44 protein-coding genes and 1 tRNA gene (2 of these 45 only partly in view) are annotated in these 57,671 nt (G+C 32.9%); 27 read left to right on the top strand and 18 right to left on the bottom strand.

From position 1 onward, the window contains the following. The 8 genes from rpsO to rpe form a co-directional block, all read left to right on the top strand. On the top strand, positions 1 to 242 hold the 3' portion of the coding sequence (gene rpsO / locus EDB96_RS03020; protein WP_057117622.1) for a 30S ribosomal protein S15. 25 nt of this gene lie to the left of the window's left edge; only the last 242 of its 267 coding nucleotides appear in the window; its start codon lies off the left edge, out of view; the stop codon is at positions 240 to 242. 176 nt (positions 243 to 418) lie between these two features. After that, entirely contained in the window at positions 419 to 2,563 is a 2,145-nt protein-coding gene (locus tag EDB96_RS03015) for a polyribonucleotide nucleotidyltransferase (RefSeq protein WP_134139168.1), read from the top strand. Positions 2,564 to 2,744: 181 nt separating this feature from the next. After that, entirely contained in the window at positions 2,745 to 3,488 is a 744-nt protein-coding gene (locus EDB96_RS03010; protein ID WP_134139167.1) for a hypothetical protein, read from the top strand. After that, on the top strand, positions 3,489 to 6,275 hold the full coding sequence (locus EDB96_RS03005; RefSeq protein ID WP_134139165.1) for a TonB-dependent receptor domain-containing protein: 2,787 nt from the start codon (positions 3,489 to 3,491) through the stop codon (positions 6,273 to 6,275). Between the two features lie 4 nt (positions 6,276 to 6,279). Next, entirely contained in the window at positions 6,280 to 7,506 is a 1,227-nt protein-coding gene (locus EDB96_RS03000) for a DUF4249 domain-containing protein (protein ID WP_134139164.1), read from the top strand. Positions 7,507 to 7,519: 13 nt separating this feature from the next. Beyond that, the gene (locus tag EDB96_RS02995; RefSeq protein WP_134139162.1) at positions 7,520 to 9,310 is read left to right on the top strand and encodes a hypothetical protein; all 1,791 of its coding nucleotides are present in this window, start codon (positions 7,520 to 7,522) and stop codon (positions 9,308 to 9,310) included. A 190-nt stretch (positions 9,311 to 9,500) separates the two neighbouring features. Further along, positions 9,501 to 10,364 (top strand): RNA polymerase sigma factor RpoD/SigA, encoded by an 864-nt coding sequence (locus EDB96_RS02990; protein ID WP_007804760.1) that lies wholly within the window; start codon positions 9,501 to 9,503, stop codon positions 10,362 to 10,364. Between the two features lie 388 nt (positions 10,365 to 10,752). After that, positions 10,753 to 11,415, top strand: a complete 663-nt coding sequence (gene rpe, locus EDB96_RS02985) for a ribulose-phosphate 3-epimerase (RefSeq protein ID WP_134139160.1) — start codon at positions 10,753 to 10,755, stop codon at positions 11,413 to 11,415. Here rpe and EDB96_RS02980 read toward each other — a convergent pair. Then, positions 11,392 to 12,177: a DNA/RNA non-specific endonuclease gene (locus EDB96_RS02980; RefSeq protein ID WP_134139159.1), complete on the bottom strand. Its 786-nt coding sequence runs from the start codon at positions 12,175 to 12,177 to the stop codon at positions 11,392 to 11,394. The genes rpe and EDB96_RS02980 overlap by 24 nt on opposite strands. A gap of 93 nt (positions 12,178 to 12,270) precedes the next feature. Further along, a complete protein-coding gene (locus tag EDB96_RS02975) occupies positions 12,271 to 14,454 on the bottom strand; it encodes a carboxy terminal-processing peptidase (RefSeq protein WP_134139157.1) in 2,184 nt (727 codons plus the stop codon). A 213-nt stretch (positions 14,455 to 14,667) separates the two neighbouring features. On the opposite strand from EDB96_RS02975, the gene surE reads away from it, so the two are divergent. The 5 genes from surE to EDB96_RS02950 all read left to right on the top strand — a co-directional run bounded on the left by surE (position 14,668) and on the right by EDB96_RS02950 (position 19,476). Beyond that, entirely contained in the window at positions 14,668 to 15,447 is a 780-nt protein-coding gene (surE, locus tag EDB96_RS02970; protein WP_057117633.1) for a 5'/3'-nucleotidase SurE, read from the top strand. Next, positions 15,440 to 15,709: a hypothetical protein gene (locus EDB96_RS02965; RefSeq protein ID WP_134139155.1), complete on the top strand. Its 270-nt coding sequence runs from the start codon at positions 15,440 to 15,442 to the stop codon at positions 15,707 to 15,709. Before surE ends, EDB96_RS02965 begins: the two co-directional genes overlap by 8 nt. A gap of 66 nt (positions 15,710 to 15,775) precedes the next feature. After that, entirely contained in the window at positions 15,776 to 16,894 is a 1,119-nt protein-coding gene (gene lpxB, locus EDB96_RS02960; RefSeq protein WP_134139153.1) for a lipid-A-disaccharide synthase, read from the top strand. Positions 16,895 to 16,904: 10 nt separating this feature from the next. Continuing rightward, complete coding sequence (locus tag EDB96_RS02955; RefSeq protein ID WP_134139152.1) at positions 16,905 to 17,390, top strand: C40 family peptidase; 486 nt, start codon at positions 16,905 to 16,907, stop codon at positions 17,388 to 17,390. Positions 17,391 to 17,442: 52 nt separating this feature from the next. After that, on the top strand, positions 17,443 to 19,476 hold the full coding sequence (locus EDB96_RS02950) for a ComEC/Rec2 family competence protein (protein WP_134139150.1): 2,034 nt from the start codon (positions 17,443 to 17,445) through the stop codon (positions 19,474 to 19,476). 6 nt (positions 19,477 to 19,482) lie between these two features. On the opposite strand, the gene EDB96_RS02945 is transcribed toward EDB96_RS02950, so the two are convergent. From EDB96_RS02945 to EDB96_RS02920, 6 genes are all read right to left on the bottom strand, one after another. Continuing rightward, the gene (locus EDB96_RS02945) at positions 19,483 to 19,932 is read right to left on the bottom strand and encodes a hypothetical protein (RefSeq protein WP_057117638.1); all 450 of its coding nucleotides are present in this window, start codon (positions 19,930 to 19,932) and stop codon (positions 19,483 to 19,485) included. Between the two features lie 257 nt (positions 19,933 to 20,189). Next, positions 20,190 to 20,642 carry a hypothetical protein gene (locus tag EDB96_RS02940; protein WP_057117639.1) on the bottom strand — a complete coding sequence of 151 codons (453 nt, stop codon included), beginning with the start codon at positions 20,640 to 20,642 and terminating at the stop codon, positions 20,190 to 20,192. Positions 20,643 to 20,856: 214 nt separating this feature from the next. Then, positions 20,857 to 21,324, bottom strand: coding sequence for a thioredoxin family protein (locus tag EDB96_RS02935; protein ID WP_057117640.1), 468 nt, complete (start codon positions 21,322 to 21,324; stop codon positions 20,857 to 20,859). A 48-nt stretch (positions 21,325 to 21,372) separates the two neighbouring features. Next, positions 21,373 to 22,857: a peptide MFS transporter gene (locus EDB96_RS02930; protein WP_057117690.1), complete on the bottom strand. Its 1,485-nt coding sequence runs from the start codon at positions 22,855 to 22,857 to the stop codon at positions 21,373 to 21,375. Between the two features lies 1 nt (position 22,858). Beyond that, positions 22,859 to 24,535 (bottom strand): peptide MFS transporter, encoded by a 1,677-nt coding sequence (locus EDB96_RS02925; protein ID WP_057117641.1) that lies wholly within the window; start codon positions 24,533 to 24,535, stop codon positions 22,859 to 22,861. Positions 24,536 to 24,574: 39 nt separating this feature from the next. Then, positions 24,575 to 26,743 (bottom strand): S9 family peptidase, encoded by a 2,169-nt coding sequence (locus EDB96_RS02920; RefSeq protein WP_057117691.1) that lies wholly within the window; start codon positions 26,741 to 26,743, stop codon positions 24,575 to 24,577. 182 nt (positions 26,744 to 26,925) lie between these two features. Between EDB96_RS02920 and EDB96_RS02915 the strand changes: the two genes are divergently transcribed. Together EDB96_RS02915 and EDB96_RS02910 are read left to right on the top strand one after the other, a co-directional pair. After that, entirely contained in the window at positions 26,926 to 28,239 is a 1,314-nt protein-coding gene (locus EDB96_RS02915) for a hydroxymethylglutaryl-CoA reductase, degradative (RefSeq protein ID WP_134139148.1), read from the top strand. A 75-nt stretch (positions 28,240 to 28,314) separates the two neighbouring features. After that, positions 28,315 to 29,223 carry a GYDIA family GHMP kinase gene (locus EDB96_RS02910; protein ID WP_134139146.1) on the top strand — a complete coding sequence of 303 codons (909 nt, stop codon included), beginning with the start codon at positions 28,315 to 28,317 and terminating at the stop codon, positions 29,221 to 29,223. A 20-nt stretch (positions 29,224 to 29,243) separates the two neighbouring features. Here EDB96_RS02910 and EDB96_RS02905 read toward each other — a convergent pair whose 3' ends face one another. From EDB96_RS02905 to EDB96_RS02875, 6 genes are all read right to left on the bottom strand, one after another. Continuing rightward, positions 29,244 to 29,687: a hypothetical protein gene (locus tag EDB96_RS02905; protein WP_057117644.1), complete on the bottom strand. Its 444-nt coding sequence runs from the start codon at positions 29,685 to 29,687 to the stop codon at positions 29,244 to 29,246. Between the two features lie 280 nt (positions 29,688 to 29,967). Next, complete coding sequence (locus EDB96_RS02900; protein WP_057117645.1) at positions 29,968 to 32,067, bottom strand: peptidylprolyl isomerase; 2,100 nt, start codon at positions 32,065 to 32,067, stop codon at positions 29,968 to 29,970. A gap of 107 nt (positions 32,068 to 32,174) precedes the next feature. Further along, positions 32,175 to 33,431, bottom strand: coding sequence for a hemolysin family protein (locus tag EDB96_RS02895; protein ID WP_134139145.1), 1,257 nt, complete (start codon positions 33,429 to 33,431; stop codon positions 32,175 to 32,177). A 206-nt stretch (positions 33,432 to 33,637) separates the two neighbouring features. After that, positions 33,638 to 34,189 carry an LPS export ABC transporter periplasmic protein LptC gene (gene lptC, locus EDB96_RS02885; RefSeq protein ID WP_134139144.1) on the bottom strand — a complete coding sequence of 184 codons (552 nt, stop codon included), beginning with the start codon at positions 34,187 to 34,189 and terminating at the stop codon, positions 33,638 to 33,640. Between the two features lie 51 nt (positions 34,190 to 34,240). Continuing rightward, entirely contained in the window at positions 34,241 to 35,467 is a 1,227-nt protein-coding gene (locus EDB96_RS02880; protein ID WP_134139142.1) for a hypothetical protein, read from the bottom strand. Beyond that, entirely contained in the window at positions 35,460 to 36,194 is a 735-nt protein-coding gene (locus EDB96_RS02875) for a type III pantothenate kinase (RefSeq protein ID WP_134139141.1), read from the bottom strand. Before EDB96_RS02875 ends, EDB96_RS02880 begins: the two co-directional genes overlap by 8 nt. Before the next feature lie 103 nt (positions 36,195 to 36,297). Between EDB96_RS02875 and EDB96_RS02870 the strand changes: the two genes are divergently transcribed. The 6 genes from EDB96_RS02870 to EDB96_RS02845 all read left to right on the top strand — a co-directional run bounded on the left by EDB96_RS02870 (position 36,298) and on the right by EDB96_RS02845 (position 39,659). Next, positions 36,298 to 36,370 (top strand) — tRNA-Phe (locus tag EDB96_RS02870). A 50-nt stretch (positions 36,371 to 36,420) separates the two neighbouring features. Continuing rightward, entirely contained in the window at positions 36,421 to 36,705 is a 285-nt protein-coding gene (locus EDB96_RS02865) for a GIY-YIG nuclease family protein (RefSeq protein WP_134139137.1), read from the top strand. 96 nt (positions 36,706 to 36,801) lie between these two features. Beyond that, complete coding sequence (locus EDB96_RS02860) at positions 36,802 to 37,086, top strand: GIY-YIG nuclease family protein (RefSeq protein ID WP_134139139.1); 285 nt, start codon at positions 36,802 to 36,804, stop codon at positions 37,084 to 37,086. Between the two features lie 94 nt (positions 37,087 to 37,180). Then, positions 37,181 to 37,465, top strand: coding sequence for a GIY-YIG nuclease family protein (locus EDB96_RS02855; RefSeq protein WP_134139137.1), 285 nt, complete (start codon positions 37,181 to 37,183; stop codon positions 37,463 to 37,465). Between the two features lie 464 nt (positions 37,466 to 37,929). Then, a complete protein-coding gene (locus EDB96_RS02850; protein ID WP_134139136.1) occupies positions 37,930 to 39,423 on the top strand; it encodes an MFS transporter in 1,494 nt (497 codons plus the stop codon). A gap of 11 nt (positions 39,424 to 39,434) precedes the next feature. Then, positions 39,435 to 39,659, top strand: coding sequence for a DUF6814 family protein (locus tag EDB96_RS02845; protein WP_057115955.1), 225 nt, complete (start codon positions 39,435 to 39,437; stop codon positions 39,657 to 39,659). Positions 39,660 to 39,764: 105 nt separating this feature from the next. On the opposite strand, the gene EDB96_RS02840 is transcribed toward EDB96_RS02845, so the two are convergent. The 4 genes from EDB96_RS02840 to EDB96_RS02825 all read right to left on the bottom strand — a co-directional run bounded on the left by EDB96_RS02840 (position 39,765) and on the right by EDB96_RS02825 (position 48,179). After that, a complete protein-coding gene (locus EDB96_RS02840) occupies positions 39,765 to 42,638 on the bottom strand; it encodes an alpha-amylase family glycosyl hydrolase (RefSeq protein ID WP_134139134.1) in 2,874 nt (957 codons plus the stop codon). Between the two features lie 82 nt (positions 42,639 to 42,720). Beyond that, positions 42,721 to 43,536 carry a SusE domain-containing protein gene (locus tag EDB96_RS02835; RefSeq protein ID WP_134139132.1) on the bottom strand — a complete coding sequence of 272 codons (816 nt, stop codon included), beginning with the start codon at positions 43,534 to 43,536 and terminating at the stop codon, positions 42,721 to 42,723. A gap of 28 nt (positions 43,537 to 43,564) precedes the next feature. Beyond that, a complete protein-coding gene (locus tag EDB96_RS02830) occupies positions 43,565 to 45,172 on the bottom strand; it encodes a RagB/SusD family nutrient uptake outer membrane protein (RefSeq protein ID WP_134139131.1) in 1,608 nt (535 codons plus the stop codon). Between the two features lie 31 nt (positions 45,173 to 45,203). Next, positions 45,204 to 48,179 carry a SusC/RagA family TonB-linked outer membrane protein gene (locus tag EDB96_RS02825; protein ID WP_134139130.1) on the bottom strand — a complete coding sequence of 992 codons (2,976 nt, stop codon included), beginning with the start codon at positions 48,177 to 48,179 and terminating at the stop codon, positions 45,204 to 45,206. 236 nt (positions 48,180 to 48,415) lie between these two features. Here EDB96_RS02825 and EDB96_RS02820 point away from each other — a divergent pair, with 236 nt between their 5' ends. The 6 genes from EDB96_RS02820 to EDB96_RS02795 all read left to right on the top strand — a co-directional run. Beyond that, a complete protein-coding gene (locus EDB96_RS02820; protein ID WP_057115950.1) occupies positions 48,416 to 49,447 on the top strand; it encodes a LacI family DNA-binding transcriptional regulator in 1,032 nt (343 codons plus the stop codon). A 178-nt stretch (positions 49,448 to 49,625) separates the two neighbouring features. Beyond that, on the top strand, positions 49,626 to 51,143 hold the full coding sequence (locus EDB96_RS02815) for an MFS transporter (protein ID WP_134139129.1): 1,518 nt from the start codon (positions 49,626 to 49,628) through the stop codon (positions 51,141 to 51,143). Next, a complete protein-coding gene (gene pgmB, locus EDB96_RS02810) occupies positions 51,136 to 51,795 on the top strand; it encodes a beta-phosphoglucomutase (protein WP_134139127.1) in 660 nt (219 codons plus the stop codon). The genes EDB96_RS02815 and pgmB overlap by 8 nt, the downstream gene beginning before the upstream one ends. A gap of 85 nt (positions 51,796 to 51,880) precedes the next feature. Continuing rightward, positions 51,881 to 54,184 carry a glycoside hydrolase family 65 protein gene (locus EDB96_RS02805; protein WP_134139125.1) on the top strand — a complete coding sequence of 768 codons (2,304 nt, stop codon included), beginning with the start codon at positions 51,881 to 51,883 and terminating at the stop codon, positions 54,182 to 54,184. 20 nt (positions 54,185 to 54,204) lie between these two features. Then, positions 54,205 to 56,319 carry a glycoside hydrolase family 97 protein gene (locus EDB96_RS02800; RefSeq protein ID WP_134139124.1) on the top strand — a complete coding sequence of 705 codons (2,115 nt, stop codon included), beginning with the start codon at positions 54,205 to 54,207 and terminating at the stop codon, positions 56,317 to 56,319. 104 nt (positions 56,320 to 56,423) lie between these two features. Beyond that, positions 56,424 to 57,671 carry the 5' portion of a glycoside hydrolase family 13 protein gene (locus EDB96_RS02795; protein WP_134139123.1) on the top strand. The gene runs 618 nt beyond the window's last position, so only the first 1,248 of its 1,866 coding nucleotides appear in the window; its start codon is at positions 56,424 to 56,426; the stop codon falls past the right edge of the window.

The raw sequence follows: 57,671 nt of genomic DNA, 5'->3' as shown, positions 1-57,671 counted from the left end.
AAGAGATTTTCGCACAACACGGTGGTGCAACAAACACTGGAAGCGCAGAAGGTCAAATTGCATTGTTCACTTACAGAATTGCTCACTTAACTGAACACTTGAAAAAAAATCGTCACGATTACAACACTGAGCGTTCTCTTGTACTATTAGTAGGTAAAAGAAGAGCTTTGTTGGATTACTTGAAAAAGAAAGAGATCAACAGATATCGTGAGATTATCAAAGTATTGAATATCAGAAAATAATCAATATATAAAAGAGGTGCGAAAGTGCCTCTTTTTGTTTTTACAATTACAACTGCTTACAAGCATATTACAAGAAAAAAAGTTTGGTTTTTCATTGGGTTTTAGATAACAACAACTACACACAACAACACTACAACACAACTAAAACCCATTGTATAATCAAAAGGAAAAAATTTATGATTCCACAATTATTTGTAGAAAAAATCGATTTAGGTGATGGCAGAAGCATCACAATCGAGACAGGACGTTTAGCTAAACAAGCTGATGGTTCTGTAGTAGTAAGAATGGGCGACACAATGATTCTTGCAACAGCAGTTTCAGCTCGCACTTCTAACCCAGGCGTTGACTTTTTACCATTAACGGTAGATTACCGCGAAAAATTTGCTGCAGCAGGTCGTTTCCCAGGAGGTTTCTTCAAAAGAGAAGCACGTCCAAGCGACAGCGAAGTATTAACAATGAGATTAGTTGACCGTGTTTTACGTCCACTTTTCCCAGACGACTACCACGCTGAAACACAAGTTATGATTCAATTAATGTCTCATGACGAAGAAGTTATGCCAGATGCATTAGCTGGTTTAGCAGCATCTGCAGCATTAGCAGTTTCAGATATTCCTTTTTATAACTTAATTTCTGAAGTACGTGTTGCACGTATTGACGGGAAATTCGTTATCAACCCTAGTAGAGAAGAATTAGAAAAATCTGACATCGATATGATGATTGGAGCTTCTATGGACTCTGTTGCAATGGTTGAAGGTGAGATGAAAGAAATCTCAGAAGCAGAAATGGTAGAAGCTATCAAATTTGCTCACGAGGCTATTAAAGTTCAAATTGTTGCTCAACAAAAATTAAGAGCTGCAGTTGGTTCTCCAGAATACAGAACTTACGAAGGTGAAATCGAAGACGAAGCTGTTTACGCAAAAGTAAAAGCTGCTGCTTACGATAAATGCTATACAATTGCACAAGAAGCTTCTGGAAAAAGTGAAAGAGGTGAGAAATTTGCAGCTGTAAAAGAAGAGGCTAAAGCTTTGTTTACAGAAGAAGAATATGCTGAAAATCCAGATTTAGCTGGTTTAGTAGGGAAATATTTCTACAAAACAAACAAAGAAGCTGTTCGTAATGTTATCCTTGAAAAAGGAATTCGTTTAGACGGAAGAAAAACTACAGAAATCAGACCAATCTGGTGTGAAACTGATTATTTACCAAGAGTTCACGGATCTTCTTTATTTACACGTGGAGAAACTCAAGCTTTGGCAACTGTAACTTTAGGAACTTCTAGAGAAGCAAACCAAATCGATTCTCCATCTGAACAAGGTGAAGAGAAATTCTACTTACACTATAACTTCCCTCCTTTCTCTACTGGTGAAGCAAAACCATTAAGAGGAACTTCAAGAAGAGAAGTTGGTCACGGTAATTTAGCTCAAAGAGCATTAAAAAACATGATTCCTGCAGATTGTCCTTATACAATTCGTATTGTTTCTGAAGTTTTAGAATCTAATGGTTCTTCTTCTATGGCAACAGTTTGTGCTGGAACAATGGCTCTTATGGATGCTGGAGTTCAAATGGTAAAACCAGTTTCTGGAATTGCTATGGGATTGATTACTGATGGTGAGAAATTTGCTGTTTTGTCTGATATTTTAGGTGATGAAGATCACTTAGGAGATATGGACTTTAAAGTAACTGGAACTGCTGATGGTATTACAGCTTGTCAAATGGACATCAAAATTGATGGATTACGTTATGACATTATGGAACAAGCTCTTAACCAAGCTCGTGACGGACGTATGCACATTTTAGGTAAATTAACTGAAACTATTGCAACTCCAAGAGCTGACGTTAAAGCACATGCGCCAAAAATCATCACAAGAACTATTCCTGGAAACTTTATTGGAGCATTAATTGGACCTGGTGGAAAAGTAATTCAAGAATTACAAAAAGCTACTGGAACAACTATCGTTATTAATGAGGTTGATGAGCAAGGTGTTATCGAAATCTTAGGTACAGATCCTGCTGGTATTGAAACCGTATTAGCAAAAATTGCTTCTATTACTTTCAAACCACAATTAGGAGAAGCTTACGAAGTAAAAGTTATCAAAATGCTTGACTTTGGAGCTGTAGTAGAATATACTGCTGCACCAGGAAACGAAGTATTACTTCACGTATCTGAACTTGCTTGGGAACGCACTGAAAACGTTGCTGACGTAGTTAAAATGGGAGATGTTTTCCAAGTAAAATACTTAGGAGTTGATCCAAAAACTAAAAAAGAAAAAGTGTCTAAAAAAGCACTTGTTCCTAGACCTCCACGCGAGGACAAAAAAGAGTAATCAGATCTTAGTTTACTAAAGGTTTATTCATAGAAAACCCCAATTCATTAACTGAATTGGGGTTTTTCGATTTAATAATATAATGTTTTTATTACATTTTAACACTTTTGCGTGATTTTTATAACATTTTTTTTAATACTTTTGAAGCCAATCATCCAAAAAACAATAAACCACATTTCCTTTGAAAAATTATCAAAAAAAAGCTATTTATCTTTTGATATTTGGCACCTTCTTAAACATATCGTATTTACATTCACAATCTGTTGAAAAATCATCATTATACGATTATTTCGATGAGGCAGTCGGAAAAGACAACTTAAATATTAATAACGGAATTGTTCATAGCGAGCCCTTTCGTCCATTAGCTGGAAAAAATAGATATTATACAGAAGAGTTTAATCTGGGCGATATTAGTTATGAAGGTCAGATTTACTCAAATGTTAACTTAAAATATGATATTCTGCTGGATCAAGTTATTTACAAGCAGAATGGTTCTTCAGAAAATTTACCTATAAATTTGATCACGCAAAAGGTTGATTATTTCTTTATTAAAAATAAAAAATTTGTCAACTTAAAAGAAGAATCAGTTAAATTCCCTTCACTTATAAAAGGCATCTACGAAGAAACATATGTTGGCGATAATGTTTCTCTTTATACCAAACATTTCAAAGAAAAGGTAAAGTCGCTTCAGGCCGATGTTGTTTACTACAATTACATTTATAAAATCAACTATTTTATTAAATACAAAAACTATTTCTATAAGGTAGAATCCGAAAAAGATTTTAAGAAAATCTTCCCAGATTATAAAAAGGAAATAAATGGTATTTACAAAACAGACAAGAAATTAGAAGAGTCCAATAAAAATCAATTTATGGAAAATCTAACGAAACAAATCAATGGTCTTTTAAAAAAAAGTTCTAATTAAATGAAAAAAATTACTCTTATATTATTTTTAATAGCCTTTCAACAAATAATTTATTCTCAAGTAATTAGTGACAAAATAACAGTTGAATTTAAGAATGCCAATATAAAAACTGCTATACAAGATATCGAGAAAGTATCATATTACAAATTCTATTTTGATGAAAAATGGTTTGAAAACGATAGTGTTTCAATAACAAAGCAATATAAAGAAGTTCGAGTTGGTGAAGTTCTAGAAGATGTTTTTCAGAATACAAGCTTTAACTTTTATATTTCTGAAAATAAAATTATCGTAACCAATAACAGCATCATTTATAGTCAATTACCTGACGATTATTTTGGAATTCCTCTTGAAAGAGATGAAAATGGTCAGATGACGACCCCAATATTTTATCAGCAATATGATTCTATAAAGAAAACAAATTCAAGAAACCCTAACAAAAACGTTAGAGACCTTATTCTGATTGGTAAAGAGGTAAAAAATCAGAAAAAGAAAGCAACTTACACTATTACTGGATTTGTAAAAGGCGGAAAAAACAATTCTGGTCTTGCAAACGTTATGGTAAAAGTTCCCAATTCGGAATTTTCTGCTACTACTGATAAAAAAGGATATTACAGCCTTCAAGTCCCAGGAGGTTTAAATGTTCTTGAAACCGATAGTTTTTCATATAACAAAGTCACTAAAAATATAATGGTTTATAATGACGGATCTTTAAACTTTTCGTTGACAGACAATGTAAACCAATTGGATGAAGTCCTTATTAAAACAAATAAAAGCAAAGCCGCAAAATCTGCCATTACAGGTGTAACAACAATTGATTCTGAAGGAATTAAAAACGTACCTTTGGTTCTTGGTGAACGCGATATTTTGAAAGTTGCTTTAACAATGCCTGGAATAAAAACGGCTGGAGAAGGATCTTCTGGTTTTAATGTCAGAGGTGGTAAAGAAGATCAGAATTTATTCTTACTGGATCATGCAACTCTTTATAATCCCTCACATTTCTTTGGCTTTTTTACAGCGCTAAATCCATACACAACCAAAAAAGTAGATATTTATAAAGGAAGCATTCCTGCTGAATTTGGAGGAAGATTATCATCTGTTTTTGACATTACTTCAAAAAGCGGTAATGTAGACAAATTTCAGGGAGAAGGCGGCATTGGTCCCGTAACCAGCAATTTAATGATTTCTACACCTATTGTAAAAGGAAAATCAAGTTTAGTTGCCGGAGGAAGAGCTACCTATTCTGATTGGATTTTAAAAAGCTTAGATGACGAGAAGTTAAAAAACAGCCAGGCATCATTCTATGATTTCATCTTAAAATACAATCATAAAATAAATGCTAACAACGATATCGAATCTACACTTTATTACAGCCATGATAAATTTAGCGTATCTTCAGATTCATTATACAAATACAGCAACAGATTAGCTACATTAAAATGGAATCATACTTTTAACGAGAAAAATAAAGGTTCATTAATCGTAACTAATAGTGAATACAAATTCAACATTGATTATCAATCTGAAGGAGTAGATAATTTTGATTTTGGGTATAAAATTGATGAAACTCAAGCAATGTTAAAAATGACTTATTTATACAATCAAAAACATAAGTTCAGCTATGGTCTTTCAACAAAATTGTACTCTGTTGACCCGGGATATTTAAATCCAACAAATCCGCAGTCGACTTTAATTCCAATTGATGTTGAAACAGAACGAGGTTTAGAATCTGCAGCATATATTGGTGACAACTTTAAAATAAGTGATAAGTTTTTGCTTGATTTTGGTTTACGTTACTCGACTTTTGCTGCCTTAGGAAAATCTACTCAAAGAATTTACGAACCGAATGCACCTATTAACAATGCTACAGTAATTGAAACCAAAACATACGGCAACAATGAGGTAATTAAAAGATACGGCGGACTTGAGCCTAGAATTGCTGCTAGATATTTCTTGACGGATGACTTTTCTGTGAGAGCAAGTTATGATAAAACATATCAATACATTCATTTACTCTCTAATAACACAACTCAGTCTCCAACCGATATTTGGAAACTATCTGACTTGAATGTTAAGCCCGAAAGTGCACAGCAAGTTTCTTTAGGTTTATATAAAAATTTAAAAGATGGTGATGTTGAACTTAGCTTAGAAGGATATTACAAAAAATCTAAAAACATCTTAGATTATAAAGTTGGTGCCGAATTGTTACTTAATGAAAACATTGAAACTGAACTTTTACAAGGAGAAGGGAAAGCTTATGGCATAGAAGTTTTAGTAAAGAAACAAGTAGGCAAATTAAACGGATGGCTTGGATATACTTATTCGAGATCTTTAATAAAACTAGACAGTCAGTTTCAGTCAGAAAAAGTAAATAACGGAAAATATTTTGCTTCTAATTTTGATAAACCGCATGACTTTAGCGCTGTTTTAAACTACAGAATTACAAAACGTTATAGTTTTTCTAGTAACTTTATCTATCAAACGGGAAGACCAATTACATATCCTATTGGAAGATATGATTATGGTAATGAACAATACACTGTATATAGTGATCGTAATAAATTTAGAATTCCAGATTATTTCAGACTTGACATTGGTTTGAACATCGAAGGAAATCACAAAATCAAAAAGTTAGCACATAGCTTTTGGAATATATCTGTTTATAATGTATTGGGACGCAATAATCCTTATTCAGTATTCTTTGTTACAAAAGAAGGACAAATTAAAGCTTATAAAACATCTATTTTCTCTATTCCAATTCCAAGTATTACATACAATTTCAAGTTCTAAAATCATGAAAAATTTCATATATAAAATCTCTCTTTTCGTAATTTTGGCGGTTGCTGCCAGCAGTTGTACTGAACAATATGTTTTTCAGAATAATGATTTTGAAAGTGCTCTTGTCGTAGAAGGAACTATTACTAATGAACTAAAAAATCAAACTATAAGACTTTCTCAAGTATATGAGCTTGAAGAAACTGGTCCAAAACTAGAAAAAGGTGCCAATGTTTCTGTTTCTGACGATCAAGGAAATGAGTATCAATTTGAAGAAAAAGATACATTATATGCATCTATTACTCCTTTTAAAGCAGAGCCAGGAAGAAAATATCAATTGAAAATTAGAACAAGTGCTGGAAAAAATTATACTTCTGACGAACAAGTTTTAACAACTGAAACCAAAATTGATAATTTAACTGCAACTGTCGAGAATGTTAAAGGAGAAAGAGGTGTACAAATTAATGTAAACAGCTATGACCCTAGTAATACTTCAAAATATTACAGGTATGAATATGTAGAAACGTACAAAATTGAATCTCCTTTATGGAGTCCGTTTCAAACATCGATAGTAAATGTTCCCGCAGTACCTGCAAATCCAAATGAAGATTTTCCAGGTTCGCCTGCAAGAGAAGATATTCTTGTAAGCCTTCGAACAAAAGAGACTAGAACTTGCTTCTCAACAAAAAAGTCAGATGATATAATTTTAAACAACACAAATAGTCTTAGTGAAGATAGAGTTAATTTTCCAGTACGCTTTATTAGTAATCAAAACTATATAATCACTCATCGTTATAGTATTTTTGTAAAACAATATGTTCAAAATTTAGCGGCTTATACCTATTATAAAACTTTAAGAGATCTATCCAGCTCAGGAAGTGTTCTTTCACCAAAGCAACCTGGTTTTTTCTATGGAAATATAAAATCTGTAGAGAATCCAACAGAAAAAGTGATTGGATTTTTTGAAGTATCTTCAGTTTCATCAGAAAGAATTTTCTTTAATTACGCAGATTTATTTCCTAAAGAACCTCTTCCTCCTTACTATGAAAGTGATTGTAATGTGAGAGAATTTGTAGATTGTTTAGGAGACCCTCCTTGCAACGGAACTCAATTACGCTCTGCGATTTCAAGCCGTTATTTAGTTTATTTATCTTCTAGCGGTTTATCATATTCTATGGTTAAAGCAGCATGTGGTGACTGTACTACATTTTCTTCTAATATCGTTCCTCCATTTTGGATAGATTAATCTTATAAAATTCATGAAACACCTTTCTATACATAATAAAACTAATATTCTTGACAGAATTAAACAATTGACACTTTTGATCTCTTTGTTAATTCAAGGCACATTTGTATTTGCTCAGAATTCGCAAAACAAAAATGCCGTACCTAGTATCTCAGATCAGGAAACTATTTTTCTGCACTCAAACACTACAACATTTTTGACTGGAGAAACACTTTTCTTCAAATTATACTGTTTGAATCCGCTGAATAATAAAACGAGCCCAATAAGTAAAATTGCTTATGTTGAACTTATTGACAGCGAGAAAAAGTCACTTCAAAAAAATAAAATATATCTGGACAACGGGATCGGAAATGGTGAATATTTCATCCCTACAACCTTAAAAACTGGAAATTATAAAGTTATCGCTTACACCAAATGGATGTTGAATAATGTAAATTCTCAGAAACATGAAATAGATATTTTCATCATAAATCCTTTTCAAACTCAAGAACCAAATGATAATATCACATTTGATATTCCTGATCCAACGAAAAAAACTACTGCAATTCAGAACATAAATTCTAATTCAGGAAATGACAAAAGAATTGATTTTGAGTTTGATAAAGAAAGTTATTACACAAGAGATAAAGTCAATTTAAAATTAAAAACTTTAACTGAAGCAACTGAAAAAGGGAACTATTCTGTTTCAATTCGAAAAATAGACCAAATTCCGACCATAAAACAACTTACAGCTTCAGAATTTGCTAAAAAATCAGCCGAAAGCTACGTTAATACGCCAAACACTTTTAATTATATTCCAGAAATTAGGTCTGAGCTAATTACTGGAAGCATTACATCAAATACAAATCGCGATGTAAGCAACAAATCGATTGCTTTATCTCTACCTGGAAAAGAATATGTATTAAAAATTGTTAGAACAAATGCTCAAGGAAAATTTGCTTTCTTATTAGATCAATTTCCGAATTTCCCAAATGCAATATTGCAGGTATTGGATGATAAACAAAATGATTTCGTAATCAATTTAGATGCATTTCCAAAGTTTGATACTTCTTCTTTGCAATTCACATCTAAGCTTAATTTGTCTCCAGACCTGAAAAAAGATATCGAAGAAAGATCTACTGCAAGCCAAATTCAAAATGCTTATTATCAAATTAAAAAAGACAGCTTAGTTACAGAAGCCGTTATGAATCCTTTCTTTAGTACAGTTGAAAAAACATATGTATTAGATGATTATACTAGATTTCCAACTTTAAAAGAAAATATAGTTGAAGTTATTATAGAACTTTATTACAGAAGAAATAATGGCAAATACCAGCTTCACGTTAGAAATTTACAAAAAGATTTAGAAATTTATGGTCCGCCATTGGTTCTTGTTGATGGATTATTGATTCAAGATCCAAGCGATCTTTTTGATTACAATATGGCCAATGTAAACAAAGTAAGCTTAATAACAGAACCTTACGTTTATGGTCCAAATTTGTATGGTGGTTTGGTTAGTTTTGAAACCAAAGACAACGAATTCTCTGTTAACTACGCAAAGAAATATCTAAAGACAATGGAAATTCAGCGTCCAAATCCTGAAAAAATTTATAATAATCCCGATTATTCGGCTGGACATAAATTACAAAGAATTCCAGATTATAGATATCAATTGTTATGGAAACCAAATATTAAATTAGAAACCAAAGAAGATAATTTATCATTTTATACTTCTGATATAAAAGGAGATTTTGAAGTCGTTTTAGAAGGCTTTACCGAGAGTGGTCAGCCTATATATGTTTCAAAAAGCATTACAGTAAAATAATTTTATTTATGATAAAAAAAACCTTGACAAACTTACTCTGCCAAGGTTTTTTTTATATTTTTATTTAAAACAACATCCTGATTTTAAATGCTAAACAATAAATTTTAAAAAAAAATATAAATATTGTAACTTTTTTGTATCTCATTACGTATAACCATTTGTACACTTTAAAAAATAGGGAGACAACAACATGAGACAACTTAAAATCACCAAGCAGGTAACTAATCGTGAAACTGCGTCGTTAGATAAATATCTACAAGAAATTGGAAAAGTTGACCTAATTACCGCTGATGAAGAGGTAGAATTAGCACAAAGAATAAAGGCTGGTGATCAAAGAGCTTTAGAAAAACTTACAAAAGCCAACTTACGTTTCGTAGTATCTGTGGCTAAACAATATCAAAATCAAGGATTAACTCTTCCAGATTTAATTAATGAAGGAAACTTAGGTCTAATTAAAGCGGCTCAACGTTTTGATGAAACTCGTGGTTTTAAATTCATTTCTTATGCCGTATGGTGGATTCGTCAATCGATTCTTCAAGCTTTGGCTGAACAATCTCGTATTGTACGTTTGCCATTAAACAAAATTGGTTCTATCAATAAAATCAACAAAATGTACGCTTTATTAGAGCAATCTAACGAGCGTCCGCCTTCTGCTGAAGAAATTGCAAAAGAACTTGATATGACTGTAAACGACGTAAAAGAGTCAATGAAAAACTCTGGACGTCACTTATCAATGGATGCACCTCTTGTTGAAGGAGAAGATTCTAACCTTTATGACGTATTACGTTCTGGTGAATCTCCAAATCCAGATAGAGAATTAATTCACGAATCTCTTCGTACTGAAATCGAACGTTCATTAGAGACATTAACTCCAAGAGAAGCTGATGTTGTTCGTTTATATTTTGGACTTGGCGACCAGCACCCAATGACTTTAGAAGAAATTGGAGAAACTTTCGACTTAACTCGTGAGCGTGTTCGTCAAATTAAAGAAAAAGCAATCCGCAGATTGAAACACACTTCAAGAAGTAAAATCCTTAAAACTTATTTAGGATAAAACAATATTAAATTTCAATATTTTTAAATCCCAAATTACAATTGGCTTGGAATTTGGTTATTTTAAATTGGAATTTTACCACAAACAACAGTTTGATTGACTGTTCGTTTTTTGATTGATGATTGAAACTCCGGCTGATTACCGGAGTTTTTTATTCCTTTTTTTTAACGCAAAGTGCGCGAAGAATTTACGCAAAGTACACAAAGTTTTTATACATATTTGCGATAGATTGCAAAGTCCGCTAAGCTTTGCAAACTTTGAACTGTTAGTAAATTACTTTATAATTCTTCGCGGACTTTGCGTAAATTCTTCGCGCACTCTGCGGTTAAATTACCACGCACAGCATAAAAATTTTATCTTTGTAAAAAAAACAACACACTACAACAAAATGAAAAATACATTTATTGCTCCTTCAGTTCTTGCGGCAGATTTTGCTAATTTACAGCGTGATATTGAAATGATTAACAACAGTCAAGCTGATTGGTTTCATATTGATATTATGGATGGAGTTTTTGTTCCGAATATTTCTTTCGGAATGCCAGTTTTAGAAGCTATTTCAAAACATGCGAAAAAATATATCGATGTGCATTTAATGATTATCGATCCTGATCGATACATTAAAACTTTTGCAGACTTAGGCGCTAACGGATTAACAGTACACTACGAAGCCTGCACACACTTGCACAGAACGCTTCAGGCGATTAAAGCAGAAGGAATGAAGGCGGGAGTAGCAATGAATCCTCATACTAATATTGATCTCTTAGAAGACGTTATTAACGATATTGACGTAGTTTGTATTATGAGTGTGAATCCTGGTTTTGGAGGACAATCATTTATAGAGAACACTTATGACAAAGTCAAAAAGTTAAAAGCATTAATTACACGTAAAAATGCGTCAACTCTTATTGAAATTGACGGCGGCGTTACCAACAAAAATGCAAAACAATTAGTAGAAGCCGGAGCCGGTGTATTGGTCGCTGGAAGTTTTGTTTTTAAAGCTGAAAATCAAATTGAAACAATTGCCGAGTTAAAAGTCCTTACTACTTTTTAAGTTTTTTAAATTTGGGAAGAAATTAATTCCAGTCATTTTTTCTAATGTCTCGATTGGAACCATAAAATCATAGATAGATTTATCACTTTCTTCGTTTGGAACTAGAAAAGCAATCGCTTTATGCTCTTTTCCAGATTTGGCTAAGATAATTTTATAAAAATATTTAGGAACAGCAACTTTTTCTGTTCCTATTTTTTTGTCTGAATCTTTTGGAATTCCGCCCGTTACTACATAAATATCATTGTATTTTCCTGCCCAATAACGTGTCTTCTGCTCTAGCCTATTCCAAATTCCAGCATTAAATTCTTTTTTCTGAGGAGAAATATTCGAAGTATAAAAAGTATCATTATAAGCATCCTTATTAAATTCCATATCTCCCGCGGGACAAAGATGCCCTTTATCATAACCTGATTTTTTATAATTTCTCCAGTCTGCAGAGCCAGTAGTTACTTTTGGATCTTCTATAAAATAAGGCCTTTTATAATCGTGGTTTTTTAAGTATTCTTTCTTTAGTTCGTACGCCACCCATTCTGCCTGTTCAAACTTTTCATTGTACGAAAGCGTATAATATTGATGTTTTACAATTTGTTTTGTTGTAGATGTTGGCAGATAAGCAAACGTATATAAAGAATCTGCACTATTTGAGTTTCCTGAAAAAGAAACTATTTCATTATCATTCTTGCTTTCATTAACCTCTATATTGTTTTTTTTACAAGACAATAAAGCAAAACTCATCAAAACTAAAGCTATACAACTTTTCATAAAATATTTTTTTTAAGGGCTAAACTTACAAAAAAACGCTCCATAAATTCAACATTTATAGAGCGTTTTTAAACAAATTAAATTCTTCTGAATTTAAGACTTCACTAGTTTATCCTTTTTCATTTTAGGAGAAACATTATTTTTTACTAAACCTTTTCCTTGTAAATCATCCAAAACATTTAATGCTTCTTCTACATAAACATCTTTTGCCAATGCTTGGTGCCATGCATCTCTTTTTTCTTTTAAAGTAGCATCAGCATTCATTTCAACTTCTTCGTAAGGCAGTGATTTAAAAACCAAATCGTTTTTGTAATCTAAAATTGGTTTGTATTTCTTACCTTCATTTTCAACCTGTTCTTGAGTTGCTTTAAAGCTGTTAATGTTTAAGCTATAAGTATTCTCTTTATTCTTAACGTCAATCCATTTTGCATTGTCATCAATTAATTTGAATTGAGCATTTTGAGCGATTCTATTTTTACTATTAATAATAGCTTTATTAAAATTCTCATTAGAAGTCCAAGTGCTGTAATCAGCTGGATCAATTTTATCCCATGGCATGGCATTGTCAATATCTCTCTCTCCCATTTTTAGGTAAGCATAACGATCTGGCATAACAACATCACTATGAACACCTTCTAATTGAGTAGATCCACCATTGATTCTGTAGAATTTTTGTCCTGTAATTTTCAAAGCTCCAAGATCTCCATAATTTGCATTACGAACAAATTGATTCAAATCTAATACGTTTTGTACCGTTCCTTTACCGTAAGTTTGTTTACTTCCGATAATTACACCACGTTTGTAATCCTGAATCGCTGCCGCTAAAATCTCAGAAGCCGAAGCAGAAAAACTGTTCACCATGATTACTAACGGACCATCCCATTCGATTTTTTTGTCTTTATCGTATAAAACTTCTTTCTTTTTACCAGCAGATTTAACTTGAACAATTGGTCCTTCTTCGATAAATAAACCAGCAATATCAACTACTGTCGAAAGAGATCCACCACCGTCATCACGTACGTCTAAAACAATTCCGTTGACGTTTTCTTTTTTCAATCTCTCTACTTCAAGAGCGATATCTTTTCCAGCATCACGTCCATCTTTGTTTTCAAAATCGATATAAAACTTAGGCAGGTAAATTACTCCATATTTTAAACCATTTTTCTCTACAATACTAGACTTAGCATAAGTTTCTTCAATTTCAACCACATCTCTGATAATCGAAATTACTTTGATACTTCCGTCCACTTTTTTAACTGTAAGTTTAACTTCAGTTCCTTTGTGGCCTTTAATTTTCTTCACAACATCATCCAAACGCATTCCGACAACATCTACAGGCTCCTCATTTCCTTGAGCAACTTTTAAGATTAAATCACCAGCTTCTAGTTGTTTTCCTTTCCATGCAGGTCCGCCAGAAATTAATTCATCAATTTGAGTGAAATCATTTTTCTTAGTCAAACGTGCTCCAATACCTTCTAATTTACCACTGATGTTTACATCAAAACGGTCTTTTTCTTCAGGTGCAAAATAACTTGTATGCGGATCAAAACGAGTCATAATAGAATTCAAATAAACTGAAAACCAGTACTCTCTATTCAAATCTTTAATAACACTAAAATTATCATCCAGAGATTTTAAAGAACTTTCGCGTGTTTCTTTTTCTAAAGTTTCAAAAGATTTTTCTTTATAAGCTGGATCTTTTTTCTTCTTTTCTTCTTCGATTTTTTGTTTAGTAACAAGAGAAGAAAGAGTTGATAATTTAATTTGTTTTCTCCATCTTTCGTTAATCTCAATTAAGTTTTTCGCATACGGAATGTGCTCATAATCGGCATTAAAAGTTTCATCAACATTATAGTTAAATGGCTGAGCTAAAATCGTTTTGTAACGTTTTTTACTTTCTTCCATACGTTTCATCAACCTTGTGTAAGTTAGGTTGAAAAAAGTAATATCCTTATTCAAAAACTGATCGTCAAGCATTAATTCATACTGCTTAAATTCATCAATATCCGACTGCAGGAAAAATCTCTTTGAAGGGTCTAACGCTTCAATATAATCTTTAAAAATCCCTTTTGAGAATTCATCATTTATTTCTGCTGGACTATAATGTCCTTTTTCAATAACAAATGCTAATAACTCTAAAAGTGTTTTATCTCTATTCGGATCAGGGTCGATTGTTCTATCGGCATTCATCTTAAATGCAAATAATGTAAGCGATAAGCACAATACGGCTATGAGTATCTTATAATTTCTTTTCATAAACTTTATAATAGCATTCATCAATTTTTTTATCTAAGTTACGTTAAAAACTATGCCACGAGAGCTAACGTCACGATAATTTTTTGTTAAAGATATAAAAATGTTTAATTCGCAAAAAAGTTCTTTAACTTAGTTGACAAATTTTACATTATTTGTGACTTATCCCGATAAATCTGTGGTCACATTTGTTTTTAAAATCTTACAATTGTTAAAATTACACATAATATTCATAAAATGAAAGCCGAAAAACCTTTAATATTGGTCACTAATGATGACGGCATCTTAGCTCCTGGAATACGCACTCTTATAAGTGTTATGGAAACAATCGGCGAAGTAATCGTCGTTGCTCCAGACAAACCGCAAAGTGCAATGGGGCATGCTATAACGATTAACAACACTTTGTTTCTCGATAAAATTTCTAAAGATGATGACACAATTGCAGAATACAGCTGCTCCGGAACTCCTGTAGATTGTGTAAAACTGGCAGTTAATGAAATCTTAAAACGCAAACCAGATTTGTGCGTTTCGGGAATTAACCATGGTTCAAATTCTTCCATAAATGTAATTTATTCGGGAACTATGAGTGCTGCGGTTGAAGCTGGAATAGAAGGAATTCAGGCCATTGGTTTTTCACTTTTAGACTTTGATTGGAATGCCGATTTTGAACCTATTAAGTCTTTTGTCAAAAAAATTGCCTTAGAAACACTAGCTAATAAGCTGCCTCCAGGTGTAGTTTTAAATGTCAATTTTCCGAAATTGAAAGAAACAGAAATTAAAGGAATTAAGGTTTGTCGTCAAGCGAAAGCATACTACGCCCAAAAATTTGATAAAAGACAAACTCCTTTTGGTAAAGATTATTACTGGCTTGCCGGCAAATTTGTAAACGAAGATCAAGGCGAAGATACAGATGAATGGGCGTTGGAAAACGGATATATTTCTGTAGTTCCCGTACAGTTTGACTTGACTGCCCACCACTCTATTCAACAACTTAATACATGGAAATTAAATGATTAAAGAAATAATTGTCGGTTTTATAATCGGAATTTTTACCGCTCTATTAGGAAGTTATTTGTTCATCACATTCTTTACAAATTTTGATATTTCTTCGGGTATTCATATTATTAAACAGCAGGGATATCTTGGAAAAATTATCACTTTAGGAACACTTTTAGACCTAGGCGTATTTGCCATTCTTTTAAAAAGAAACAAAGAATTAATGGCTCGAGGCGTAATTTTAGCCGTGATTGTGTTGGCCATTTCTACATTAGTTATTTAAATCTTATCTTTGCTTTGTTACAATAATTGCTGAATTATAATTTGAGCATTTTTCAAAAAAACCATCATGAAGTATTACATAATAGCAGGTGAAGCCTCTGGAGATTTACACGGATCTAATTTAATGAAAGCTTTGTATGCTGAAGATCCTCAAGCAGATATTAGATTTTGGGGAGGCGACTTAATGCAGAAAGCAGGCGGAACTCTTGTAAAACATTACCGAGATCTAGCTTTTATGGGCTTTATAGAAGTGGTTTTCAACTTAAAAACCATTTTAAACAATATAAAAATCTGTAAAAAAGACATTACTGAGTTTAAACCAGATGTCATTATTTTTATAGATTATCCTGGTTTTAATATGCGAATTGCTAAATGGGCAAAAGAGCTAGGTTATAAAACTCACTATTATATTTCGCCTCAAATTTGGGCTTGGAAAGAAAACCGTATTAAAGCAATCAAACAAGACGTCGATAAGATGTTTGTTATTTTGCCTTTTGAAAAAAGTTTTTACGAAGATAAACATCAGTTTCCAGTTGATTTTGTCGGCCATCCTTTAATCGATGCTATTCAGAATCAGCCTGCATTTGATGAAGCTCTATTTAGGAAAGAAAATAATTTGGGCGAAAAACCAATTATTGCCGTTTTACCGGGAAGCCGTAAACAGGAAATTACCAAAATGCTGAGCGTAATGTTAAGTGTTGTTGATGATTTTCAAGATTACGAATTTGTAATTGCCGGCGCTCCAAGTCAGGAATACGAATTCTATCAGCAGTTTCTAAAAAACAAAAATATTGCGTTTGTTTCGAATAAAACCTACGATTTACTGCGTTCTTCAACAGCAGCCTTGGTAACTTCTGGGACAGCTACTCTTGAAACGGCACTTTTTAAAGTTCCCGAAGTAGTTTGTTACAAAGGAAGTGAAGTTTCCTATCAAATTGCGAAACGTATTATTACATTAAAATATATTTCTCTCGTCAATTTAATTATGGATCAAGAAGTTGTAACCGAATTGATCCAAGCCGACTGCAATAAAAAACGAATTAAAGAAGAATTACAAAAATTATTAGAGCCTGAATATCGCTCTAAACTGCTTCAAAACTATGATATTTTAGAACAAAAACTTGGAGGGGTCGGCGCGAGCACTAAAACGGCAAAACTTATAGTTGCCGATTTAAAAAACAATTAATTATTACGTTTTGAAAAGAATTATAATTTTCCTGCTTTTGGGTGTTGCTTTTACTTCTTGTAAATCGACTTCAACAGCCGTGAGCAAAAATGAATCTAAAAGAGAAAATAGAACTCTGGTTAACAATTTGATTGAAAAAGCAACTGATAATATTGGCGTTCGTTACAAAGCTGGCGGAACTACAAAAAGCGGTTTCGACTGCTCTGGATTAGTTTACACCACATTCGAAAGTGAAAATATAAAACTACCAAGAAGCTCGTACGACCAAGCTAAAATTGGAAAAGTAATTCCGCTGAATGACGCCAAAAAAGGTGATTTAATCTTCTTTAAAACCAATAAAAGCAGACAAATCAATCATGTGGGATTAATTACAGAAGCCAATTCAGACGAAGTTAAATTTGTTCATTCTTCTACTTCAAAAGGTGTAATCATTTCCTCTACAAAAGAACCTTACTATAAAAATTCTTTTGAGCAGGTTAATAGAGTCCTTCCTTAAAAAAAACATTTTTTTTATTATTTTTCTTACAAATATTTAATACTTTTAAAGCATGAAAGTATTAGATTTTCCGTTAGTTAAAATAACAATTGCCTTTATTTTGGGAGTTATTGCTTCCTATTATTCTCATTTTTCTGTTTCAAAGCTGATGATTCCACTTTCATTGTCTTTGATACTATTTTGTTTCAGCTATTTCTGGAATCTAAAACACAACAAGAAATATATCATATTTGGTGTTTCTGTGTATATCTTCTCTTTCGTTATTGGGGCTGTAACACTTTTAAGTCATACCGAGAAACTTCAAAAAAATAATTATACACATTGCAAATCAGCATTCGAAAAACCGCAGTCAATAACTATAATTCTTAGAGAAAAACTCAAAAGTAACGATTACAGCGATCGTTATGTTGGTCATATTAAAAGTATTTCAAATAAAATTTATTCTGGAAAAATTATAATTAGCATTCAAAAGGACAGTACTGAAAATCGATTGATAATCGGGAATACTATTAAGGTTCAAACGGCTTTACAGGCAAATAAATCAAATAAAAATCCGAATCAATTTGACTACGGCAGATACTTAGCCGACAAACAAATTTATGCACAGATTTATTGTCAAAAAAAAGAAATACTAGTCAGCAAAACTATTACAAAAGACATTTGGTATTATTGTGCCAAACTGCACTCCAGAATAGTTTTAAACCTCGAAAAAGCAAAATTTAATAAAGCCGAAATGAGTGTCGCTCTTGCCTTGATTTTAGGTCAGCAGCAAGAAATTTCACAAGACATTATTCAGGATTATCAATATTCTGGAGCAACGCACATTTTATCTGTTTCAGGTCTACACGTAGGTTTTATAATGCTTTTTATAACCTTTATTTTAAAACCAATTCCAAACACAAAAAAGGGTTCTTTTATTAAACTTACTTCTATTTTAGTTTCACTAGCTGGATTTGCAATAATATCAGGTTTATCTCCATCGGTTTTAAGATCTGTTGTAATGTTTTCATTTGTAGCAATTGCCAATCATTTGCGAAGAACAGGTAATATTTACCACACTTTACTAGTGTCAATTTTATTGATATTACTTTTTGAACCGTATTTTTTATTTGATGTCGGTTTTCAGTTAAGTTATTTGGCTTTGTTTTTTATTCTTTGGCTGCAGCCACTATTAAAAAACATTTACAAACCAAAGAATAAATTGATGGTTTATATCTGGGAAGCTTTAACCGTTTCCTTTGCTGCACAAATTGGTACTTTACCTTTGTGCTTGTATTATTTTCACCAATTTCCAGGTTTATTTTTTGTCACTAATATTATAATTCTTCCTGTTCTGTCATTTATAATGATTGCAGGAATTGTGGTAATGATAATTGCAATTTTTACGAGTCCGTCTTACTTTGTAACAATCATTTTTGAAAAAAGCATTTATCTCTTAAATCTAATGATTCATGCCGTTGCCTCTATTGACTCGTTTGTTATAAGAGATATTAGTTTTAACTCTTATTATTTATTCACCTTTTACCTTTTCATTATTTATGTAATTCTATGGTTAAAGAAACCAGATTACACTAAACTCGTACTTGTTTTTAGTTCTACAATTTTAATTCAGCTTGCTTTTATTCTCACTAAATTCAGAACCGAAAGCGAAAAGGAATTGATAGTTTATCATGAAAAAAATAATACACTCATATCAGAACGAATTGGAAAAAACACTGTTCTTTTTACCAGAGATACAACTTTCGAAAAAAATAAAAACAGCAGAAGTGTAAATATGTATCTCGTTGGTAATTCGATTGCTTTAACCAAAACAGAAAAGATTAAAAATTTACTCTACTTTAAAGACACTAAAATTCTAATCATTGACAGCACTGGAATTCTTCCTTCTAATGCAGCGCCAGACATTTTGATTCTTACTCAGAGCCCTAAAATAAATCTAGACAGAGTACTGAAAAACATTCGTCCAAAACTGATAATTGCCGATGGCTCGAATTCAAATACTATCCAGAAATCGTGGAAAAACAGCTGTCTGAAAAAAAATATCCCTTTCCATCCAACGAACGAAAAGGGATATTACAAATTATAAATCTTTTTATTCTGGGTTTAAAATCAAATTAGACTCAGAAATCCAAGCCTTAACGCCTGACGACATATATGAAATGAGACCGAGTTTGTTGAAGTTAGTTTTGCCTTTTCTAACGTTAACTTCTGTAAAACAAACTTGCGGAATTTCTTCAATACCAAAAGCATTTTTTAATCTAAGGTTTTGTTCTTTAGCTGCATCAGGAACCGAAGGATCTGAAAGATCTAGTTTCACTAAAATAACGTTTTTACGAGACCAATCCTCAAAATCGCGAGTAGCAAAAATTTCATTTTGAAGCTGAGGATTTACTCCTTGACCTGTAAAGAAAATCAATAAAGGTTTTCTTTTTTCTGCACTTGTGGCAACAGCATCATTAATGTCTGTTTTCCAAATTATATTTTGCGCATTGGCAAAAAAAGAACCCAAAAAGAGTAGTAGAATAAGTAGTTTTTGAAGCATAAAATTTGGTTTTGGTTATGTATTTAAAACTAAAATAATATAAAAACAGAATCAAAAGAATTATTTAATAAATTAAAAACCAAGTTTTAAGCATAAAAATCAAATTGATAATAAACCGATATTTTTTTAATAAATGTTAAAAAAACACTAGCAAAAAAAATTAAATCGTTATAACGTTTTTTGAAACAAAAAAAATCCCTTCCTGTAAAAACAAAAAGGGATTAAAAAAATTAAAATAAAAGTTAAATGTAATTGTATTATTCAGCTGGATGTAAAATCGAATTCGATTCTGCAATCCAAGCTTTTGCTCCTCCAGGTTTATAGGCAATTTTTCCTAGAGCGCTGAATGTAGTTTTATTTTTTCTTACGGATGCCATTGCGAAACATACTTCTGGAAGATCTTCAACACCAAATGCATTTTTCAATTTTACATTTTGTTCACGATCACTATCCGAAGCATTCATGTCTGATAAATCTAATTTTACCAGAATCACATTATCACGTGACCAAACGGCAAAATCAGGAGTTTTAAAGATTTCATTTTGAAGATTTTCTGGTACACCTGAGGCAGTGAATAAAATCAGCATTGGTTTTTTCTGGTCATTACTTATTGCAATAGCATCGGTCATGTTAGTTCTCCATGCTAGATTTTGCGCTTGCATCATAAATGAACCTAAAAAAAACAGTAGGATAAGTAGTTTTTTAGTCATATTAATTGGTTTTGGTTAGATTAGCATGACGAAATTAACATAATATTTTAATTTTCCAATTTTTATTAGCACAAAAAATACATTATGTGTTTTTTTATCGATAATAAAATACAAAATACTCAAAATGACGAAAGATGATTGAAAAATTTTTCTTACTAAACAAAAAAAAGCCCCTTACAATGTAAGGGGCTTTATATTTATTTTAGTTTTAAACTTATGATTTCTTTGGATGAACAATTCCTTCTGCAACAGTCAGCCAAGCCGATGGTCCGCCGGCAACATATCCTGTTTTACCAAGACCTTTAAAATTTACTTTTCCATCTTTAGATTCTGCACTGGTGAAGAAAATTGTTGGAAAACCCTGAATCCCGAAGGCTTGCTGCAATTCATTATTTTGATTCTTAAGCTCTGGAGTTTGAGGAACACCTCTTGGATAATCTAATTCTACCAGAACTACATTACTTGATGCCCATTTTTTAAATTCGTCTGTTTTTAAAACTTCATTCTGTAAACGAATGCACCACCCACACCAATCACTGCCTGTAAAAAACATTAATAAAGGCTTTTGTTCTTTATTACTTACAGTAATCGCTTCTCTAACGTCTGTGTACCATTTTAATTCTTGTGCTTGAACATTCGCAGCACCAATTAAAAATAAAGCAATAAGTACTATTTTTTTCATAATGAGAAATTTTTCACAAATTTACACAAAAACAGATTGCAATAAAATCTATTTTACTTCCTGCATCAATTTTTTAATCAATGGCGAAATTGCGATTAAAACAACTCCTGCCACAAGAGAATAAATAGCTAATTGATAATACCCTTCTGTATACGATTGTAGTTTAGAAAGTAATGTATCTCCAGTATTAGATCTTGATATTTCTGCTCCTAACTTTCCTGCTGCCAATTGCCCAAATGCACTTGCCAAGAACCATAATCCCATCATCATTCCAAACAATCTTTTTGGAGAAAGTTTTGTAATAATAGACATTCCGATTGGTCCTAAACAAAGCTCACCAATTGTTGTTACTAAATAAGCAAAAGTAAAAACATTTAAAGATGCAATTCCTTTAGCATTAGCAAAAAATCTAGTCAAATAAAAAATATAAAATGAAGCTGCTAAAAACAAGAATCCAATTCCGAATTTAATCAATGTATTAGGCTCAATTTTTCTTTTACCCATCCAGATCCACAACAAACCAATCAGCGGGCTTAAAACAACCACAAAGAAAGTATTAGAACTGTTATTTATAATATTCGGATCAATGCTGAAAAACAAAAGTTTGTCATCTAGATTATCTTTAGCAAAAAGCGACAATGATCCTCCGCTCTGTTCGTAAATCGCATTAAATAAAAGATAGAAAAACACAAACAAAAATGCTGCAAACAGCTTTTTCTGCAGTTTAATATCTCCCAATTTCATTAATTCGTAAGCAAAATATAACACGGCAATTATACCAATTGTATACATGAAATAATCTGTATAATCAGTATTCTTTACCATTATAAAAATAAATGGAATACTTAAAAGCGATAGTACGTAAACTGCAATTTCACGAATTCTCCTTGCAGATGGTTTTAAATTCAATAATGGAGAATCTCCAATTGGACCTAAATATTTTTTAGTGAATAAAAATGTCATCAACCCTAAAAACATTACTAAAGCCGCCGATAAAAAACACAACTGCCAAGAATAATATTTTCCTAAATAAACACAAAGAGCACCTCCAAAAAGACCTCCAACATTTATCCCAGCATAAAACATTCCGTAACCTGCATCTCTTCTGCCGTCATCCTCTTTATACAATTCACCAACCATTGACGAAACATTTGGCTTAAAAAAACCTGTTCCAATAATTGAGAAAGCAATTCCGTAATAGAATAAATCGTGAGGCGACACCGCAATTAAAAGATTCCCTAGAATCATTACGATTGCACCAAAGAAAAGCGATTTTTTAAATCCTAATATTTTATCGGCAAAAATACCTCCGACAAATGTAAAAGCATAAACGAAAGCCTGAATGGCTCCGTATTGTAAACTGGCATGATCTTCTTTTAAAAAAAGCTGATCAACCATAAAAATTGTAAGTACGCCCCGCATTCCGTAAAAACAGAAACGCTCCCACATTTCAACAAAAAACAAGTACCACAATTGCTTTGGGTACTTGCCTTCAAAATTTTGAATTTCTTCTAGTGTAATGTTTTTTTCCATTTTATCTAACACCGTGCATTAATTTTTTCAATAATGGCGTTAAAGCAAATAATAAAATCGCTGCAATTCCTGTTAGAACCACAAAAACCATAAAGAATTCATATAAATTATGGATTTCAAATCCTGCGAAAACTGGATTATAAGCACTTATCTGATGCTGATCTAACAATGCTAACTGATCTGCTGTTGGAATTATTTTTTTATCTAAAACTGCTTGAAGATCGATTCCTAATTCTTTTGCTTTTGCAAATTTATCTCCAGTTGCAGGTAAAATAGAACCTAAAGTTCCTCCTAATGCATAACCTGATGCATTAGACAAGAAAAACACTCCGTAAAGCAAAGAAGCAAAACGTTTTGGAGACAATTTACCTACCAATGATAATCCAATTGGAGATAGACATAACTCTGCACAAGTATTTAAGAAATATAATAAAATCAACCATTTAACCAATAATAATCCAGAAGTTCCGATATAAGAAACTTGAGTTGCAATCATTAAGAAACTGATAGAAATTACCACTAAACCAACAGCTAATTTTACTGGAGAAATTGGTTCTTTACCTTTAGCTCTCAATGTATCCCACAAAATACTAAATGGAACTGCTAAAACTACAACGAACAATCCGTTAAAAATCTGAACCATCGAAGGCGGCATTAACCAGCCAAAGAAATGTCTGTCTGTTTGGTTATCAGCAATAAAAGTCAGAGATGAACCTGCCTGCTCAAAAGCTGCCCAGAAGAAAATAATAAAAAATGATACGATATAAATTACGATAATTCTATCGCGTTCAACTTTAGTTAAAGAAGTATCAGATATAATTAATCCCGCCAATGCCAATCCACTTGAATAAATCAAAGTATAAATTAAATTTTGACCTACAGCATAATGGAAAAAGAATCCTAAAGCAACAAATGCAACTCCAGCCATCAATAAAGCTTTATTCGAAAAATTAGCTTTTTGTGCCTCTCCTTCTTCAAAATCTGAAGCATCATTTTTAGAAGGTAATCCTCCTAATGGTTTTCCTTCTGGAGAAACTACATATTTATTTTTTAAGAAGTAAAAAAGAATTGTTCCTAACAACATCGCAACAGAAGCTGCCATGAATCCCCATCTAAAAGCGTGAATATCTCTAATTCCTCCTGCATCTTTAACATCTCCTAATAAAGGACAAATGGACTGGCCTAAAAAAGCACCAATGTTAATTCCCATATAGAAAATAGTAAAAGCACTATCTAATTTTGTTTTTTCCTGCTTAGGGTATAAACTTCCCACCATACTTGAAATATTTGGTTTGAAGAATCCATTACCAAATACGATAACTCCAAGTGCAGAATACATCACAATTTTTGCTAAGCTCAAATTAGATTCAAAAATACTCCCACTTGTAAATAAAAGCATTTGTCCAATTGCCATCAGCAATCCTCCTAATAGGATACAGTTTCTGTTTCCTAAAAAACGATCGGCTACGAAACCACCAAGCATTGGTGTTAAATAACAAAGTCCAAGAAAACCTCCATAAATTAATGAGGCTTCTTCTTCTTTCATTAATAATGAATTTACAAGAAATAAAGTCAATAAAGCCCGCATTCCATAAAAATTGAACCGCTCCCACATCTCCGTTCCAAACAATACCCAAAGTCCTTTTGGATGCGCAGTTTTTACTTGATTTTCTCCCATATTATATTCGCTTATTTAATTAAGTTTAAAAGATTTAGATTATAAATTTTCTTTGATAAAATTAGTCATTTTATTATAAAGCTGAACTCTAGTTTTTCCGCCGTAAATACCATGATTTTTATCTGGATAGATTTGAGAATCAAATTGTTTGTTAGCTTGAATTAAAGCTTCCATCATTTGCATTGAATTCTGAACATGAACATTATCATCTCCAGAACCGTGAATCAATAAAAATTTACCTTTTAATTTGTCAACGTGATTAATTGGCGAGTTTTGATCGTATCCGCTTGCATTTTCCTGCGGCGTCTGCATATATCTTTCTGTGTAAACACTGTCATAAAATCTCCAGTTTGTTACAGGAGCAACAGCGATTGCCATTTTGAAAACATCATTTCCTTGGAAGATACAGTTAGAAGCCATAAAGCCTCCGTAACTCCATCCGAAAATTCCAATTCTAGCAGGATCAACATAAGGATAAGAACCGATTACTTTAGCTGCATCGATTTGATCTTCTACCTCATATTTTCCTAATTCTTTCTGAGTAACTTTTTTGAAATCAGCTCCTTTAAAACCTGTCCCTCTTCCGTCAACACAAGCTACAATATAACCTTGCTGTGTTAATGATAAGAACCAATAATCATCAGAATTATTCCAGTCATTATTTACTTGTTGTGATCCTGGACCAGAATATTGGTACATAAAGACAGGATATTTTTTTGAAGGATCAAAATCTTTTGGTTTTAAAATCCAAGCGTTCAATTCATTTCCTTTAGCCGTTTTTAAAACGAAGAATTCTTTTGCAGGCAGATTATAAGCTTTTAATTTATCTGAAAGAGCTTGGTTGTTTTCGATAACCTGAATTTCTTTTCCAGTTTTTGACTCATTCAAAGTATAAGTCGTAGGCTGTAAATTACTAGAGAAAGTAGTAATAAAGTATTGGAAATTTGGACTGAAGGTTGCAGCGTTTGTTCCTGTTTTTTTAGATAAACGCAATTTATTTTTTCCGTCTAATCCAATTCTGTAAAGATCTCTATTGATTGAACCATTTTCTGTAGATTGGTAGAAAATAGTTTTTGTTTTTTCATCAAAACCGTAGTAAGAAGTTACTTCCCAGTTTCCTTTTGTAACTTGATTTTTAAGTTTTCCTGCTTTATCATATAAGTAAATATGGTTAAAACCGTCTTTTTCGCTTGTCCAGATAAAACTATTATCTTTTAAGAAAGTCAAATTATCTGTTACATCTACATAAGCTTTATCTTTTTCATTCAAAACAACTTTTGGAGCAGCGGTAGTTCCATCAACAAATAACAAATCAAGATTGTCTTGGTGACGATTTAAAACTTGAGCAGAAAGTACATTTGCATCGTTTGTCCATTGTAATCTTGCAATGTAAAAATCATTGTAATTTCCTAAATCCACCTTTTTAGTTGCTCCAGCAGCTACATCGTATATATGTAATGAAACTTCTGAGTTTTTCTCTCCGGCTTTTGGATACTTAAATGTTTCAACTGTAGGATATAAATCTTTGTGAAACATTGACATTGAAAACTCAGGAACCTGGCTTTCGTCAAAACGAATGTAAGCTACTTTTTTACTGTCTTTGCTCCAGTCAAAAGCACGGACAAAAGCAAATTCTTCTTCATAAACCCAATCCGTAATACCATTAATTACAGCATTCTTTTTACCGTCTGTTGTAATTGGAGTCGATTTTTTAGAATTAACATCGTATACATATAAGTTATTTTCTTTTGCATAAGCGATTTTAGTTCCGTCTGGAGAAAAAGTTGGTTCTTGTACTTGATCAAAAAGTTTTGTCAATGTTTTTGAAGCTATATCATATAGGTAGAAATCAGCTGTAAACGAGTGGCGAAAGATTTGATTGGTATTAGACGCAATTAAAATCTTTTTTTCTGAAGCATCAAAAGTATAGCTGTCAATTCCGTTTGCAAGTTCCTTATGATCTTTAGTATCAATTAAATTCGATACTTTTTTCAAAGTTCCAAAATCATAAAGACCAATCTGCATACTTCTGCTTGCTTGATCTACATCTAAAACAGTATATTGATCTGTATTTTTTAGCGATTGCAATTCAGCCATTCCTTTTGCTCGAAATGCTCCGCCGTAAATATTTTCGATAGTGATTTTTTGTTGGCCAAAAACAGTCGCAACTAGAAATAAAAGTATTACAGTAATTTTACTTGTACTCATTACAATTAATTTAAATATAAAAAAGAGCCCAATTTTAGTAAAAAAAATAAACATAATACACATTTTAAGTGTTAAATGTTAAAAAAAATAACGATTGCGTACTTTCCATTTTTAAAATACATTTTAAACAAATCTCTTAAAATGGTATATTTGCCGCAACATTATTATTTAATATACTGAGAATGAACAACGCGGTTGCTGGATTTTCTAAATTATCCAAAAAAGAAAAAATTGACTGGATTGCAAATGAATATTTTTCAAACCCTGAAGAGGCGCAAAATATTATAAGAAATTACTGGAATTCAGACGAAAAGCTTCAGCAGCTTCATGATGAATTTATCGAAAACACCATTACAAACCTTTATATCCCACTTGGAGTTGCTCCAAACTTTTTAATCAACGGAAAATACAAAACCATCCCAATGGCTATTGAAGAGAGTTCCGTTGTTGCAGCAGCCTCTAAAGCAGCGAAATATTGGTCTACAAGAGGCGGCTTCAAAGCAACCATAATTAATACAGAAAAAATTGGCCAGGTTCATTTTACTTTTAATGGTGATGCAGAAAAACTAAATAGCTTTTTTGACCAAATAAAACCAAAATTCTTCTCAGAAACCCAAGCCATTACTAAGAATATGCAGCAACGTGGCGGCGGTATTTTAGATATTAAACTAAAAGACAAAAGAAGTCTCCTAGAAAACTACTATCAGCTTCACGCTACTTTTGAAACCAAAGACAGCATGGGCGCGAATTTTATCAATTCTTGTTTAGAACAATTTGCATCAACTTTAAAAGAAGAAGCTCAAAATAGCGACTTATGCGAAAATGGCGAAATATTAGAAGTCATTATGAGTATCTTGTCTAATTATGTTCCAAACTGCTTGGTTAGGGCTGAAGTTTCTTGTCCGATTGAAGAATTAGCAGAAAAGCATATTACAAACCCAAAAGAATTTGCTGAGCGTTTTGTGCAAGCTGTTCAAATTGCAGAAGTTGAACCTTTTAGGGCAGTGACTCATAATAAAGGAATAATGAATGGTGTCGATGCGGTAATTCTAGCAACTGGAAATGATTTTAGAGCTGTAGAAGCCGGCGTACACGCTTATGCCTCTAAAAATGGACAATATGCTAGTTTATCTCATGCAAAAATCGAAAACGGAATTTTTACTTTCTGGCTCGAAATTCCACTTGCAGTAGGTACAGTTGGCGGATTAACTTCTTTACATCCTTTAGTAAAGTTATGTTTAGAGATATTAGAAAATCCTTCTGCTCAGGAATTAATGGAAATTGTTGCTGTTGCTGGTTTAGCACAAAATTTCGCAGCTCTTCGGTCTTTAACAACTACTGGAATTCAAGAGGGTCACATGAAAATGCACTTAAATAATATTATAAATCAATTTGAAGCTACCGATGAAGAACGCCGTCTAATTAAGGCGCATTTTAAAAAAACAGCCGTTACTCATAGCGCTGTGGTAGATTTTATTGAAAACTTGAGAAAATAATTCAAAAGCTGTTTTCAATTTCTCTTCGCCTTTGCTCAAAATGCGAAGTGAGATATGACAGCTAAAAAATATAGAATGAAAAACACATTTTACAGTAACGGAAAACTTTTAATTGCTGGAGAATATCTAGTATTAGACGGAGCAGAAGCTTTTGCGCTGCCTGCAAAATTCGGTCAAAATCTGGTAATTGAAAGCGGCGAAAATAAAGAAATTGAATGGAAAAGTTATGACTATGATGAACATTTATGGTTTGAAGAAACAATTTCATTTGACGAAATCATAAATCGGCCAGAAGCAAAAATCGAAACTGTAAAATCTACTTTGATTGATATTCTTCACGAAGCTTATGCTTTAAATCCAAAATTTATAGATTCAGCGGAAGGTTTCAAAGTGAGTACTCATCTATCGTTTCCAAGAAACTGGGGATTAGGAACTTCTTCAACTCTCATAAATAATATTGCGCAATGGGCAAATATTAATGCATTTACATTATTAAATAATAGTTTTGGCGGAAGTGGCTATGATATTGCCTGCGCTCAGAATAATACACCTGTTATATATCGTGTAAAAGATAACTTTGTTGAACAAGTTGAGTTTAACCCTGACTATAAAGAAGATATCTTTTTTGTTTATTTGAATAAAAAACAAAATAGTAAGTCTGCAATATATGCATACAACAATAATAAGAATCATCATTTAGCGCAAAGTGTTGCCGAAAACAATAAAATCACGCACGCTATTCTGAATGCTAAAACACTAAAAGAATTTGCTTCAGCAGTTCAAAAACATGAGATTCACCTAAGTAATATTTTAGAGATGCAGACTATAAAAGAAGCTCTTTTTCCAGATTTTAAGGGTGTAATAAAGAGTCTTGGAGCTTGGGGTGGTGATTTTGTTATGGTAGTTTCAAAAGAGAACCCTAAAGAATACTTCTCCAATAAAGGATACGAAACTATTTTAACTTACGAAGAAATGATTTTGTAGAATGTTTTTCTACAAAGTCATCAATAGTTAACTTTCTTGTTTTTAACGTCTTTTGTCTCTAAACGACGAACTGACTGGCTTTCTTGTTCGTTTGATTCAATAAGTCTGTTGTGCAAACGCTCAGCCATTTTTTCGATACTGTTTGTAATAGAATCATAAACAAGTTCCATTCTGCGGTGTTTTTCTTCTTTTACTGCCTTTAAAACATCTTCAACAAAGATCTTATCATATTTTTCGGCTACAGAATCATGTGTATTAGTCAATCTTATTACATAATCGTTACTCAAGATTGTAACTTTAAAATGCTGTTCTTCGTTACTCAAATAATACTTTCCACCCAATTCATCAACATTGATGTCGGTACTGCTAACTTTTAAAAGCTCGGTAATAATCCCAAAGATATGACTCTCAATTTTGGTATATACTCTTGGCTTCTTTTTAAAAATTTTTAAAGTAAAAAACATTAAATGTTTATTTAGTAAAATATTTGATTTTTGTTTTAATTGTCTTTCTAACAGTAATTTAAACGCTAAAAATATGTTAAATTTTAAATTCTGGACAAATTAACTGTAATAATTTGAATATCACAAATTTTTTAAATTAAATTTCGATTATTCCTATATACTATAAGATAATTAACAAAAAAATATTACAAAATAGAATTATTTAGTTTTCAATAAAAAAAAAGAAAACCCGAAACATCTTAATGACATTTCGGGTTTTTATGGTATTAGTTACTATTTACTAGTAATTGAATTGTAATCTGTTATCTTCAATTTTTGCATTGTTTTTCAACGCTGGTAATACTCTGCTTGCATCATTTGCGCTTTGAGCTTTTACTTTCTCTACATACGCAGCGTGATTAGCAATTGCAGGAGCTTTTACTGTTTTGATGTTTTTTACAACATATACTCCAGTGTTTCCTTCAATTGGAGCAGAAATTTTATTTGCAGTTAAAGCAAATGCATTTCCAACAACTCTTGGCTCTTGTCCAACTCCACCAGGTAATACTGGATTATCTAAAGTTACATCAGTTGCTTGTTGAACAGCAACTCCAGCTGCTTTAGCGATAGCTTCAATACTTGAACCTGTCATTTTTGCTTTTAATAATTCAGCTTTTTTCTTGTTTTTCAAGATTGGCTCTACGTAAGGTCTTGCCATTGTAACTGAAACTAAACCTGATTTGTTTTCACCTTTATATTGAGCGATAACGTGTCCGATATTTGCAATTTCAAAACGTTTTACGTCTCCTTTGCTTGTTTCTTTATCAAAAGCCCATCTTACAATGTTACGTTGGTTTCCTAATGGTCCAAACGCTTCATCCATAGCTTTAGCATTTACAGGCTGAGCAACTTTTAAACCTAATTCTTTTGCTGCAGCATTGAAATCTTTGTCAGCAGCATCCATTTCGAATTTAGTTGCCAAAGTAAATACTTTATCAGATGTAGCTTCAGAAGGCTCAATTTTTTGAGCAATTGTAGCTAAACGAATTCCGTCTTGTTTGTCTGTAATTTTGATAATGTGAAATCCGAAAGGAGTTTCTACCAAACCAACTTTACCAATTCCGTTGTTGAATACAAAATCATTGAATGGTTTTACCATTTGGTTTGGACCAAAATATCCTAAATCACCACCTTGTTGTGCAGATGAATCATCAGAACTTGTAAAAGCCAACATCATAAAACTATCTGGATTAGCTTGAACTTGAGCTAAGATTTCTTCAGCTTTAGCTTTTGCTTCTTCTTTAGTTCTTTTTTCTTTTGGTGATGGTGTTTGAGAACCTTCGTATGCAATTAAAATATGACTAGCTTTTGCGTTAACTCCAGCTTTAAATCCTTGAGATTTAGAAATTGCATAGTATCTTCCGTAAACATAAGGTCCGTAAATTGCTCCAGCTGGTAAGCTGAATAATTTATCAGCATCTACAGCTGGTAAAGCATTTTTAGGAACATAAGTAGAATCGTAAGGAACATCAGAGTTTGCGTTTACAAATTCAGCAATATTTGTTGCAGTTCTAAAACCTGGCAATGTATCATTTTTACCTGTTTTAGCATTGTAAACAACACTTCCTGACAATAATGCATTTAATTTTGATTTAATTTCAGCTTCATCTTCTTTAGAAGCTTTATCTTCTACTAAAACATATTGAATTTCACGAGTTGCATCCGCTTTGAATTTCTTCTCGTTTTTCTTCATATAATCTACAATTTCTGAATCAGAAATTTTTACTTCACTATCTTTAATAGAAGAGTAAGGAGCTGCAGCGTAAGCAAAACTTACTTTATTCGCTTCCATTTCATACTTTAACTTTCCTTCACTAGCAGTTGTGTAAAGTCCTGATTTAACTAAAGTATTATAGATTTGAAACTTTGCGTTCAATTCTGCATCTTTCTCTTTTTGAGCGATGTATTGTGCTGCTTCTGGATTTGATTTGAAGTAATCTTTAAATTTAACTACATCAAAAATTCCTGCTGCATTTAAGAACATTGGGTTTTTACCAATGTTTGGATCTGATTTTAAAACTTCTAATAAGTGTTTTTCACCTACTCTCAATCCTAATTTATCAAATTGTGATGACAATAAAGCGATTGAAACTTCTTGATCCCAAACTCTGTTTGCAGCTTCAGTGGAAGTAATACCTTGCCCACTTTTTTCAACATTACTAACTTTAACTCTAAAGTCTTCAAATGAAATATCTTTTCCGTCGATGCTTCCTACATCTTTTGAACTTTGACCAAATGTTCCTCTTGTAAATAGATCTTGTATTATAAATGCAAATAATGCAAGTGCAATAACTCCTATCAATAAAGCGGAACGCTGTCTAATTTTTGCTAAAACTGCCATTTTATTATCGTTAATTTTATATTCAGTTTGCGAAAATACAATTATCTAGTTAATAACAATACAACTAGCGTTTTATTTTACACATTTTTTTTTAATAATTTAAAAAATCAATCTTTAATTGTCAATTTGACTAGTTCTATTTTCTTATTTGACGCCTCTTTTATAAAAAAATGGTACTTATCTATTACAATTTTATCTCCTTTTTGTGGGATTTCTTTTGTATGATTTACAATAAAACCTCCTAAAGTTCCATAAGAATCTTCCTCAGGAATCATCAATTTATAGGTTTCATTTAAATATTCAACATCTAATCTCGTCGAAAACAAATATTTGCCTTCGCCTATTTCTTCTTCAATTAATTCTTCATCTAAGTCATGCTCATCTTCAATTTCACCAAAAAGTTCTTCGACAATATCTTCAATTGTAATTATTCCAGAAGTTCCGCCATATTCATCTAAAACAACTGCGACATTTTTACGTTTTTTAATCAATAAAGTCAAAACATCTTTTATTAAAATTGTTTCAGGAACAAACTCAACTGTCATCAAAACCGATTTTATTGTCGCTGGTTTCTTGAATAAATCAAACGAATGCACATAACCCACTATGTCGTCTAAAGAATTCTGGCTAATGATAATTTTAGAATATCCTGTTTCAACAAATAACGCTTTAAGGTCATCAACTGTATCAAACAAATCTATATCTACAATTTCCGTTCGAGGCGTCATTATATCACGTGCCTTTACTCCTGAAAACTCCAACGCATTTTGAAAAATCTGAATTTCAGAATCTACTTCTTCATCTTCTTCAACCGTGCTCATTTGTTCTGTAATATAATTTCCAAGTTCAATTCTGCTAAATAATTGAATCTGATTTCCTTCTGTTTTAAAAAATTTACTCAGCACAAAATCTGCAATCCAAATAAAGAAAGTTGAAATGTAATAAAATAATCGGTAAAATAAATAGGCCGGAAGAGCGAGAATCTTAATTAAAGAATTCGCATAAATCTGAAAAAATACTTTAGGGAAAAATTCTGAAGTTAACAGAACCACAAATGTGGCAAGCAGAGTTTGAACAAGTACATTCCACCAATCCGAAAAAACAAGACCAAGATGTGCCATCCAATTCAAAATCAGATCGCCCATAAAAAAGCCATAAACAACCAAAGCGACATTGTTGCCAATAAGCATGGCCGCAATAAATTTGGATGGATTTTCGGTAAGTTTAGTTAAGATTCGAGACAAGAAATCGTCTTGTTTCTTTTCTATTTCGAGGTAAATTTTGTTGGAGGAAATAAACGCGATTTCCATTCCAGAGAAAAAGGCTGCTAGTATTAAACATATTATTATAATACTAATTTCCATTTTTATTGTTTTTTGTTACGGTTATCGTATTTATTAAGAAACCTTCTTCTAAAGAAAAACATAAAAACAGCCATTCCTGCGATTACAAAGTAGAAGGGATAACTTTCATCTCCTTCGTTTAGTTTCACTATACCATCATAAGCAAAAAAAAGTGCAAATGCGATATAGATAAATTGTGTATATTTTAAATAACCCATGATATATTTTTATTCTTCAGATTCAATTTCGCCGCTTATTCGCTGCGAATTAATCACTTTAAAATCTTTACTAAAATCTATTCCCTGACCGTGAGAAACTCCTTTTTTATCGGTAAGTTTAAATTTTCTTTCGGTATAAAACCATTCATTTTTCTGATCAAAGTACAATTGCTCAGTTTCCAAAACCTGTCCAGCTTCAGAGGTGATTTTTACTTTTCCAATCAAATCAATAATCCCTGTATTTTTATACGAAACCGCATAATTTCCTCTTATAAAGGTACGCTTTTGCTTTTTGTCATATAAAGTAACATCTAATCCTTTAGGAAATTCTGTGAAAGGAAAATCAAGATTTGAATAATCCAGCATTTTAGGACTTATTAAAACACCTGAAATACGTCCAGAATCTGTATACTTTATATTAACTGTATCTGCATCACTTGCCGGGACAAACTCTGAGAAGTTAATTTTCTGAACATCTTTAAAATTACTTTCGCACCCAAAAAATAGTGTCACAGCAAAAACTGTGACAACTAGCAGACTATATCTCTTTGGTAAATTCATTCGCCAAATGTAATAAATTGTAATGAGCTTAGAAAAGATAAAATATTATGTTTATTGGAATTTACTCTTCACGAACCATTTGTCGTTGAAAGAGAAACTTAAACTAAAATTCACGTAATTTTCTTGAACTAAATTAGAAGAAACTGTACCGCGTTTACCAAATTCAATTCCGAAATTCAAATTTGAATAAGATCCTGGAATCGGAATTCCAGCTCCTAATGTCATTCCGACATCTTTAATTGATTCGTTGTTTACAATCAAACCAATTTTTTCATATTTCAAACCAGCTCTATAGGTAATTCTACTCATGTAACTTGTAAACGAATTATAATTAGGAAGATAATATCCTCCTAGAGCATATTTAGAATAACTTTCATAGCTTACATTTTGAGCTGAATTGTAATAATTTGCTAACTGTCCATCTCCTTGAAAAGTCATATTTGCACCTACAAGCCATTTTCTTGCTTCACCAATTCCTAAACCAATGCTTAATTTATTTGGAAGTTTTAATTTTGTTGAAGTTGCAGGATATATATAAGGATCAGGGTCACCTTGTACTGAAATTACTCTTGTATTATCTGAGTTAAGATTACTGGCAAATGAATAACTCAAACTAGAAAATATACTAACCTTTTTGTACACTTTTCTTTGATACATAGTTCCTAAGCTAAAAGCCATACCTGATAATTCAGATGTATTTACTTCTGCTGTACCATTTTGAACACCAGAAATACCTTCTACACTTGTTGTTGTAATTTTTCCAAAATTGTATTGGGCATCTACACCAATATTCCAATTTTGGATAATTTTATATCCTAATCCGAAATAAACTTTGTTTACCCCTCCTTTTCCGTCAAGCTGTGAATTAACATCTCCTTCTGTCGGAGAACTATTCAAAATTTTATATCCTACCGAAGTTACTGGGATCAAACCAAAAGAAGCACCAAATTTTCCCATCGGAATTCCTAATGCTAAATAATCAAAAGTACTACGTTGTGCTTTTTCAGATTGCGTACTTGTTTTTAAATTAGAAGTTGCAAAAGTTCCCCCAACGGTAAACGTAGTTTGTATTAAACTGGCATAACTTGCAGGATTATCTAAATTTAAGTGAATCGTATCTTGCTCCACTGCAACGCCAGCCATAGATCTATTTTCAAGAGTTCCCTTGAATCTTACATCTCCTATTCCGAAAAAAGAATAAGGCGAAGCAGTACCTTGTTGAGCAAATGAAACGAACGATATAAGCAAACAAGCGCTTATTAATACTTTTTTAATCATTGTCGATTTTATATTGATATGTTTGGTTCAAACTCTCCAGAAGGAAATTTGAATTGGCAAATATGGTATTTTTTAATCGTTTAGCCAAAAAATCTGCATCGCCTCCCGTTAAAATTATGATAAAATTTGAAAACTCTCTGCGATAATCATCGATAAAACCGTCAATCTCATAGACGAAACCATTGACAACACCAGAATGTATGGCTTGTGCCGTTGAGTTTCCTATATATGATTCAGGGCTTTCTAATGTAAGTAACGGCAGTCTGGCTGTAAAATTATGCAGTGATTCATATCGCAGGCGAAGACCCGGAGAAATGGCTCCTCCTAAATAATTATCATTTTCGTCGATAAAATCGTAGGTTATGCATGTTCCGGCATCAATAACTAATCTATTTTGTTTGGGGAATTTTAAAGTTGCTCCCGCAGCCAAAATCATTCGATCTATTCCTAATGTTTTTGGTGTTGCGTATTTATTATGAAAAGGGAATAGATCTTCATGTGTAAAAAAATGAACTTTTAATTGTTTTTCGAAAGTTAAAAAGGACTGTTTTTCGATACTTCCTACTGATGCAACAACCAAATCGGAGCAGTTTGGAAATTTTTTTAAAATTTTTTCAATTTTTTCTTCCAGTTCATTTTTCTCAAAAATAAAATTCTCCAGAGCAGTATTTCCCTCAAATACAGATGCTTTAATTCTGGTGTTTCCGACATCAACAGTTAAAATCATTTTTACTTTTTGTTTCTGCGAAGATACGAATTGATTTTTTTTTTAAAATGTTTTGGATAAACGGAAAATGATTCTATCTTTGCACCCGCATTAACCGCACAACGGTACCTTAGCTCAGATGGTAGAGCAATGGACTGAAAATCCATGTGTCCCTGGTTCGATCCCTGGAGGTACCACAAAACCCGAATAGAAATATTCGGGTTTTTGTTTTTTAATACTCATTCAAATGCATTATCTCTATATTCTCTATTCAAAATCATCTCAAAAATTTTACATCGGCGAAACCAATAACATAAACGAAAGAGTAATAAAACACAATAATCACTCTTATTCAAATTCCTTTACCAAGATTGCCAATGACTGGGAAATCGTTTTGACTTTTAATTGTACTGACAGAGACGAAGCTCTTTACTTGGAACGCTTTATTAAAAGAATGAAAAGTAAAACCTTTAATGATAAAATAATTAATGATCCGTCAATATTAAAAGATATTTTATCCAAAAGAAACTAAATATGTGTCCCTGGTTCTCCCGAAGCCTCGGGACTGGAGGTACCACAAAACCCGAATAGAAATATTCGGGTTTTTTGTTTTTTAATACTCATTCAAATGCATTATCTCTATATTCTCTATTCAAAATCATCTCAAAAATTTTACATCGGCGAAACCAATAACATAAATGAAAGAGTAATAAAACACAATAATCACTCTTATTCAAATTCCTTTACCAAGATTGCCAATGACTGGGAAATCGTTTTGACTTTTAATTGTAATGACAGAGACGAAGCTCTTTACTTGGAACGCTTTATTAAAAGAATGAAAAGTAAAACCTTTAATGATAAAATAATTAATGATCCGTCAATATTAAAAGATATTTTATCCAAAAGAAACTAAATATGTGTCCCTGGTTCTCCCGAAGCCTCGGGACTGGAGGTACCACAAAACCCGAATAGAAATATTCGGGTTTTTGTTTTTTAATACTCATTCAATGCATTATCTCTATATTCTCTATTCAAAATCATCTCAAAAATTTTACATCGGCGAAACCAATAACATAAACGAAAGAGTAATAAAACACAATAATCACTCTTATTCAAATTCCTTTACCAAGATTGCCAATGACTGGGAAATCGTTTTAACTTTTAATTGTACTGACAGAGACGAAGCTCTTTACTTGGAACGCTTTATTAAAAGAATGAAAAGCAAAACCTTTAATGATAAAATAATTAATGATCCGTCAATTTTAAAAGATATTTTATCCAAAAGAAACTAAATATGTGTCCCTGGTTCTCCCGAAGCCTCGGGACTGGAGGTACCACAAAACCCGAATAGCAATATTCGGGTTTTTTGTTTTTTATCCTTTTTGTTCTTAACCGCAAAGTGCGCTAAGATTTACGCAAAGGTTCGCAAAGGTTCGCAAAGTTTTAAAATTAAACTTTGCGAACCTTTGTATTTTTTTTTTTGAGTCTTTGCGATTAAAAACCTTTTCAAATTTTCTTTTGTTTCAAAAAAAGTCATTCCGCTTGATTTTATGCAACTCCAGCTAAAGCTGGAGTCAATTCAAAAAAACTTTGCGAACCTTTGCGTTTTTTCTTTCTAAACTTTTTCGTTAATCCAATAAGTCAACAAATTAATAGTTTTTGTTAAAAAAGTATTGACTGAATAAAAAAATAACTTCTATATTCGTAAAGCTATATTTTTAACATTCATTTACTAATAAGATCTCAAAGCAGTTTTATGAGCAAAACTTCTACTAAGGGCATTTGGAAAGTAATTTCAGCCTCTTCAATGGGCACCATGATTGAATGGTATGACTTCTACATTTTTGGCAGTTTGGCCGTCGTTATTTCAACCAAGTTCTTTCCCAGTGATAATCCAACCGCTGCATTTTTATCTACTTTAGCCACTTTTGCAGCCGGATTTGTAGTCCGTCCTTTTGGCGCCTTATTTTTTGGACGCCTTGGAGATATTATTGGCCGGAAATATACTTTTATGGCAACCTTATTATTAATGGGCGGATCTACTTTTTTAATAGGATGTATTCCGAGTTACGAAACTATTGGTTTTTTCGCACCATTATTAGTTCTAATTCTGAGATTATTACAAGGATTAGCTCTTGGAGGTGAATATGGCGGAGCAGCAACTTATGTAGCAGAACATGCTCCAGCTGGTCAAAAAGGTTATTGGACTTCTTGGATTCAGACCACTGCGACTGTCGGTTTATTTATTTCTTTAATGGTTATTTTAGCAACCAAGAGTATTCTTTCTCCAGAAGATTTCGATTTATGGGGATGGCGTGTTCCTTTCTGGGTTTCTATTGCTATGGTTGGCGTTTCGTATCTCATCAGAAAAAATATGGATGAATCGCCTGTTTTTGCGAAAGCTAAAAAAGAAGGAACGACTAGTACAAATCCGTTAAAAGAAAGTTTTGGAAACAGATATAATATGAAGTTCGTTTTACTGGCTTTGTTTGGAGCAACAATGGGACAAGGCGTTGTTTGGTACACAGGACAATTTTATGCCATGAGTTTTATGAAAACGGTTATGAATGTTGACTCTTCGCAAGTAGATGAATTATTAGGTATTGCACTCTTAATTGGAACTCCTTTTTTTATTATTTTTGGATGGCTGAGCGATAAAATTGGGCGTAAATATATTATGATGTTCGGAATGCTGATTGCCATATTGTCTTATAGACCTATTTATAAGATGATGTACAATACAACAGATATAAACCAAAAAACTGAAATTGTAGAAAACCCGACAGAAACTACTGAAAGAAAAGATAACGGAAGTTCTATTGTTACAACAGAAAAAAAATACACAGATGGCACAACCGTCTTGGAGAAAAAAACGTACATGGAGAAAAAGGATGTACAAACAAGTGTTTCAATAACAATTAATTCAAGCGATAAATGGACTTTAATTTTCTTGGTTTTTATTCAAGTATTATTTGTAACAATGGTTTATGGTCCAATTGCCGCATTTTTAGTCGAAATGTTTCCAACTAAAATCAGATATACTTCTATGTCGCTTCCTTATCATGTTGGAAACGGAATATTTGGAGGATTACTTCCTGCTATTTCTACTTATTTTGTAACTCACGCCAAAACGGCCGGAAAACCAGATTATTATCTAGACGGATTATGGTATCCTATTGTAATTGCAGGAATCTGCTTTGTAATTGGAATGATATATATTGACAACAAAAACAAAACTACTCACCTTTAAAATTTAAAAAAATGAATGCGATTAAACAAGTTTTAGGGGCTTTATGGATTGCTTTAGCAGCTGCAGCGGCTTATTTCTGTGTGTTTGAATTTGGTTTACCTAAACTGCTTTCAGACCAGCAAGACGATTTAGTATTTGGTGTAATTATCTTATTTATATTGACACCGCTGATTGTCATGGGCCTGGGTACATTTGGTTATTATTCTCTGATCGGAGAATATAATAAGAAGAAATAAACATCACAATCAAAAATAGAAAAGGGCTGTCTACATTATGTAGAACAGCCCTTTTTCCTCACTAACCTAACCAAATTCTTAATCTGTAAAATATATTTTCAACGTTTATTTTTTAATAAACTTCATTACTTGAGTTTTATGATTTTCATCAGAAGCTTTTACGAGATATAATCCTGTTTGTAATTCGCTTACGCCAAATTGAAAATCAGCATTATTATTTGAAGTAAAGCTTTTAACTAATTGTCCTGAAACGGAATAAATCTGAACTTTTTTAAAAGCACTATTTAAAGTGAAATAATCTGAAACTGGATTAGGATATAGACTCACCATATTGCCTTTTTCAAAATCATCAATCGCTAAGTTTGCTGTTTTGTTACCATAAATTCGATAGTCTCCTGGAGGCAGATTGATTGGCGCATTTACATCGGTTACATTAATAGTTGTATTATCCATTAAATTATACCAAGTTCCCGGATACGGAAAACCTGTTGCAACATTTTGTGCCGTGGTATCGAAATTGGCCAAAATCAAAACATTTTTTAATTCCGCTGCAGTCAGAGCTGAATTTTCAATTTTGATATTAATCAACAAAGAGTTCGCATTTGTCATTGTGGGAGTACCTAAAAAAACAGGTTCTACGGTTTTAAGCGTAATCATTTTAGCCCAATCGTTATAAATTTTATTACGATTAGAATCTCCGATCCAATTTTCTGTCCATTGAGGCTGTGGTTTTGTATCTAATTTACAATCACCAGGAATTGCTCCTGAATCATCATTTACGGTTCCGTTATTGCAGCTGAAAATAGAATCATCCATTCCTAATTCTCCAAAGTGCCAAATCATTTTTGGCCCTGGAACTAATAATGAAACAGCTCCAATCGCAGACATTCTTGACAACGCTGTATTTAAGGTTTTGACATTATAAGTTCCATTAACAGCTCCATATTGTACATTTTTGTACATAAGACGTTCTTCATCATGACTTTCAGCATAACCCATTAAACGGTTCGCATTAAAACCGCGGCTCGCGCTAGTCATTCTTGAAATATTACTATCTGAAGCGTAACCCATTGACAATTGATTATAAGGATTAGTCATTTTCCCCCACATCATAACTCCTTTGCTTGGCGTTTCAGTAATTTTATAATTTGCCCATTCTCTTTCTTCAATATCACTTCCTAAATGCTCAAAAATGGTATAATGTGTTGGATCTAAACTCCATGAATAATCCGCATATTTTTTTAAAACATCTACTCTATCCTGTTGATAAGCATTTGTACAACTTTCATCTGCTGCAGTACAAGCTTGTGTAAATCCTTTAGTTAAGTCCCATCGGAAACCGTCAATTTTATATTCTTCAATCCATTGTTTAATAACACGATTAACATAATTTTGAGTTTTTAGAGATTGATGATTAAAATCTTCTCCAACACTATAGCTATGCTTTGCAACCGTATTAAAATATGGATTTTCGGCAGTTGGCGAACCAAAACCATCCCCGTCTGGGTCATTCATCCACATTCTTACCATCGGATTTCTTCCAAAAGCGTGGTTTAGCGCCACATCTAGAATTACAGCAATTCCGTTTTGATGGCATAAATCGATAAACTCTTTTAATTTGTCTGATGTTCCATAGAATTTATCTAAAGCCATGTGAAATGAAGTATTATAACCCCAGCTTTCGTTGCCTTCAAATTCCATTACCGGCATTAATTCAATAGCATTAACTTTTAGATTTTTAAAATAGTCTATTCGATCTATTAAACTCTGATAACTTCTGTTCGCATCAAAATCACGCACTAGAACTTCATAAACCACTAATTTCTCTTTTTCTGGTTTTACAAAATTAGTAACCTGCCAATTGTAAGGAGTCTGACCCGTTTTTAAAACTGTAACCTCAAAATTTTGTCCCGCAGGATAAACTGGCATATTTGGGTATTTTGCCACAGGAATCGAAGCATCATCATAAGGTGACAAAACCAAAGTAGAATAAGGGTCTGCCGTTTTAACCATTGCTGGCGAATTTGCAAGCGGCGTTGCATCTACAACCCAATATTGATAGGTATTATTTACACCAGAAACTAATCCAGTTAATTCAAGCCAAAATTTACCTGAACTTGGATCTTTTTTCATTGCATAAGCTGATGTTGGCTGCCAATTATTAAAACTTCCTGCGACGTAAACAAAGTCCTTCAATGGTGCATCTAAAACTAAAGTGGCTTTTGTTGCATCAGAAATATTATAATTAATTCCGTCTACTAATCCAGCCGGCATAGCTTGCGAAACAGTATTTGGGTTTACAACTACTGAGAATTTCTTTGAAATTGTAGTAGCACCTTGAACAACAATCAATTCGTAGCTTTGATTACTTGTTATATTGGTGTGCGAATAAGAATAACTTGATGTACTTGTATTAGTATTGATCGTTACTCCGTTTGATTTTAAAGTATAATTTGCAGCTCCTCCTGTATTTGTTGCGGTAATAGCAAAGTTAGACCCAGAATTAATAATTGTAGTACTATTTTCTATTGGGGAAGACAGAGAAACTTGAAAAGATCCAACCTCGACAACAATATCTTGAGATTGTTTCGTGCCGCTTCCATCTTTTGCTTTAATTAAAAAACCAATTCTTCCGATTCCGTTTCTATTAAAATATACAGATGGGGTAAATGTTTTGGTATAAGTATCGGTTCCTGCATTATAAGTAAATTTAGCTGCTTCATTCGAAGATGTCCAAGATCCGTTAGACGGAGAATCCATTTGATTTGTATCGTTCACATCATACGACCATGACCAAAGGTAAAGCGCATTTCCTGTAACTGCCCAAGTAGATTCGTTAATACTGCTCCCGTTAATTGTAATCGTAATAGGTGTAGTATCTTCAAAAGTTGAAGGAGTTATAGAGTAAGTTGCTGTCTGTATCTGTGCAAATGAAAATGCAGTCAGCAATAAAAAAAATAATAGTAGAATTCTTTTCATAATTATATTGGTTTGCCGGTTAGATAGTTTGATTAAAAAAGGGCTATCTCGAGATAGCCCTTTTTGTGAATCACATTAAAAACTAGTCTAATGTTATTTTTTTCGCACCATTGTCAATAGTTAAAACTCTTGATCCAGTTGGTCCAGTATATTTAAAGTTACTGTCACCATCTCCTGCATTTACTAATTCATCATCAATAGTATAACCTAAACCTGAATAGTAAGTATAGTTATGGCTTGCATCCCAGTTTCCATCACTTGTAAAGTTGTTTCCTAAGAATTCTCTAAAAGCTTCTCCGCTTTTAAGAACGATAGTTACTTTGTAAACATTTGTTGTACCTACTACTAATGGGAATTCTGTTTCAGCATCACCTGCCCATGTCCATCCTCCTGGAGTTGCAGCTCCAACTAACCAGTGAGAACTAGCTAATGGCACGTGGTATGGAGTAGCTGTAATAGTGTAAAAATTTGAATATTGTGGAATACCAGAAGCGCCTACAACAGATTTAATACGAATATCAATTTTGTTTTCTTCTTTCTCAACAAATCCTCCATTTACTAATGCTGAATTTAACTCCGAAACTGTAAGTGTTTTAAACCTTTCAGTCGTATTAGAAACTACTACAGGAGTAGCAAAACTTGTTCCTGCTTTTGCAACTTCAATGGTATAATTTACAACCGTTTGAGACCCGTTATATTGTGCATCATTCCAAACTACTGTTGTAGCAACTTGATTTTCTGTGTCTTTAGAAAGAACAATACTAAAATCAGATTTTGGTGTTAATAAAACTGGAGCTGTTGATGCTTCAATTACTGGTCTGTTTTCTACGTCGTCTGCGTTACAAGAAACTGCTAATACACCAACGAATGCGATTAATACTTTATATAGATTTTTCATTTTGTTTATTTTTAGTTATAAGGTTAATTTAGTATCCTGGATTTTGTTTTAATGTTGGATTTGCCTGAATGTTTCTTGCAGGAATAGGCATTAAATCTCTGTATGAATCAGTTGCACTTCCATTAATAGAACCACCTTTCCATTGCCAGATTTTAGAACCTCCAGTAAATTTTCCAAAACGAATTAAGTCTGTTCTTCTGTGACATTCCCAGAACAACTCTCTTCCTCTTTCATCTAAAATAAAATCAAGAGTTAATTGAGGTGCTGTTATAGCTTGAGCCCCAGCTCTACTTCTAATTTGATTGATATATACTAAAGCAGTCGCAGCATTTCCTGTTGTAGCTCCTCTTAAAGTTGCTTCAGCATACATTAAATAAGCGTCAGTCAATCTGAACATTGGAAAATCAATATCTGGAATATCATTTCTTTGTGCTGCAGATCCATCAGCTTTTTTGTTGATATACTTCGTTACAGCATAACCATCTGTAAAAGTTCCAACATTTTTAATGTCTTTTGATTGTCCATTCGTGTAGAATGTTCCTCTTTTATCTCCAGTTGCAGTTTCGTCTGGGAAAAGGTTCACAAACTCTCTACGAGTTCTGATACCTTGCCATCCTCCATCCATACCTCTAGAAGCAGCATCCATACTACCTCCAATTGAAGCGTGCATGATAAAACTCATTCCACCTCCAGTAGCTCTAATTGCATTACCATCACCTACAATTGGGAAAATAACTTCGTTTTGAGCACCATTTGTGTTGTTATCTGCAGAAAACAAATATCCGTAAGGAATATTTGCAAATGTGTAACCAGAACTAGTAATGATTTCGTTGCATAATGTAGCAGCTTCATCATTTCTAGCAGTTCCTGTGTATACTTTAGCATTTAAATAAATTTGAGCCAATAAAAATTTAGCTGCAGTTTTATCAACTCTTCCGTATTCATTTGTTTTAGAAGCTGCTAAACTGCTATCTAAATCTTTCAACTCTGACTCAACAAATGCAAAAACTTCTGCTCTCGTTTTTTGTACTGGATAAAAGAATCCAACAGGATCATTTTCTGTAGTGATTGGCACATTTCCGAATAAATCCATTAAGTTGTAATAAGAGAACGCTCTTAAAAAACGAGCTTCTGCTCTAAAAGTAGCGATTTCAGCTTTTAACCCAGCGTCAACACCTCTAGCTGTTAATTTCTCATCAGTAGTTTGTCTTAAAAACTCATTTGCCACACTAATATGATAGAAAGCTCTTGAAAAAGTTCCTTCTAAAAACTCGTTAGACGGAGACCATGTTTGAGAGTTTAATGTTGGTAACGTTCCATCTGCCCAAGCAATAATTGCCTCATCTGTCGTAAATTCCTGAGTTACAAAAAGTAACCTTAAGTAACTACTAAAATCTCCACCAAGTCCAGCAATATCTGCAGAACCATCTCCATCATTACCTCCTACATATAATCCAGCATATAATTTTGCTAATACTTGTTTGTATGATGCTGGATCTTGAAAAAATGTCTCTGATAAAAATTCATCATCATCTCCTGGCGTAACATTTAAGTCGTCAGTACATGAGGTAAGCGTCATACTTAATCCTAACATAAGTAGGAAAAAATAAGATATATATTTAAATGATATTTTCATTTTATTAATTTTTTAAATTATGATTTTCCTATTAGAAGCTTGCATTCACACCAAACAAGAATGTTCTTGCTCTCGGATAAACATTATTATCAATTCCATTGAATTTCTCAGGATCTAAACCATTATACTTTGTAAGGATAAAAACATTCTGCACACCAGCAGTGAATCTTAATGAAGCTGCTTTTATAATTGTTTTATCAAAAGTATATCCAAGCGTAACATTATCAAGTTTAATAAAAGAAGCGTCTTTTATAAAATAGTCTGATAAATAACGTTGTGTACCATTATCTTCAAATGTAAAACCAGTGTTATAGTAATCTGAACTTACATTCGATAAATCTGTTTGTCTTCTTAAACCAGCATCAGAATATCCTAAGTTAGAACTTACGTTATCAAAAATACGGTTCCCTAAACTCGCTCTCCAGTTCATTGTAAAATCTAACTTTTTGTAGTTTAAAGTAGAAAACAATCCGAAAGTATAATCTGGTGCTGTTTTATGAAATCTATAACGATCTCCAGTATCAATTTTCCCATCTCCATTTCTATCTACATACGCACCAGCAATTGGTCGTTTATTTGCATCGTATAATTGTTCGTAAACAAAGAATGAGTTTGGAGCATATCCAACAGAATTTATTTGAATTTTGTTTCCATTACCACCAGCGATATTATCTCCAGTTAAGTAACCTTGGAAACCTGGAACTGTAATTCCTAAGTTAGAAATTTCTTGATGAATATAAGTAGTATTGAAAGCTACATTCCAAGTCAAATTATCTGTTTTAATAATGTCAGAAGCAATACTGAACTCGATACCTTTTGTATCAACGCTTCCAATATTAAAGAAACCTTGATTTCTAATGTTTGCTCCATCTGGAACTGCAATTTCAGCTAATAAATCTGTTGATTTTTTATTGAAATAATTTATCGATCCAGTAATTCTGTCGTTGAAGAATCCGTAATCAATACCAATATTAGTCTCAGCTAATTCTTCCCATTTAATATTTTCATTATATCCTTCTGGTCTTGCAGTTGCATAAATTGTGTTACCAAAAATATACTGAGAGTTGATTGTTCCAAGAGTTACTCTTCTTAAATAATCATACTGTGCAGATATATCTTGCTGACCAGTTGTACCGTAACCAACTCTTAATTTTAAAGTAGAAACAGTAGCATTATCTTTTAAGAAAGCTTCCTCAGATAAATTCCAAGCAAAAGCAGCTCCTCCAAAATTACCCCATCTATTAGCTTCTGAAAAACGAGATGTTCCGTCTCTTCTGTAGTTAAGAGTTAGCAAATATCTACTGTCATAACCTAAATTCAAACGACCGAAATAAGACTGAAGATTGATATCTGGATCAGTAATTACATCCTCATTTGGATTTGGCTGTCTAGTTTCTCCTGATTGGTATTTTTCTTTTTGAAACAACTGATAGTTATAACCCGCAGTTGCATCAATTTTAAATTTCCCTAAATCTTTAGTATAATTAAAATAAGCATTTAAGTTTTTATTTTGAAGTGCATCAGTATAACTGCTGTAGTTTCCTAGATTCACATAATCTGGACCGTTAAAAGGTTTTGGCTGATATCCTAAAGCACTTTGAGTACTTACTTCTGTATATCCGCTGCTATCAAATCTATCGATACCTGCTTCAACAACAGCTCTTAAATCTTCGAAGAAATGGAATTTGTAGTCTAATCTAACATTTCCCCATTTTCTTGTAGAAGTTGCTCTTCTATCATCTTGATTTAATCTAGCAACAGGGTTTCTTGCTGGTAATAATGGTAAGTTTCCAGTTGGCTCTAACCATTCGAAATAACCTCCATAACGAGATCCAGCTTGGTATACTGGCTGCGTTGGATCAAATCCGATTGCACTTCCAATAACAGCTCCTTCGTCTTGAAATTGATTTTTCCCGAAAGATAAGTTTCCGCTAATATCAATTTTTAAATGATTATCAAATAAAACTGGATTTAACGATATCGATGTCGTAGTTCTTTCAAAAGAAGTGTTTCTTAGGATTCCAGGATTATCAACATTTCCAACAGATAAACGTACAGGCAATTTATTAAATAAAGACCCGCTTACAGAGATATTGTTGTTTGTTGTAAGTGCTGTATGAAAAATTTCATTTTGCCAATTTGTATTAGCATTTCCTAATAAAGCTTGTTGAGCAGGAGTTCCTTTTGTATTTACCAATTCGCGGAATTGATCTGCACTCATTACATCAACAGTATTCGCTACTGTATTAATACCAACTTGAGAACTGAAATTTACTTTAACAGCTCCTTTTGATCCTTTTTTGGTAGTAATAACAATTACACCATTTGCAGCACGAGAACCGTAAATTGCAGCAGCAGAAGCATCTTTCAATACTGTAAATGATTCAATATCATTTGGATCAATTGTAGATAAAATACTTGTTGCTCCACTTGGAACTGCATTGCTTAACGGAAGTCCATCTAAAACGATTAATGGTTCATTTGATGCATTTAAAGAAGATCCTCCACGAATTCTAATATCTGCTTTTGCACCTGGCGCCCCTCCTCCTGTGACATTTACACCCGAAATACGACCGCTAATTAAGCTTTCAGGAGTTACGTTAATTCCTTTATTAAAATCTTTTGCAGCAATTTGAGAAACAGAACCTGTTGCATCTTTTTTCTTAACAGTTCCGTAACCTACCTGTACTACAACTTCTTTAAGTTGATTTGTATCTTCTTCTAGAGATACAGCTAAGTTTTTTTGACCATTAAACACAATAGTCGATGTTTTGTATCCAATAAATGAAACTATAATTTTGTCGCCATTTTTTAGATTCGGTAATTGAAATTTACCATCAAAATCTGTAGAAGTACCTCCTGCGGCACCTTGTACATTCACATTTACTCCTGGTATTGGCTGACCCGTGGCAAGATCAGTTACTGTTCCTGTTAATGTGCTTTGAGCTAACACAGTAAACGGAAGCAGAAGGAATAAAAATAACAACTTTTTGTAAATTGTTTTCATACTTTTTGTTTAAATTAGTTTTGAGTTTTTGACTGTTAGTTAAGTTTTTAATTTTACTTCGAATTTCAAAATTATGAATTTATTAACATGCTCAACTAGAGACAACTTTTATTGAGTTACGAAAACGTGGTAGTGTTGAAAACTTTCTATATTTTGTAATCTTTTCAGTCAAAAATTGTCAATTATAAAATTTTCAGATACCTTTATTATTAATTAGATTTTTTTCACTTTACGCCATGAAACGCAAAATAACCCTAAAACAGATTGCAAAGGAACTTGACGTATCCATTTCAACTGTCTCAAAATCACTTAGAAACAGTCTTGAAATTGGTGAAGAAACGCGCTTAAAAGTGCAGGCTTTTGCAAAGTTTTACAACTATAAACCCAACAATATTGCTCTTAGTTTGAAGAACCGAAAAACCAAAAGTATTGGCATCATTATACCCGAAATTGTACACTACTTTTTCTCTACTGTGATTAATGGAATTGAGCAGGTTGCGAACGAAAATGGTTATAGTGTTGTTATTTGTTTATCTGATGATTCTTTTGATAAGGAGGTTTTAAATATGGAAATGTTAGCCAACGGAAGTATCGACGGTTTCATCATGTCTCTTTCTAAAGAAACACAATATAAAGGTGATTTTCATCACATTACAGAAGTCATTAACCAAGGAATGCCGGTTGTAATGTTTGACCGCGTTACTAACGATATTTTATGCGATAAAGTAATTATTGATGATAAAGCGGCGGCTTATGAAGCTGTTCAGAGTTTAATTGATAACGGACGAAAAAAAATAGCCTTAGTAACAACTGTTGACTATGTAAGTGTCGGAAAACTAAGAACTGATGGTTACGAAAAAGCACTTTTAGATAATGGAATTCCTTTTAACGAAGATTTAATCATTAAAATTGAAGATGTAGATACCTGCGAAATCACTATTAGTCAGCTTTTGCACGATAGAGCTTTTGATGCTGTTTTTGCTGTAAATGAACTTTTTGCAGTAACGATTATCAAAACTGCATCAAAAATGGGATTAAAAGTTCCGGAAGATTTAGCTGTAATTGCTTTTACTGATGGAATTATCTCAAAATACTCCACTCCAAGCATTACAACCGTAAGTCAGAGTGGGGAAAAAATGGGAAATAAAGCTGCTAAAATGCTTATTGAAAGACTTGAAGCTGAACATGATGATGACGAAGAAGAAAACGAAAACTATACAACAGAAGTTATAGAGACACATTTAATAAAAAGAGAATCTACTGACTAATTTTCTTAAAATCAACACATTCTAAAGCCATAAAAAATATTTATGGCTTTTTTATTAGCGTAAATAAAAAAATAATTAATACTTTTACGCCCGTCAAGGCTTTTACTTTTACTTCGAAAAAAACAGTAAGTTTTGATAAGCAAAGCGCTTATCGTATAATTTTTCACAAATTACGATAATGGAAAAGCGTAAATTAAGTTTCTGGGAAATTTGGAACATGAGTTTCGGTTTCTTGGGAATACAGTTTGGTTTTGCACTGCAAAACGCAAATACTTCTAGAATTTTTGAAACCCTTGGTGCTAAAATAGATGAAATCCCGATTTTGTGGATTGCTGCGCCTGTTTCAGGTTTAATTATTCAGCCCGTTATTGGTTATTTCAGTGATAGAACCTGGACTCGTTTAGGAAGACGCCGCCCCTATTTTTTAATTGGAGCCATTTTGTCTTCAATCGCATTATTCATTATGCCCAACTCTCCTACTTTATGGATCGCAGCGGGAACTTTATGGATAATGGATGCTTCGATAAATGTTTCAATGGAACCTTTTCGCGCTTTTGTCGGCGATAATTTACCAGACCATCAACGTGCATTAGGTTTTGTAATGCAGAGTTTTTTTATTGGAACAGGTGCTGTTGTAGGTTCTGTTTTACCCTATCTTTTTACAAATGTTTTTGATGTCAGCAATGTTGCCCCTAAAGGAATTATCCCAGATGCTGTAAAATGGTCTTTCTATATTGGCGGAATTGTTTTTCTGCTTTCTGTTCTATGGACTGTTTTTAAAACAACTGAATATACGCCTGAAGAACTTCATGCATTTGAAGCTAATAGTAAAAAAGATTCTCAAAATCTTTCTAATCCAGAAACAGAATCTGGAGTTTCTACAAAAAAACAATTGCTTTTAGGATTAGTCTTTGCCGGTATTGGCGGATTAATTTCATTTCTAATTTTTGAAAACAGCCTGGCAAAAGAATTGTATATTTTATTTATCGGACTAATTTTTATGGGTGTTTTATTTGTAATTGCATCACAATTACGAACTAAAAAAGTTCAAAATGGCTTTACCATAATCATGACCGATTTATTGAATATGCCAAAAACAATGCAAAAATTAGCCTGGGTACAATTTTTCTCTTGGTTTGCGCTTTTCTCTATGTGGATTTACACAACACAAGCTGTTACACAACACATTTTTGGTACGACAGACACGACTTCAAAAGTTTACAACGATGCTGCTGACTGGGTTTCTGTTTTATTTACAGTTTATAACGGTATTGCTGCTGCAGTAGCTTTCTTATTACCAATCATTGCAAAAAAAGTAGGCGTTAGAGCAACACATTTATTGGCATTATGCGCAGGAGGTGTTGGTTTAATTTCAATTTATTTTATTGGTGATAAGCAAATGCTGATCCTGCCAATGTTAGGAGTTGGAATTGCGTGGGCAAGTATTTTATCAATGCCTTATGCAATGTTATCTGGTGCTTTGCCAGCAGCAAAAATGGGTTATTACATGGGAGTTTTTAACTTTTTTGTAGTAATACCACAAATTGTAGCCGCCACCATATTAGGATTTGTAATCAAACAATTCTTTCATAACGAACCTATTTACGCCTTAATAATTGGAGGTGTATCTATGATTTTTGCCGGATTACTTACACTTAGAGTAAATAGCAGAACTAAAATTGAAATTCATGAATAATAATAAAAAAGCCTTCATATTCGATCTTGACGGAGTGATCGTTGATACCGCTAAATACCATTTTTTAGCATGGCAGAAAATTGCCCAATCATTAAATATAAATTTTACACATGAAGACAACGAACTTTTAAAAGGCGTGAGCCGCGTTCGTTCGTTAGACATTATACTTGGATTAGGTAATGTTCAGGCTTCTCAGGAAGACAAAGACAAATGGTTAATTCAAAAAAACGAAGATTATTTATCCTATTTAGTTGACATGGACGAAAGCGAGATTCTTCCAGGAGTTGCTAAAGTTCTAAAACTATTGAAAGATAAAAACCAAGGAATTGCATTGGGTTCTGCGAGTAAAAATGCCCGACCAATTCTTGAAAAAACTGGAATTCTTTCGTACTTCGATGTTATTGTTGACGGTAACGATGTTACCAACGCAAAACCAGATCCGGAAGTTTTCTTAAAAGCGGCTCAATTATTAAATATTGATCCAAAAAACTCAATTGTATTTGAAGATTCTGTTGCCGGAATTCAGGCAGCAAACATAGGCGAAATGGTAAGCGTGGGAATTGGTGAGGAAACAATTTTACATGAAGCTGACTATATTTTTAAAGATTTTACCCAAATCGAAACAAGCTTTATAGAAAAATTAATCAATTAGAAAATGTGCCAATTTGATAGTTACATAATTTCTACAAAATGAATTATCTAATTGTCTAATTAACGAATTATCAAATTAAGAAAAAATGAACCAAGATTATATAAAACCAGATAATTGGTCAATTATAGAAGAAGGATTTGATGCCGAAAGAGTAAAATCGTCTGAAAGTCTTTTTAGTATCGGAAACGGTGCTATGGGGCAGCGTGCCAATTTTGAAGAAACATATTCTGCTGAAACTTTTCAGGGAAGTTATATTGCAGGAATTTATTATCCGGATAAAACAAAAGTGGGCTGGTGGAAAAACGGTTACCCGAAATATTTTGCCAAAGTACTAAACGCTCCAAACTGGATTGGAATTGACGTTGAAATCAACGAAGAAAATCTAGATTTAAATAATTGTACTGAAGTTAGAAATTTCCGCAGAGAATTGAATATGAAAGAAGGATGGTACAATCGTTCTTTTGAAGCTGTTCTAAAAAACGGAACTGAAATTGCCGTAAATGTTCGTCGTTTTCTTTCATTAGATTTAGATGAAGCGGGAATTATAAAATATGAAATCACGCCTTTAAACAAAGATGCAAAAATTGTTTACAAACCTTACGTTGATGCTGGTGTAACAAATGAAGATGCCAACTGGGAAGAAAAATTCTGGGAACCGCTTGAAGTTAAAAAAGGCACAAACGAAGCTTTTGTAACGGCTCAGACTTTCAAAACGCATTTTAAAGTAACAACTTTCATGCACAATACGATTTTGGCAAATAATGAAGATATTCACGTTTCGCCTTCTACAATCGATTCAACTGCAGACAAAGTTCAATATACTTACGGAACCATTATTGCAAAAGGACAAACCTCAGCAATTCAAAAAATCGGAGGTTATACCGTTTCTTTGAACCACGAAAATACTTTGGCTGCAGCCGAAAAAGTAATAAAAACTGCTGTTAATTCAGGATACGATGCTTTACTTCAAAATCAAATTGAGGCTTGGGCAAAAATCTGGGAAATGTCAGATATTACGATTGAAGGCGATGTAAAAGCACAGCAGGGAATTCGTTTCAATATCTTTCAATTAAACCAAACTTATTCAGGAAAAGATTCTCGTTTGAATATTGGACCAAAAGGTTTTACGGGAGAAAAATACGGTGGATCAACTTATTGGGATACTGAGGCTTATTGTATTCCGTTTTATATGGCGACAAAAGATCAGCAGGTTGCTCGAAACTTATTGACATATCGTTACAACCAATTAGACAAAGCAATTGAAAACGCTAAGGATAATCTAGGTTTCAAAAACGGTGCAGCCTTGTATCCGATGGTAACCATGAACGGTGAAGAATGCCACAACGAATGGGAAATCACACACGAAGAAATCCACAGAAATGGTGCGATTGCTTTTGCTATTTACAACTATTACCGTTATACGGGTGATTACTCATATATTCCTGAAAAAGGTTTAGAAGTTTTAATAGGAATTGCACGTTTTTGGCACCAGAGAGCTTCTTTTTCTAAAGATAAAAACCAGTATGTAATTCTTGGTGTTACAGGACCAAACGAATACGAAAACAACATCAACAATAATTTCTACACCAATTATATTGCAAAATGGTGTATTGATTTTGCTGCAGAACAAATTGAAAAAGTAGCTTCAGAATATCCTGCAGATCACAAACGCATTTTAGAAAAAGTAAGCCTTTCGGCGAATGAAATTCAGGAATGGAAAAAAGTGGCCGATGACATGTATTTCCCAATTTCAGAAGAACTTGGAATTTATTTACAGCAAGACGGTTTCTTGGACAAAGATTTAGTTCCAGTAAAAGATTTAGATAAATCACAGCGTCCTATTAACCAAAAATGGTCTTGGGATCGTGTTTTACGTTCACCATATATTAAACAAGCCGATGTTTTACAAGGTTTCTATTTCTTCGAAGATCATTTCTCTAAAGAAGAATTAAAACGCAACTTCGAATTCTACGAATCATTTACGGTTCACGAAAGTTCGCTTTCCCCTTGTGTTCACTCGATTCAGGCTGCAGCTTTAGATAAAATGGATATGGCATATACGTTTTATTTAAGAACTTCTCGTTTGGATTTAGATGATTATAATAAAGAAGTGGAAGAAGGCTGTCACATCACGTCTATGGCGGGAACTTGGATGAGCATTGTTGAAGGTTTTGGCGGAATGAGAGTAAAAAATGACCAATTGCATTTCTCTCCAAAAATCCCAAAAGAATGGAAAGGTTATTCGTTTAAAATCAATTTCAGAAATCAAATTTTAAAAGTAGCTGTAAATCATAACGAAACAACATTTACTGTAGACGGCGATCAAGATTTAACAATTGTAGTTAACGGAAATTCTGTAATTGCAAGTAAATTTGTACAAATAAATTAAATTACATAAAACTAAAAAACATGAAAAACTTATTTTTCGCAAGTTTAATCTTGTTTGCTTTTAGCTCAATTGCAGAAGCACAACAATTAAAATCACCCGAAGGAAAGTTCGTAATGGAATTTTCTCTTCAAAACGACGGAACTCCAACGTACAATTTAAAATATAAAAACAAAGAAGTTGTAAAAACCAGTAAATTGGGCCTTGAACTTAAAGATGATAAAAAATCTTTATTAAACGATTTTACTGTTGTTGATACTAAAACTGCAACTTTTGATGAGACTTGGAAACCAGTTTGGGGAGAAGTAGATCACATCAGAAATCATTATAACGAATTGGCTGTTACTTTAAATCAAAAAGGAACAGATAGACAAATCCTAATTCGTTTCCGTTTATTTGATGACGGTTTAGGATTTAGATATGAATTCCCAGCGCAAAAGAATCTTACTTATTTCGTAATTAAAGAAGAAAGATCTCAATTTGCAATGACTGGAGATCATACGGCTTTCTGGATTCCAGGAGATTATGATACTCAGGAATACGATTATACAAAATCGAAATTATCTGAAATTAGAGGTTTATCTCAAAAAGCATATACAGCAAACGTTTCTCAAAGATCTTTTTCGCCAACAGGAGTTCAGACTTCTTTGATGTTAAAAACTAATGATGGAATTTACATTAATTTGCACGAAGCTGCTTTGATTGACTATTCTTGTATGCACTTGAATTTAGACGATAAAAACCTAGTTTTCGAATCTTGGTTAACTCCAGATGCAAAAGGTGACAAAGGTCATATGCAAGCGCCAAATCATTCACCATGGAGAACGATTATTGTAAGCGATGACGCTAGAGAAATCTTAGCTTCAAAAATGACGTATAATTTAAATGATCCTTCAAAGATTGAGAATACTTCTTGGATAAAACCCGTAAAATACGTTGGTGTTTGGTGGGAAATGATTACAGGAAAAAGCTCTTGGTCATACACTAATGATTATCCAACAGTTCAACTTGGAGTTACTGATTTCGCAAAAGCAAAACCAAACGGAACACACGGAGCAAACAATGCTAACGTAAAAAAATACATTGATTTTGCTGCTGCAAATGGTTTCGATGCTGTTTTGGTTGAAGGTTGGAACGAAGGCTGGGAAGACTGGTTTGGGCACTCTAAAGATTATGTTTTTGATTTCTTAACACCTTACCCAGATTTTGATGTAAAAGGTTTACACGAATATGCAAAATCTAAAGGTGTAAAAATTATCATGCACCATGAAACTTCTGGGTCTGTTCGTAACTACGAGCGCCATATGGATGCGGCTTACAAATTCATGAACGATAACGGATACGATGCTGTAAAAAGCGGTTACGTTGGAGATATTTTACCTCGCGGTGAAAACCACTACAGCCAATGGATTGTAAACCATTATCAATATGCAATCGAAAAAGCAGCTGATTATAAAATTATGGTGAACGCTCACGAAGCAGTTCGCCCGACAGGAATTGCAAGAACGTATCCAAACTTAATTGGAAACGAAGCTGCAAGAGGAACAGAATATCAAGCTTTTGGAGGTTCTAAACCAAATCATGTTACGGTTTTACCTTTTACACGTTTAATTGGAGGTCCAATGGATTACACGCCTGGAATCTTCGAAATGGATATCAGCAAAATGAATCCTGAAAACACATCTCATGTAAACAGTACAATTTGTAATCAATTGGCTTTATACGTTACCATGTACAGCCCATTGCAAATGGCAGCTGACACTCCAGAGAACTACAACCGTTTTCCTGATGCATTCCAATTCATTAAAGATGTAGCTGTAGACTGGTCTGAAAGTAAATATATCGAGGCTGAGCCTGGAGATTTTATCACGGTTGCCCGTAAAGCAAAAGGAACAAACAACTGGTTCGTTGGTAATGTAAACGGAGAAACTCCTCGTACCTCAAACATCGATTTCAGTTTCCTTGAAAAAGGTAAAAAATACACGGCAACAATTTATGCTGATGCAAAAGATGCGCATTACAAAACAAATCCGCAGGCTTATACGATCAAGAAAATTGCTGTAACAAACAAATCAAAATTATCTCAATTATCTGCTCCTGGAGGAGGATATGCGATAAGTATTATTGAAAACAAATAATTTAATTAATCATATAAGAAATGTAAGTCCATTTAAATAGAAACCTCCCCAGTTTTTGCCTTAAATGTTCTTACATTTCTTATATGGTTTAAATTCTACTCACTATGAACAGCCTAAAAATAAACCATCATATCTTTAGATTAATACTATTGGTTTTGTTGTTTTCCGCTTCCGCGAAAGCGCAAATCCAAAAAGTAGAACCGCCTTTCTGGTACGCAGGAATGAAAAATTCGGAACTGCAAATTATGTTTTACGGAAAAAATATTGCACAATATGAAGCTTCGGTTTCGAATAATGTTGTAATTAAAAATGTAGAAAAAACAGAAAACCCAAATTACCTTTTCGTGACAATCGATACGAAAGACGTAAAAGCTTCTGAATTGGTTTTCTCTTTTAAAAACAACAATAAAGTTGCCTTCAAACAAAAATATGTTCTTAAAGAAAGAAGAGCGAATTCTGCTGACAGAAAAAGTTACGACGCCTCTGATTTAATCTACTTAATCATGCCAGATCGTTTCGCTAACGGAAACCCTAAAAATGACAGCGATGCTTCTTTAACTGAAAAAGGAAACCGTCAAGATCCAAGCGGTCGTCATGGCGGCGATATCGAAGGAATCATTAAAAACTTAGATTATATTTCGTCTCTTGGTGCAACTACAATCTGGAGCACGCCTTTATGCGAGGACAATGACAAACAGCATTCATACCACACTTACGGGCAGTCTGATGTTTACAAAATTGATCCACGTTACGGAACGAATGATGATTACGCTCGCTTATCAGCAGAAATGCACAAAAAAAATATGAAACTGGTGATGGATTATGTAACCAATCACTGGGGAATTACACATTGGATGATCAAAGATTTACCAACAAAATCTTGGATCAATCAATTTGAAAACTACACGCAAACACACCACAGACGTGAAGTAATTACAGATATTCATGCTTCAAAAATAGATCAGGAAGTTTGTGTTGACGGCTGGTTTGTACCTTCTATGCCAGACTTAAATTTAAGAAATCCGTTAGTTGCAAAATACTTAACTCAAAACGCAATCTGGTGGATTGAATTTGCAAATCTTGACGGTTTTAGAGTAGACACTTATAACTATTCAGATAAAACTGCTATGGCAAATTGGGCAAAATCTATTACAGATGAATATCCTAATTTTAATATTGTTGGAGAAATCTGGATGCACAATCAGGCGAATTTAGCTTTTTGGCAGAAAGACAGCAAAATTGGTGCGATTGAAAACTACAATTCAAATCTGCCAAGTGTAATGGATTTTACGCTTCAAAGTCAGATTACTTCTGCCTTCAGTGAAGATGAACCAAACTGGGATAGCGGATTG

This window comes from Flavobacterium sp. S87F.05.LMB.W.Kidney.N (assembly GCF_004366435.1).
Classification (GTDB): Bacteria; Bacteroidota; Bacteroidia; order Flavobacteriales; family Flavobacteriaceae; genus Flavobacterium.
Note: the sequence above shows the minus strand (reverse complement) of the source record. Positions and strands in the feature narration are given on the sequence as shown.

Excerpts from the sequence above, each read along its gene's own strand:
- EDB96_RS03015 (WP_134139168.1), top strand. The coding sequence starts at position 419 with ATGATTCCACAATTATTTGTAGAAAAAATCGATTTAGGTGATGGCAGA.
- EDB96_RS03005 (WP_134139165.1), top strand. The coding sequence starts at position 3,489 with ATGAAAAAAATTACTCTTATATTATTTTTAATAGCCTTTCAACAAATA.
- EDB96_RS03000 (WP_134139164.1), top strand. The coding sequence starts at position 6,280 with ATGAAAAATTTCATATATAAAATCTCTCTTTTCGTAATTTTGGCGGTT.
- EDB96_RS02995 (WP_134139162.1), top strand. The coding sequence starts at position 7,520 with ATGAAACACCTTTCTATACATAATAAAACTAATATTCTTGACAGAATT.
- EDB96_RS02990 (WP_007804760.1), top strand. The coding sequence starts at position 9,501 with ATGAGACAACTTAAAATCACCAAGCAGGTAACTAATCGTGAAACTGCG.
- rpe (WP_134139160.1), top strand. The coding sequence starts at position 10,753 with ATGAAAAATACATTTATTGCTCCTTCAGTTCTTGCGGCAGATTTTGCT.
- EDB96_RS02980 (WP_134139159.1), bottom strand. The coding sequence starts at position 12,177 with ATGAAAAGTTGTATAGCTTTAGTTTTGATGAGTTTTGCTTTATTGTCT.
- EDB96_RS02975 (WP_134139157.1), bottom strand. The coding sequence starts at position 14,454 with ATGAATGCTATTATAAAGTTTATGAAAAGAAATTATAAGATACTCATA.
- surE (WP_057117633.1), top strand. The coding sequence starts at position 14,668 with ATGAAAGCCGAAAAACCTTTAATATTGGTCACTAATGATGACGGCATC.
- EDB96_RS02965 (WP_134139155.1), top strand. The coding sequence starts at position 15,440 with ATGATTAAAGAAATAATTGTCGGTTTTATAATCGGAATTTTTACCGCT.
- lpxB (WP_134139153.1), top strand. The coding sequence starts at position 15,776 with ATGAAGTATTACATAATAGCAGGTGAAGCCTCTGGAGATTTACACGGA.
- EDB96_RS02950 (WP_134139150.1), top strand. The coding sequence starts at position 17,443 with ATGAAAGTATTAGATTTTCCGTTAGTTAAAATAACAATTGCCTTTATT.
- EDB96_RS02945 (WP_057117638.1), bottom strand. The coding sequence starts at position 19,932 with ATGCTTCAAAAACTACTTATTCTACTACTCTTTTTGGGTTCTTTTTTT.
- EDB96_RS02940 (WP_057117639.1), bottom strand. The coding sequence starts at position 20,642 with ATGACTAAAAAACTACTTATCCTACTGTTTTTTTTAGGTTCATTTATG.
- EDB96_RS02935 (WP_057117640.1), bottom strand. The coding sequence starts at position 21,324 with ATGAAAAAAATAGTACTTATTGCTTTATTTTTAATTGGTGCTGCGAAT.
- EDB96_RS02930 (WP_057117690.1), bottom strand. The coding sequence starts at position 22,857 with ATGGAAAAAAACATTACACTAGAAGAAATTCAAAATTTTGAAGGCAAG.
- EDB96_RS02925 (WP_057117641.1), bottom strand. The coding sequence starts at position 24,535 with ATGGGAGAAAATCAAGTAAAAACTGCGCATCCAAAAGGACTTTGGGTA.
- EDB96_RS02920 (WP_057117691.1), bottom strand. The coding sequence starts at position 26,743 with ATGAGTACAAGTAAAATTACTGTAATACTTTTATTTCTAGTTGCGACT.
- EDB96_RS02915 (WP_134139148.1), top strand. The coding sequence starts at position 26,926 with ATGAACAACGCGGTTGCTGGATTTTCTAAATTATCCAAAAAAGAAAAA.
- EDB96_RS02910 (WP_134139146.1), top strand. The coding sequence starts at position 28,315 with ATGAAAAACACATTTTACAGTAACGGAAAACTTTTAATTGCTGGAGAA.
- EDB96_RS02905 (WP_057117644.1), bottom strand. The coding sequence starts at position 29,687 with ATGTTTTTTACTTTAAAAATTTTTAAAAAGAAGCCAAGAGTATATACC.
- EDB96_RS02900 (WP_057117645.1), bottom strand. The coding sequence starts at position 32,067 with ATGGCAGTTTTAGCAAAAATTAGACAGCGTTCCGCTTTATTGATAGGA.
- EDB96_RS02895 (WP_134139145.1), bottom strand. The coding sequence starts at position 33,431 with ATGGAAATTAGTATTATAATAATATGTTTAATACTAGCAGCCTTTTTC.
- lptC (WP_134139144.1), bottom strand. The coding sequence starts at position 34,189 with ATGAATTTACCAAAGAGATATAGTCTGCTAGTTGTCACAGTTTTTGCT.
- EDB96_RS02880 (WP_134139142.1), bottom strand. The coding sequence starts at position 35,467 with ATGATTAAAAAAGTATTAATAAGCGCTTGTTTGCTTATATCGTTCGTT.
- EDB96_RS02875 (WP_134139141.1), bottom strand. The coding sequence starts at position 36,194 with ATGATTTTAACTGTTGATGTCGGAAACACCAGAATTAAAGCATCTGTA.
- EDB96_RS02865 (WP_134139137.1), top strand. The coding sequence starts at position 36,421 with ATGCATTATCTCTATATTCTCTATTCAAAATCATCTCAAAAATTTTAC.
- EDB96_RS02860 (WP_134139139.1), top strand. The coding sequence starts at position 36,802 with ATGCATTATCTCTATATTCTCTATTCAAAATCATCTCAAAAATTTTAC.
- EDB96_RS02855 (WP_134139137.1), top strand. The coding sequence starts at position 37,181 with ATGCATTATCTCTATATTCTCTATTCAAAATCATCTCAAAAATTTTAC.
- EDB96_RS02850 (WP_134139136.1), top strand. The coding sequence starts at position 37,930 with ATGAGCAAAACTTCTACTAAGGGCATTTGGAAAGTAATTTCAGCCTCT.
- EDB96_RS02845 (WP_057115955.1), top strand. The coding sequence starts at position 39,435 with ATGAATGCGATTAAACAAGTTTTAGGGGCTTTATGGATTGCTTTAGCA.
- EDB96_RS02840 (WP_134139134.1), bottom strand. The coding sequence starts at position 42,638 with ATGAAAAGAATTCTACTATTATTTTTTTTATTGCTGACTGCATTTTCA.
- EDB96_RS02835 (WP_134139132.1), bottom strand. The coding sequence starts at position 43,536 with ATGAAAAATCTATATAAAGTATTAATCGCATTCGTTGGTGTATTAGCA.
- EDB96_RS02830 (WP_134139131.1), bottom strand. The coding sequence starts at position 45,172 with ATGAAAATATCATTTAAATATATATCTTATTTTTTCCTACTTATGTTA.
- EDB96_RS02825 (WP_134139130.1), bottom strand. The coding sequence starts at position 48,179 with ATGAAAACAATTTACAAAAAGTTGTTATTTTTATTCCTTCTGCTTCCG.
- EDB96_RS02820 (WP_057115950.1), top strand. The coding sequence starts at position 48,416 with ATGAAACGCAAAATAACCCTAAAACAGATTGCAAAGGAACTTGACGTA.
- EDB96_RS02815 (WP_134139129.1), top strand. The coding sequence starts at position 49,626 with ATGGAAAAGCGTAAATTAAGTTTCTGGGAAATTTGGAACATGAGTTTC.
- pgmB (WP_134139127.1), top strand. The coding sequence starts at position 51,136 with ATGAATAATAATAAAAAAGCCTTCATATTCGATCTTGACGGAGTGATC.
- EDB96_RS02805 (WP_134139125.1), top strand. The coding sequence starts at position 51,881 with ATGAACCAAGATTATATAAAACCAGATAATTGGTCAATTATAGAAGAA.
- EDB96_RS02800 (WP_134139124.1), top strand. The coding sequence starts at position 54,205 with ATGAAAAACTTATTTTTCGCAAGTTTAATCTTGTTTGCTTTTAGCTCA.